55 protein-coding genes and 1 rRNA gene (1 of these 56 running past the window's edge) are annotated in these 57,671 nt (G+C 43.1%); 22 read left to right on the top strand and 34 right to left on the bottom strand.

The features are described 5' to 3' along the window. Both MHM98_RS18635 and MHM98_RS18630 read left to right on the top strand, forming a co-directional pair. On the top strand, positions 1-701 hold the 3' end of the coding sequence (locus MHM98_RS18635) for a hypothetical protein (RefSeq protein ID WP_239440912.1). The gene continues 1,279 nt to the left of window position 1, outside the view; the window shows 701 of its 1,980 coding nt (coding positions 1,280-1,980); the start codon falls outside the window, past its left edge; it ends in the stop codon at positions 699-701. Between the two features lie 107 nt (positions 702-808). Beyond that, the gene (locus MHM98_RS18630; RefSeq protein ID WP_239440911.1) at positions 809-1,483 is read left to right on the top strand and encodes a response regulator transcription factor; all 675 of its coding nucleotides are present in this window, start codon (positions 809-811) and stop codon (positions 1,481-1,483) included. 74 nt (positions 1,484-1,557) lie between these two features. Here the strand turns inward: MHM98_RS18630 and galU are convergent, their stop codons facing one another. Then, positions 1,558-2,484 carry a UTP--glucose-1-phosphate uridylyltransferase GalU gene (gene galU, locus MHM98_RS18625; RefSeq protein ID WP_239440910.1) on the bottom strand — a complete coding sequence of 309 codons (927 nt, stop codon included), beginning with the start codon at positions 2,482-2,484 and terminating at the stop codon, positions 1,558-1,560. 67 nt (positions 2,485-2,551) lie between these two features. After that, positions 2,552-2,917 carry a GtrA family protein gene (locus MHM98_RS18620; RefSeq protein WP_239440909.1) on the bottom strand — a complete coding sequence of 122 codons (366 nt, stop codon included), beginning with the start codon at positions 2,915-2,917 and terminating at the stop codon, positions 2,552-2,554. 170 nt (positions 2,918-3,087) lie between these two features. Here MHM98_RS18620 and MHM98_RS18615 point away from each other — a divergent pair, with 170 nt between their 5' ends. From MHM98_RS18615 to MHM98_RS18600, 4 genes are read left to right on the top strand one after another with little or no spacing between them, the layout of a single operon-like run. After that, positions 3,088-4,086 (top strand): glycosyltransferase family 2 protein, encoded by a 999-nt coding sequence (locus MHM98_RS18615; protein WP_239440908.1) that lies wholly within the window; start codon positions 3,088-3,090, stop codon positions 4,084-4,086. Then, positions 4,079-5,497, top strand: coding sequence for a glycosyltransferase family 39 protein (locus MHM98_RS18610; protein WP_239440907.1), 1,419 nt, complete (start codon positions 4,079-4,081; stop codon positions 5,495-5,497). The genes MHM98_RS18615 and MHM98_RS18610 overlap by 8 nt, the downstream gene beginning before the upstream one ends. A 25-nt stretch (positions 5,498-5,522) precedes the next feature. Continuing rightward, complete coding sequence (locus tag MHM98_RS18605) at positions 5,523-6,197, top strand: response regulator transcription factor (RefSeq protein WP_239440906.1); 675 nt, start codon at positions 5,523-5,525, stop codon at positions 6,195-6,197. After that, positions 6,194-7,450 (top strand): HAMP domain-containing sensor histidine kinase, encoded by a 1,257-nt coding sequence (locus MHM98_RS18600; RefSeq protein ID WP_239440905.1) that lies wholly within the window; start codon positions 6,194-6,196, stop codon positions 7,448-7,450. Before MHM98_RS18605 ends, MHM98_RS18600 begins: the two co-directional genes overlap by 4 nt. On the opposite strand, the gene dsbC is transcribed toward MHM98_RS18600, so the two are convergent. Genes dsbC through dnaB form a run of 3 tightly spaced genes read right to left on the bottom strand, consistent with a single transcriptional unit; the run spans position 7,444 to position 10,673 of the window. Further along, complete coding sequence (gene dsbC, locus MHM98_RS18595) at positions 7,444-8,157, bottom strand: bifunctional protein-disulfide isomerase/oxidoreductase DsbC (RefSeq protein ID WP_239440904.1); 714 nt, start codon at positions 8,155-8,157, stop codon at positions 7,444-7,446. The two genes, MHM98_RS18600 and dsbC, sit on opposite strands and share 7 nt — an antisense overlap. 9 nt (positions 8,158-8,166) lie before the next feature. Next, positions 8,167-9,258, bottom strand: coding sequence for an alanine racemase (gene alr / locus MHM98_RS18590; protein WP_239440903.1), 1,092 nt, complete (start codon positions 9,256-9,258; stop codon positions 8,167-8,169). Beyond that, a complete protein-coding gene (gene dnaB / locus MHM98_RS18585; RefSeq protein WP_239440902.1) occupies positions 9,258-10,673 on the bottom strand; it encodes a replicative DNA helicase in 1,416 nt (471 codons plus the stop codon). The genes alr and dnaB overlap by 1 nt, the downstream gene beginning before the upstream one ends. Positions 10,674-10,954: 281 nt before the next feature. Between dnaB and MHM98_RS18580 the strand changes: the two genes are divergently transcribed. Further along, a complete protein-coding gene (locus MHM98_RS18580) occupies positions 10,955-11,476 on the top strand; it encodes a cytochrome b/b6 domain-containing protein (RefSeq protein ID WP_239440901.1) in 522 nt (173 codons plus the stop codon). Here the strand turns inward: MHM98_RS18580 and MHM98_RS18575 are convergent. Genes MHM98_RS18575 through MHM98_RS18560 form a run of 4 tightly spaced genes read right to left on the bottom strand, consistent with a single transcriptional unit; the run spans position 11,473 to position 17,934 of the window. Then, a complete protein-coding gene (locus MHM98_RS18575) occupies positions 11,473-12,369 on the bottom strand; it encodes a hypothetical protein (protein ID WP_239440900.1) in 897 nt (298 codons plus the stop codon). The genes MHM98_RS18580 and MHM98_RS18575 overlap by 4 nt on opposite strands. A gap of 32 nt (positions 12,370-12,401) precedes the next feature. Next, a complete protein-coding gene (locus MHM98_RS18570; RefSeq protein WP_239440899.1) occupies positions 12,402-13,649 on the bottom strand; it encodes a hypothetical protein in 1,248 nt (415 codons plus the stop codon). Then, complete coding sequence (locus tag MHM98_RS18565) at positions 13,649-14,269, bottom strand: hypothetical protein (protein WP_239440898.1); 621 nt, start codon at positions 14,267-14,269, stop codon at positions 13,649-13,651. Before MHM98_RS18565 ends, MHM98_RS18570 begins: the two co-directional genes overlap by 1 nt. Next, positions 14,269-17,934, bottom strand: a complete 3,666-nt coding sequence (locus tag MHM98_RS18560) for an ATP-binding protein (protein WP_239440897.1) — start codon at positions 17,932-17,934, stop codon at positions 14,269-14,271. The genes MHM98_RS18565 and MHM98_RS18560 overlap by 1 nt, the downstream gene beginning before the upstream one ends. A gap of 169 nt (positions 17,935-18,103) precedes the next feature. Between MHM98_RS18560 and MHM98_RS18555 the strand changes: the two genes are divergently transcribed. Then, entirely contained in the window at positions 18,104-19,471 is a 1,368-nt protein-coding gene (locus MHM98_RS18555) for a hypothetical protein (RefSeq protein WP_239440896.1), read from the top strand. Positions 19,472-19,479: 8 nt separating this feature from the next. Here the strand turns inward: MHM98_RS18555 and MHM98_RS18550 are convergent, their stop codons facing one another. Genes MHM98_RS18550 through MHM98_RS18540 form a run of 3 tightly spaced genes read right to left on the bottom strand, consistent with a single transcriptional unit; the run spans position 19,480 to position 20,675 of the window. Continuing rightward, a complete protein-coding gene (locus MHM98_RS18550; protein ID WP_239440895.1) occupies positions 19,480-20,061 on the bottom strand; it encodes a DUF1287 domain-containing protein in 582 nt (193 codons plus the stop codon). Positions 20,062-20,065: 4 nt separating this feature from the next. Beyond that, positions 20,066-20,365: a DUF2007 domain-containing protein gene (locus MHM98_RS18545; protein ID WP_239440894.1), complete on the bottom strand. Its 300-nt coding sequence runs from the start codon at positions 20,363-20,365 to the stop codon at positions 20,066-20,068. A gap of 10 nt (positions 20,366-20,375) precedes the next feature. After that, a complete protein-coding gene (locus MHM98_RS18540) occupies positions 20,376-20,675 on the bottom strand; it encodes a hypothetical protein (protein WP_239440893.1) in 300 nt (99 codons plus the stop codon). Between the two features lie 28 nt (positions 20,676-20,703). Here MHM98_RS18540 and MHM98_RS18535 point away from each other — a divergent pair, with 28 nt between their 5' ends. From MHM98_RS18535 to MHM98_RS18515, 5 genes are all read left to right on the top strand, one after another. Beyond that, entirely contained in the window at positions 20,704-21,021 is a 318-nt protein-coding gene (locus tag MHM98_RS18535) for a hypothetical protein (protein WP_239440892.1), read from the top strand. Positions 21,022-21,132: 111 nt separating this feature from the next. Beyond that, a complete protein-coding gene (locus MHM98_RS18530; RefSeq protein ID WP_239440891.1) occupies positions 21,133-21,675 on the top strand; it encodes a sigma-70 family RNA polymerase sigma factor in 543 nt (180 codons plus the stop codon). Continuing rightward, positions 21,659-22,081, top strand: a complete 423-nt coding sequence (locus MHM98_RS18525; protein ID WP_239440890.1) for a hypothetical protein — start codon at positions 21,659-21,661, stop codon at positions 22,079-22,081. The genes MHM98_RS18530 and MHM98_RS18525 overlap by 17 nt, the downstream gene beginning before the upstream one ends. Positions 22,082-22,090: 9 nt before the next feature. Beyond that, positions 22,091-22,918, top strand: coding sequence for a PDZ domain-containing protein (locus MHM98_RS18520; RefSeq protein ID WP_239440889.1), 828 nt, complete (start codon positions 22,091-22,093; stop codon positions 22,916-22,918). Positions 22,919-22,933: 15 nt separating this feature from the next. Next, complete coding sequence (locus MHM98_RS18515; RefSeq protein ID WP_239440888.1) at positions 22,934-23,959, top strand: hypothetical protein; 1,026 nt, start codon at positions 22,934-22,936, stop codon at positions 23,957-23,959. Positions 23,960-24,145: 186 nt separating this feature from the next. On the opposite strand, the gene MHM98_RS18510 is transcribed toward MHM98_RS18515, so the two are convergent. The 6 genes from MHM98_RS18510 to MHM98_RS18485 all read right to left on the bottom strand — a co-directional run bounded on the left by MHM98_RS18510 (position 24,146) and on the right by MHM98_RS18485 (position 28,514). After that, positions 24,146-24,601: a hypothetical protein gene (locus MHM98_RS18510; RefSeq protein ID WP_239440887.1), complete on the bottom strand. Its 456-nt coding sequence runs from the start codon at positions 24,599-24,601 to the stop codon at positions 24,146-24,148. A gap of 50 nt (positions 24,602-24,651) precedes the next feature. Next, positions 24,652-26,250: a PDZ domain-containing protein gene (locus MHM98_RS18505; protein WP_239440886.1), complete on the bottom strand. Its 1,599-nt coding sequence runs from the start codon at positions 26,248-26,250 to the stop codon at positions 24,652-24,654. A 65-nt stretch (positions 26,251-26,315) separates the two neighbouring features. Continuing rightward, positions 26,316-26,825, bottom strand: coding sequence for a DUF3016 domain-containing protein (locus tag MHM98_RS18500; protein ID WP_239440885.1), 510 nt, complete (start codon positions 26,823-26,825; stop codon positions 26,316-26,318). A gap of 36 nt (positions 26,826-26,861) precedes the next feature. After that, positions 26,862-27,377 (bottom strand): hypothetical protein, encoded by a 516-nt coding sequence (locus tag MHM98_RS18495; protein WP_239440884.1) that lies wholly within the window; start codon positions 27,375-27,377, stop codon positions 26,862-26,864. Continuing rightward, on the bottom strand, positions 27,364-27,891 hold the full coding sequence (locus MHM98_RS18490; RefSeq protein WP_239440883.1) for a sigma-70 family RNA polymerase sigma factor: 528 nt from the start codon (positions 27,889-27,891) through the stop codon (positions 27,364-27,366). The genes MHM98_RS18495 and MHM98_RS18490 overlap by 14 nt, the downstream gene beginning before the upstream one ends. Positions 27,892-27,980: 89 nt before the next feature. Then, positions 27,981-28,514 (bottom strand): DUF924 family protein, encoded by a 534-nt coding sequence (locus MHM98_RS18485; RefSeq protein ID WP_239440882.1) that lies wholly within the window; start codon positions 28,512-28,514, stop codon positions 27,981-27,983. A gap of 142 nt (positions 28,515-28,656) precedes the next feature. On the opposite strand from MHM98_RS18485, the gene MHM98_RS18480 reads away from it, so the two are divergent. Then, complete coding sequence (locus MHM98_RS18480; RefSeq protein ID WP_239440881.1) at positions 28,657-30,717, top strand: TonB-dependent receptor; 2,061 nt, start codon at positions 28,657-28,659, stop codon at positions 30,715-30,717. Between the two features lie 67 nt (positions 30,718-30,784). Here the strand turns inward: MHM98_RS18480 and MHM98_RS18475 are convergent, their stop codons facing one another. Continuing rightward, on the bottom strand, positions 30,785-31,315 hold the full coding sequence (locus tag MHM98_RS18475) for a response regulator (RefSeq protein ID WP_239440880.1): 531 nt from the start codon (positions 31,313-31,315) through the stop codon (positions 30,785-30,787). After that, positions 31,312-32,538 (bottom strand): ATP-binding protein, encoded by a 1,227-nt coding sequence (locus MHM98_RS18470; protein WP_343229224.1) that lies wholly within the window; start codon positions 32,536-32,538, stop codon positions 31,312-31,314. The genes MHM98_RS18475 and MHM98_RS18470 overlap by 4 nt, the downstream gene beginning before the upstream one ends. 491 nt (positions 32,539-33,029) lie before the next feature. On the opposite strand from MHM98_RS18470, the gene MHM98_RS18465 reads away from it, so the two are divergent. Together MHM98_RS18465 and MHM98_RS18460 are read left to right on the top strand one after the other, a co-directional pair. Continuing rightward, positions 33,030-33,695 (top strand): TetR/AcrR family transcriptional regulator, encoded by a 666-nt coding sequence (locus MHM98_RS18465; RefSeq protein ID WP_239440879.1) that lies wholly within the window; start codon positions 33,030-33,032, stop codon positions 33,693-33,695. 16 nt (positions 33,696-33,711) lie between these two features. Then, complete coding sequence (locus MHM98_RS18460; RefSeq protein WP_239440878.1) at positions 33,712-35,400, top strand: AMP-binding protein; 1,689 nt, start codon at positions 33,712-33,714, stop codon at positions 35,398-35,400. Between the two features lie 67 nt (positions 35,401-35,467). On the opposite strand, the gene MHM98_RS18455 is transcribed toward MHM98_RS18460, so the two are convergent. Both MHM98_RS18455 and MHM98_RS18450 read right to left on the bottom strand, forming a co-directional pair. Then, on the bottom strand, positions 35,468-36,106 hold the full coding sequence (locus tag MHM98_RS18455; protein WP_239440877.1) for a TetR/AcrR family transcriptional regulator: 639 nt from the start codon (positions 36,104-36,106) through the stop codon (positions 35,468-35,470). A gap of 81 nt (positions 36,107-36,187) precedes the next feature. Next, positions 36,188-37,099, bottom strand: coding sequence for a LysR family transcriptional regulator (locus MHM98_RS18450; RefSeq protein WP_239440876.1), 912 nt, complete (start codon positions 37,097-37,099; stop codon positions 36,188-36,190). Between the two features lie 132 nt (positions 37,100-37,231). On the opposite strand from MHM98_RS18450, the gene MHM98_RS18445 reads away from it, so the two are divergent. Genes MHM98_RS18445 through MHM98_RS18430 form a run of 4 tightly spaced genes read left to right on the top strand, consistent with a single transcriptional unit; the run spans position 37,232 to position 40,804 of the window. Then, entirely contained in the window at positions 37,232-37,918 is a 687-nt protein-coding gene (locus MHM98_RS18445; RefSeq protein WP_239440875.1) for a type 1 glutamine amidotransferase domain-containing protein, read from the top strand. Positions 37,919-37,932: 14 nt separating this feature from the next. Beyond that, positions 37,933-39,090, top strand: coding sequence for an iron-containing alcohol dehydrogenase (locus MHM98_RS18440; RefSeq protein ID WP_239440874.1), 1,158 nt, complete (start codon positions 37,933-37,935; stop codon positions 39,088-39,090). 57 nt (positions 39,091-39,147) lie between these two features. Beyond that, positions 39,148-40,194 (top strand): NADP-dependent oxidoreductase, encoded by a 1,047-nt coding sequence (locus MHM98_RS18435; protein ID WP_239440873.1) that lies wholly within the window; start codon positions 39,148-39,150, stop codon positions 40,192-40,194. 1 nt (position 40,195) lies between these two features. Then, complete coding sequence (locus MHM98_RS18430; RefSeq protein WP_239440872.1) at positions 40,196-40,804, top strand: glutathione S-transferase family protein; 609 nt, start codon at positions 40,196-40,198, stop codon at positions 40,802-40,804. 68 nt (positions 40,805-40,872) lie between these two features. On the opposite strand, the gene MHM98_RS18425 is transcribed toward MHM98_RS18430, so the two are convergent. Both MHM98_RS18425 and MHM98_RS18420 read right to left on the bottom strand, forming a co-directional pair. Continuing rightward, complete coding sequence (locus MHM98_RS18425; RefSeq protein WP_239440871.1) at positions 40,873-41,397, bottom strand: hypothetical protein; 525 nt, start codon at positions 41,395-41,397, stop codon at positions 40,873-40,875. Between the two features lie 123 nt (positions 41,398-41,520). After that, complete coding sequence (locus MHM98_RS18420; protein WP_239440870.1) at positions 41,521-42,405, bottom strand: LysR family transcriptional regulator; 885 nt, start codon at positions 42,403-42,405, stop codon at positions 41,521-41,523. 128 nt (positions 42,406-42,533) lie between these two features. Between MHM98_RS18420 and MHM98_RS18415 the strand changes: the two genes are divergently transcribed. Further along, entirely contained in the window at positions 42,534-43,523 is a 990-nt protein-coding gene (locus MHM98_RS18415) for a zinc-binding dehydrogenase (RefSeq protein WP_239440869.1), read from the top strand. A 2-nt stretch (positions 43,524-43,525) separates the two neighbouring features. Here the strand turns inward: MHM98_RS18415 and MHM98_RS18410 are convergent, their stop codons facing one another. The 3 genes from MHM98_RS18410 to MHM98_RS18400 all read right to left on the bottom strand — a co-directional run bounded on the left by MHM98_RS18410 (position 43,526) and on the right by MHM98_RS18400 (position 46,838). Continuing rightward, positions 43,526-44,152 carry a fumarylacetoacetate hydrolase family protein gene (locus MHM98_RS18410; RefSeq protein WP_239440868.1) on the bottom strand — a complete coding sequence of 209 codons (627 nt, stop codon included), beginning with the start codon at positions 44,150-44,152 and terminating at the stop codon, positions 43,526-43,528. A gap of 67 nt (positions 44,153-44,219) precedes the next feature. Next, positions 44,220-45,821, bottom strand: a complete 1,602-nt coding sequence (locus MHM98_RS18405) for a methyl-accepting chemotaxis protein (RefSeq protein ID WP_239440867.1) — start codon at positions 45,819-45,821, stop codon at positions 44,220-44,222. Positions 45,822-45,830: 9 nt separating this feature from the next. After that, positions 45,831-46,838 carry a cytochrome c peroxidase gene (locus tag MHM98_RS18400; protein ID WP_239440866.1) on the bottom strand — a complete coding sequence of 336 codons (1,008 nt, stop codon included), beginning with the start codon at positions 46,836-46,838 and terminating at the stop codon, positions 45,831-45,833. Positions 46,839-47,021: 183 nt separating this feature from the next. Between MHM98_RS18400 and MHM98_RS18395 the strand changes: the two genes are divergently transcribed. After that, positions 47,022-48,527, top strand: coding sequence for a hypothetical protein (locus MHM98_RS18395; protein ID WP_239440865.1), 1,506 nt, complete (start codon positions 47,022-47,024; stop codon positions 48,525-48,527). A 49-nt stretch (positions 48,528-48,576) separates the two neighbouring features. On the opposite strand, the gene MHM98_RS18390 is transcribed toward MHM98_RS18395, so the two are convergent. The 7 genes from MHM98_RS18390 to rrf form a co-directional block, all read right to left on the bottom strand. Then, positions 48,577-49,794, bottom strand: a complete 1,218-nt coding sequence (locus tag MHM98_RS18390; protein WP_239440864.1) for a hypothetical protein — start codon at positions 49,792-49,794, stop codon at positions 48,577-48,579. Next, positions 49,794-50,588, bottom strand: coding sequence for an outer membrane lipoprotein-sorting protein (locus MHM98_RS18385; protein ID WP_239440863.1), 795 nt, complete (start codon positions 50,586-50,588; stop codon positions 49,794-49,796). Before MHM98_RS18385 ends, MHM98_RS18390 begins: the two co-directional genes overlap by 1 nt. Further along, the gene (locus MHM98_RS18380) at positions 50,572-52,911 is read right to left on the bottom strand and encodes an MMPL family transporter (protein WP_239440862.1); all 2,340 of its coding nucleotides are present in this window, start codon (positions 52,909-52,911) and stop codon (positions 50,572-50,574) included. The genes MHM98_RS18385 and MHM98_RS18380 overlap by 17 nt, the downstream gene beginning before the upstream one ends. A gap of 55 nt (positions 52,912-52,966) precedes the next feature. Next, on the bottom strand, positions 52,967-53,737 hold the full coding sequence (locus MHM98_RS18375) for a TetR/AcrR family transcriptional regulator (RefSeq protein WP_239440861.1): 771 nt from the start codon (positions 53,735-53,737) through the stop codon (positions 52,967-52,969). Between the two features lie 165 nt (positions 53,738-53,902). After that, positions 53,903-55,513 carry a diguanylate cyclase gene (locus MHM98_RS18370; RefSeq protein WP_239440860.1) on the bottom strand — a complete coding sequence of 537 codons (1,611 nt, stop codon included), beginning with the start codon at positions 55,511-55,513 and terminating at the stop codon, positions 53,903-53,905. A gap of 26 nt (positions 55,514-55,539) precedes the next feature. Continuing rightward, positions 55,540-57,039 (bottom strand): bifunctional metallophosphatase/5'-nucleotidase, encoded by a 1,500-nt coding sequence (locus MHM98_RS18365; protein WP_239440859.1) that lies wholly within the window; start codon positions 57,037-57,039, stop codon positions 55,540-55,542. 534 nt (positions 57,040-57,573) lie between these two features. Then, a 5S ribosomal RNA gene (gene rrf / locus MHM98_RS18360) occupies positions 57,574-57,671 on the bottom strand; the annotation flags it as partial.

Raw genomic sequence — 57,671 nt, 5'->3', positions numbered from 1 at the left:
AACAAACCGTTACCTATTTTGTGTTATCGATCATCGATCCTAACTCTCCTTACAGTTTGCGAACTAGCCAATTATCACAAGAGATTGGCTTTAGTGGTTTTCACCGCGCAATGTTGCGACTAAAAGACTCTGCGGCCCTTACAACTATCTACAATTTAGCGCACCAGTTAAAAGTCGATACACCGCTTCAATCCCAAAACATCGACGAATTAGGACAACAACTCGAATTAATATTTAATGACGAATGGGGCAGTGACCAACTACCGCTTACTTCTCATATCATAGGTTACAATGGTCAGTTACTGCCTGAGCAAGCCCAATATCCGTTGTATCAAGAGCTATCTCTCGATAAATCCAATGAGATTTATTTTAACGGGGCATTAGAGAGTATTTCTGAAATGCGCCCTGGCACGTTGCGCTATCTAAAATTCAAAGCCCCCTATGACGGCACTATTGACATCTTTATTGCTGATAGTGACAGCCAAGGACAAACACATAAATTTTCTTTTAACATCGTCAATCGAGGCAAAGTTGTGGCCCAGTCATCCTACTACGAACAATACGATGCTCATGCGTTGGCGTGGGATGTTCGCGGCGGTGAAACCTATATCATTAGGGTATTTGGTGAAGCATTTACCCGCAATGAAGCCACAGCAGATCAGCTGGTAACAACTAAAATTACCGCTAACTATCGCCGATAATGAACAAATAAAACCTTATAACCGACCAACGAATAAACATCTGTTGACTTTTTTTTGACTATTGCCCGTTTAGTCTACGATCTAAATTGAAAAAGGTTGTAGAAATTATGAGTAATATCAGAGTATTGATCGCAGATCGCTGTATCCAATCAACAACACAGCTCAGTGAACAGTTCGCCGAAAATAATATTGATTTAGATTTCGCCTATCACGGCATTAGTGCGTTAGAGCTAATGATTAAAAATGAATACGATATTCTGATAATCGATTCGAAAATTACCAAACTAGACGCTTTATCATTGACCAAAAAGATGCGTCAACAGCTGTTTTCCAGCGTGCCCATTATTCTGTTAGCGGCCAATGATGAACTGACTTATAAAATTGAAGGATTTGAAGCAGGGGTCGATGATATCTTAGTGAAGCCTTATGCACCACAAGAGCTTTATTATCGACTAAAAGCGGTCAGTAAACGTGGGCCACTACGAGGCATAGGTCAGCAAGAAATTAATGATCTTCTCGTTGATTACAATGCCTCAACCGTTAGCCGTGGCGATCGCAAAATCAAGCTCCACCAGATGCAAATGCGCATTATCAAAGTGTTAGCACAACACTATCCAAATACCGTATCTCGTGAAGTATTGGAGCAAGAAATCTGGGCAGGCGCTCTGCCAGAGAGTTCACCACTGCGAACCCATATTTACCGCTTACGCCAATCCATAAAAGACCAACTAGATCGCGACATTATTAGCACGGTCTACGCTAAAGGATACCGACTGGCGTAACATTAACGCCTCATCTTATTGAAAACCTAGTAAAAAAAATAAGGCGTGATGAAATCTTCATCACGCCTTGTTGTTTATGCCGTTTCTGGCAGATGTTTTTGATTAAGCATAACTTCCAATGCCGCTTGAAAAGGCAATCCTAACTCGCTATGTCCCAATGCATATTCAACACACGCCGTTAAATAACCGAGCTTACTACCACAATCATGTGACTTTCCTTGCAACTGATAAGCTGAAACCGACTCCTGCTCAATCAATTTAGCAATAGCATCCGTTAATTGAATTTCACCACCGACACCGGGTTTAACATCGCTGAGCAATGACCAAATAGATGACGAAAACACGTAACGACCTACGATGGCTAGATTTGAGGGTGCATCTTGATAGTCTGGCTTTTCAACAACATTATAAATCGGCCAATTCAAACTACTTACATTAGCAGCCGCCTGTTTTTCTGCATTTTGGCAATCGACAATGCCATAGCGCTCTACCAGATGTGATGGTACAGGCTCCACCATTATTTGACTGGCTTGCCATTGATTAAAATTATCTAGCATCACAGCTAAATCAGCACCAGTAGAATTTTGCGCGATCAATACATCCGGCAATACAACAGCAAATGGCTCATCACCAACTAGTGGATATGCTTTAAGCACAGCATCGCCAAGACCCAGTGCTTCACCTTGACGCACATGCATTATGGTGACATCAGAAGGAACGATGGATTTTATCTCATCGAGTAACTGGCGTTTAACTCGCTTTTCTAGCGTACTTTCTAGTTCAAATGAGGTATCAAAGTGATTCTCGATGGCATTTTTAGAGGCATGTGTCACTAAAATAATTTCTTTAATTCCAGCGGCAACACACTCATCAACAATGTATTGAATAATCGGTCGATCGACTATCGGTAGCATTTCTTTGGGAATGGCTTTAGTGGCAGGTAACATCCTTGTTCCAAGGCCAGCGACGGGAATAACGGCTTTTCTGACAACCTTAGACATTGCGTTCTGCTCCTAGATTAACTGAGTTAAATTGAGCAATTTATCGACGTCGATGTCTAAATTAAGTCTACGTCTTAAATACCAAACGACTCGACATCATATAATTTAAACATAAACCAGCACCGATACCTGCTACAAATGCAATGGCGACATGTCCCCACAAGGCGGTCACGTAAAAGACCGCCAAGTTGAGTATCCCTGCAACGTGAGCAACAGCCATATGCCTTACCCACTGACGCAACTTATGCGATTTATCGCATTCACTAAAAGTAAAATATCTATTGCCTAACCAAGTGACTGAAGCCGCAACCCAAAACGCGAACACTCGCGCCCACATTGGTTGCTCAAGAAAATAGTAAAACAGCGTAAAGGCGCCAGCGTCAGCGATAAAACCAACCATGCCCACGATGGCAAATGCACTTACTCTTTTCATACTATTCCCACCTCATAATTTAGCGTAACCGAGACAAGATTATCTCTGCTTTAAAAACGCTAGATTATCGCGGCAAAGGTCAACAAAATGTCGCAACTTTACATTTGCGTGACCTTTTTTAGACCTTGCATTATTTAAGCTAGCTGCTCATTCATTAGGAATCCGTAGTTATGAAGCTTATATCGCCAAACAACGACGTCACATTAAGCATAATTGTGCCTGTCTATAACGAAGTACAAATGTTGCCCACTTTTCATCACGAAGTGCTGAAAACACTAGCGACATTACCCAATGAAACATTTGAATTGGTCTATGTTAACGACGGCAGCAAAGACAGCAGTTGGTTGTGCATGCAAAGCCTCTCGTGCCCGCTAAGTCACTGTAAAATTCGCTGTATTAACCTCAGTCGCAACTTTGGTAAAGAAGCCGCCATGACGGCAGGGCTTGATCATGCGACAGGCCAAGCGATCATTTTCCTCGATGCCGATTTACAGGATCCACCAGAACTCATTCCGCAGATGTTAGAAAAATGGCGAGAAGGATTCGACGTCGTTAACATGAAACGTAAACAGCGCGTGGGCGAGTCAGCGTTCAAAAAGTTTAGTGCTTTCCTCTATTATCGATTACTCACAAGGCTTTCAGATGTCGAGCTACAACAAGATGTCGGTGATTTTAGATTACTCAGTCGCCGCGTCGTCGAAGCGATTAAAAAGCTTCCTGAGCGCAACAGATACATGAAAGGCATCTTGTCGTGGCCCGGATTCGTACAAACCACCCTGAGCTTTGACCGCCAAGCTCGCGTCGCTGGTGAAACTAAGTGGTCTTTTTTACAACTGGTGGGCTTGGGCTTATCAGGTATTACTTCATTTAGTGTAAAACCATTGCGCTTAGCCACTTGGGCAGGCGGATTAGTGTCCTTATCAGCATTTTGTTATGCCATGTTTGTGGTTTTTAAAACGCTATTTATCGGCGAGAGTGTTGCTGGTTACCCCACCATGATGTTGGTGATTTTAATGTTAGGAGGCTTGCAGCTATTAGCTATTGGCGTGGTTGGTGAATATATCGCTCGCATCTTCACCGAATCAAAGGGACGTCCAATCTATATCGTAATGGACAACGAAGTGAAAGTTGCACAAGAACAAGCAGTAGGAGAACTAAACCATGGCTAATACAGTTAGTCAGCCATTGCGCTGGTTATTAGCACTAGGCTTAAGTGTATTACTATTCAGGTTAATATCCCTTGGCTTTTATCCGTTATACGACACAACCGAAGCACGCTATGGTGAAATCGCCCGGATTATGCTCGAAACAGGTAATTGGGTTACCCCACAATTTGATTACAACATTCCTTTTTGGGGCAAGCCACCATTTCAAACATGGATAAGCGCCGCCAGTTTTGGCATTTTTGGCGTTAATGAATTTGCCGCCAGACTGCCGCATTTTTTATGCAGCTTAATCACACTAGGTTTAGTCTATCGCTTTGCTCAGCAAACCATGGGGCTGCAGCGTGCTATCAATAGCGTCATTATCTTATCCGCGTGTATCGGTTTTACTATTACCGCTGGTACTGTGATGACAGACAGCGCTTTACTCATGGCAACAACGTTAGCTATGACGAGCTATTGGCGCTGCTATATCGGCGATAACCCTACACAAAATGGTCTACTATTTTTTGCCGCACTAAGTCTTGGTATGCTTATAAAAGGGCCTGTGGCTGTTGTAATTATCGGTATTGCCTTAGTAACGTGGAGCATTTCACAACGCTGTTTCATTAAAGCACTAAGTGTGTTGCCATGGTTAAAAGGCATGGGACTTTTCCTTGCTCTAACGCTGCCTTGGTATATCTGGGCAGAAATTCGCAGCCCCGGCTTTTTCGAATACTTCATTATTGGTGAGCACATCCAACGCTTTTTAGTTTCCGGCTGGCAAGGTGATTTATACGGCACAGCTCATAAAGAGCCACGCGGAATGATCTGGATTTTCTGGCTGGCGGGAGCTTTTCCATGGTCATTGTTACTGATAACTCGCTTTTTAAAAGCGGGAGTTAACAAAGTAAAACGCAATCAATCACAACCTCAAAATCCATTAACCAGTTACCTGTGCTGCTGGATGTTAGCGCCATTACTATTGTTCACTATGTCAGGTAATATTTTACCGGCCTACGTTTTACCTGGTATTGCAGCCATGGGATTACTCACTGCGCTACTCATGAGCAACGAGCGCGTATTAGCGGTTATGGCGATTGCTTCCTATACCTTATTAGTCGCAGCGATATCTTGGGTATTATTAGGTAAAGTTTCTAAGAAAACGGAGCAGTCATTACTAACTAATCACATGGAGCAAATTCAACAAACACCGTTGTACTATTGGAAAAAGCGCCCGTTTTCAGCGCAGTTTTATTCCAAAGGGCATGCCAAACTTATCACTCATAAAGCGCAGCTTGAGCAACAATTGCAAGCTAATGATGAATTTTATTTAGCTATCGCTCATACTGATGTACAAGAGCTCGAACAGTACCTAGCAAAGCAATGTTCCACGCTAGAAGAAACATCAGAACGCTTATTACTTCGCTGCCGTTAGTCAACCGAAAAAGGAATGCAATAACGTGAATGTATTACTCATTGAAGACAGCCAAGAAGTCGCCGAAATCATCTTCGATTACTTTGAAGATTCTGATATCGAACTCGATTATGCAGCTACTGGCACGTTAGGGCTACAACTCGCGCTGGAACAAGCCTTTGACTGCATTATTTTAGATGTCATGTTACCTGGAATTGACGGACTGTCTCTGTGTAGCCAACTTCGCGAAAAAGGCAATAATACGCCAATCATTATGCTAACTGCCCGTGATACCAATCTCGATATCAAACAAGGACTTAACATAGGTGCTGATGACTATTTAGTTAAGCCGTTTGATATCGAAATATTGGAAGCGCGCATTCAATCCCTTATACGCCGCAGTGCTGGCAGTGGCTTTAAGAATTTTTTGACTTGTGGTGAGTTAAAAATCGATCTGAAAAACTACCATGTTTGGCGCGGCGAAACACAAATCAAGCTAAACCCGAGCTGTTTTAAAATCTTAAAACTATTAATGGAAAAATCACCTGCTATTGCTAGTAGACAAGAAATTGAAAACGTCTTGTGGCCAGACGATATGCCCGATCAAGATATTTTACGCAAACACATCTATCAACTGCGTAGCAAAATCGATAAACCATTCACTCAAGAGCTTATCCAAACAGTGCCAAAACTCGGTTATCGCATCTCGGAATCCCTATGAAAAAGTTACAGCCATTTAGCCATAAAATTTCCACCGTTTTTGTATGTGTTTGCGCCTTTATTATTTCATTTTACACAATTGTTGTTGAGTTAACGGTGCATCACGCTGAAAACCTCAATAGCCAACAAAGGCTATCATTAGTCGCACCACACCATTTATCACTTTTTAACAACAATAAATTAGAACAGGTCATACAAACCGATCCTATAACAACCATCTATAGTCACTTTCACCTGCTGCCAAAAGAAGTACAGTCCTATATCGACCCTCAATGGTCAGGCGTTTTACACATCGTAGAAGAGGATTTAGAAGCCAGTATTTTTGCAATGGCAAACCAACAAGGGCGAATCACCTATGCCGTTGAAGATGTCGGTTTGATCGAGTGGAGTGATTTCGATTTCATCGTAGTTGAAATAGCTCTATTTGTATTCGGCGTTATTTTATTCGTCGCTACTACGTTTGCAGTAATTCGATTATCCAAGCGGCTTTCACAACCCTTTAGTGAATTAGCTTCCCAGCTGCAATCTGAAAGCGATCACCAGCTATCACCAATAGTCACCAACGGTGAGCAATCTAAAGAGCTTATGCAAACCTTAGACGGAGTAAATCACTTCCGTGCGCGCATTAAAGAAGCGCTTGAGCGAGAGCAATCTTTTACTCGCTATGTTAGCCATGAACTGCGAACGCCGATGACAGTCGTTAAAGGCAGTCTGAGCTTATTGCGCCGCAATGAAGATCCTACAGTCGCCAAGCAAGTAAAGCGCATTGAACACGCAATGGAAGAAATGGAGCAGCTTACTCAAACCTTCCTACTACTGGCACGTGATGAGGAAGGCAATCAATCGCAATGTGAAATATCACAGGAAGTTATCGACAATATTGAACAGAGTATTGCCAAGCGAATTGCGTCTAACAATGTTCGTTATCAAGCAACACTAACACAGAATATTTCGTTAAGCGCAGAACCAATTCTTGTAAAGTCGTTAATTAGCAATCTAGTGCTCAATGCAGTTAACTGCAGTATCAATGGCGCTGTTACCTTAGTTATAGATAGCAATAAACTTACCGTGACCGACAACGGCGTTGGCCTTGATGGCAAAAGTCGTGGTTATGAGGGATTTGGTATTGGACTAAATGTGGTTAGGGATATTTGTAACAAGTATCAGTGGCAGTTTTCCCTCGTCAATAATCCAGACCAAGGCTGCACTGCCACCGTAAATTTTACGACCGATAAGACTAGGCAAGACTACTGAAGAATATTAAGTAAGTCTTGCGGTGGGCGATAGCCTACTAACAAACTGCCATTATCCAAGATAATCGATGGCGTTGCGTTTACTCCAAACTCAACGCCTAACTGATAATGCTGCGGCACCTTATTGTCACATAAATTTGTGGCAATGCGCGTACCTGCTTTTAGCTCGTCCATCGCTTTGTGTTGGTCATCACTACACCATAGCGATTGCATGGCGCTCCACGCTGGATATCCTTCACCACCACGCGGAAACGCCATATAACGCACAGTAATACCTAAATCATTATACTGCTGCATTTCGCGGTGCATCTTACGACAATAACCACAGTCAACATCGGTAAATACAGTAATACGATGCTTTTCGTTTTTGGCTTTATAAACGATCATCGACGGCTCGAAACTGGCCATTTTCGCCAAGCGCATTTTGCCCATAGACGCTTCAGTTAAATCTTCAAAACCATTGCTAGCGTCAAACATATTACCGCGTACTAAATACTTAGCGTCTTTAGTCGCGTAAAAAATGCCACGTTCCGTCATCACTTCATAAAGCCCGGCGATTGGCGTTTCTTTCACGCTATCGATGCGCATACCCAAGGTGACTTTCACTGCGGCTTTAACTTGAGCCAACTGCTGTGTTTTATCATTGTCTTGAGCGAAAGCGCTAAATGACAGAGTTAACGCTAAAATCCATGCGGTACGTTTTAACATTTTTCCTTCCTATTCCACAAAGGTGATATCAACTCGAGAGGTAAGCTGAAGAATGAGTTCATAACAAATAGTATCAGACCACTGCGCGATTTCTTCAACTGGCAGTTGTGGCCCCCACATAATAACGGGATCGCCACACTTCACTTTATGATCAAGTCCCAAATCTACCGTCACCATATCCATAGAAACACGGCCAACAATAGGGTAACGCTTGCCGTTAATAAGCACTGGCGTGCCCGCTTTAGCATGGCGCGGGTAACCATCACCATAACCAATGGCAATCACCGCCAATTGCGTGTCTTGAGTTGCTTGCCAATGAGCGCCATAACCAACGTTTTCACCTTTGGCTAGGGGCTTGATGGCAATAACGCTAGTGCTAAGCGTCATCGCCGCCACAAAATCATCTTGTGCGCCAGTGCGATTAAGCATTGGCGAACATCCATACAGCAACAGACCAGGTCTCACCCAATCGGCATGAGAATTTGGCCACGCGAGAATTCCCGCTGAATTAGCCAGTGTTAACTCGCCATCTTGGCCATCAACAAGGGCATAAAACTGCGCCATTTGCTCGCTAGTAAAGTTATTTTTCAGATCGTCGGCACAGGAAAAGTGCGTCATAAAATTGAGATGACCATCAACGAAGTTCAATGCTTTTAATCGCTGGACAGCTTCATCAAACTCACTCGGTGCGATGCCTAATCGGTTCATACCGGTATCGACTTTAAGCCATACCTTGAGTTTCTCTTGTGAACTATTAACGCTCTTTGCGAAAGTCTCAAGCTGGCGGATCTGCTCTAGGCTGTGAACCACAGTCTGAATATCGTGCTTGAGTAACACATCAATGTCGACAGTTTGGAAAAAACCTTCCATTAGCAAAATTGGCGTTGTGAATTGCGCTTTTCTCAGCTGTAACGCCTCTTCTAATCGAGCAACGCCAAAGGCATCGGAATCAGAAAGAATACGCGCCATTTCCAATACACCATGACCATAGGCATTGGCTTTGAGCACACTAATAATACGGCTATCTTTGACGATTGACTTAATGCGCTCAAAATTATGGCGCACCGCTTTGCGGCTAATAACCGCGTTAACTGCACTCATTAATATTCGTCGTCAAACGCAGGGCCTGCGTAGTTATCAAATCGAGAGAATTGACCTTGGAAGGTCAAACGACACTTACCGATAGGGCCGTTACGCTGCTTACCAATAATAATTTCCGCAGTGCCTTTCTCCTGACTATCATCGTTATATACCTCGTCGCGGTAGATAAACATGATTAAGTCGGCATCCTGCTCGATAGAGCCAGATTCACGTAAATCCGAGTTGATCGGACGCTTATCGGCACGTTGTTCAAGGCCACGGTTTAGCTGTGACAGTGCAATAACCGGACATTTCAGTTCTTTTGCTAACGCTTTAAGCGAGCGAGAAATTTCGGCGATTTCCAAGGTACGGTTGTCGGCAAGGGCTGGTACCTGCATTAACTGCAAGTAATCGATCATAATCATCGATACGCCGCCGTGCTCACGGGCGATACGACGAGAGCGCGAACGAACCTCGGTCGGGGTTAAGCCAGAAGAGTCATCGATATACATCTTGCCCTGCTCTAGCAACAAGCCCATCGTCGATGATACACGCGCCCAATCCTCATCTTCCAAGTTACCAGTACGAACACGGGTTTGGTCGACGCGGCCTAAGGATGCCAGCATCCTCATCATAATAGATTCCGACGGCATCTCTAACGAGAAGATAATTACCGGCTTATCTTCGTTCATCGCTGCATATTCGGCGAGATTCATAGCGAAGGTAGTTTTACCCATCGACGGACGAGCCGCCACGATAATTAAATCTGATTCTTGGAAACCCGATGTCATCTTGTCGAGATCATCATAACCACTGGAAACACCAGTAATACCTTCATTTGGCGCGTTATATAATTCTTCAATTTTATCGATAGTCGACGCCAAGATTTGCTTGATATCTTGCGGGCCTTCAGAGGCATTTGAACGACTCTCTGCGATTTTAAAAACTTTACCCTCGGCAAAATCTAGTAGTGCCGCACTGTCACGCCCTTCTGGCTCGAAACCCGCTTCGGCAATTTCATTTGCCACACCAATCATGTCACGAACAACCGCACGTTCACGAACGATAGTCGCATAAGCCGCAATGTTCGCCGCACTTGGCGTATTTTTAGCCATTTCACCAATGTAAGCAAAGCCACCAACACTATCGAGCTCATTCTCACGCTCAAGGGCTTCAGACAGGGTAACTAAATCAATAGGATTACCGTGTTCAATCAAATCCGCCATGTATTTAAAAATAATGCGGTGATCACGGCGATAGAAATCTTCGGCTACAACAAGCTCAGATACGCGATCCCACGCATCGTTATCTAACATCAAACCACCAAGTACCGACTGCTCAGCCTCAAGCGAGTGCGGCGGAACCTTGAGCGCTTCAATCTGCGCATCGGTTTTAGGCGTTTTCTGTTTCTTAGGTTTAAAAGGAGCTTGAGCCATGATGCCTACTGTCGTTTTTAATGAGGGTCGTTTTAATGGAGGTCATTATCTAAATAAAGCAGCACTTTATCAACATACAATTCTCGTCACTTGCGCGAGTTGGCACTTTATAACTCTTCATAACTGAAGCCGTAATGAACCTTAAGCGTAATTAGTTAATTAATATTGGAAACACAGTGTTACAAAACTGAAACTAAAGATTCTAAAGTTTCAGTATTTATTGAAAGTTAATCTGCTATGCTATGGCAACTTTTTGAACAATAGCATTCAAGGACTGATTTATGAACACTGAAACTGCAAGCAATACTAAGTACGTAATTGACCGCATCTTACATTGGTCAGCCGCTTTATTAATGTTAGGTATGGTGTCGACAATGGGTGCAGAGATCCATTCCACCGACTACACCATCAAAGGCGCAGTGCTGCACAAGCAAGACGCCATTAATTTACATTTTATGATGGGCTTGGGCTTATTAAGCCTTATCGTCGGCCGTATTTTATGGTCTGCGTTCGTACTTGAGAAAGAGAAAAAACCACAATTTAAATCACCATTACATAAAGTCGTGGTCACTATTATGCATTTATTGATGTACGGCGCTTTGTTTAGCATGATCGCCACCGGAATCATCATGATCAACAACTATGAGCACCCACTCAATCTCCTCGGTTCACTATCCTTTGCCGAAAACGGTGGCGATTTAGCAACATTTACCGATGCCCGCACTACCCACATGTGGATGCTCAATGCAATGTATGTGTTTATTGTTGGGCACGTCGGCGCAGCGATTTATAGTAAGCGTTAGTAAAGTCTTAGCTGCGTATCAAACATCCATTGTTGACGCAGTCCAATCTCTTTTTGATACATAACATCGAGTAACTCTAGCCAGTTTTCTGGACAACGTTCATGCTGGAAGCGTTTTGAGTATGCCTTGCTTTCATCAAAGTGGCCAAATACGTGATTACACTTTAACCAATCGAGATCAGGAAACAGCACATGTTGATAAGGCGCTTTCACGTCTATTGCTAAGCCCATACCATGCGGATCATAATCACCAAAAAATACTTGCCCATGTTGCCCTTTTTCCGCAAACCAATGAGCTTTCAAAGTTTGACATGCTTTAGAATGATGGCTCTCGTGGCCGCGATAAACAACTAACGCGTTAGCTAGCTCACTTGGAATTTGATACTGATGCCATGCGGAAAAACAATCGCGATTTTCTACCACCACCAAATAGTCATAAGACGCTAAGTCCAATGTACGAATATCTAACTCAATTTGAATTTGCGCAGGTGATTCGGCAAGTTGAAACAAAGACTGATAGGCAAGGCGCATTGATAAATCACTGCACGCCGCCAGCACTAGATGCTCGGTAGGTAGCTCTTTAGCGTCTTTTTCATTGGGAGAAACCTTGGCAGCATCCAACCTGTCGCCACTGGTTCCCTGTTGGAATTCTCTTAGCGATGAATAACCTAGACTTTGCAGCTTAGCATCGAGTTTTCGGATGCCATCTCGATCGATGTAATAATGTTTGCTATCGCCCTCGCGGCCGAGATTAATGGCGTGCTCGTCACACCATGCCAGTGTTTTCTTGAGCCAAGCGGCATTGCGCTTAGCTTTGTAACTTGTTTCAAGCTGTAGTGCTTTAAAGGCCTTGGTTAATTCGGTAAGCGCCTGTTTAGATAAGTTTTCATCCATGAAAATGACTCCTTCGATTTAATGAGACAACTTTACACCACACTCAAATGCACATCTTCAATCACGTGCAGCTGGTTAAAGACACTGGTTTCGTGCGACTTTTTATCAAAGGCAAAACGCTTGCGAATATCTCTCGCTAGCCCTTCGTATTCAGCAATCACTTGGAACAACCAAGTTTCCCCATCCCAATCGAGCTTGCTTTGTTCTAGATAATCCAGAGCACTCACCACGCCTTCGCTATCAAATAGGCTAATAAAGAAGTTTTCGACATCTTCTTTAAGCTGTTGGTGCTTGGCTTCAACTGCTAATACTTCTTCGAGATCAAACTCGCCGCCACTGCTTAGCGGTTCTACATATTCGTTAGTCGATAACTCAAGGGTACGTACAATATCGCCTAGCGGCTGCTGATCGCCAACGCGATCCAGTGCGACACTGGCACTGGCGATAATAGGCGCGGCGTGATTAATATTCTCCGGCACCACGGTGCGATTTGGATAATCCCCCACTTCGAATTTTGGATGCTGTTTTAAGAACGCCGCCATATTGCTGATCAACTGCGCACGCTCTTGCTGCTGCCTAAAGCGCGCCATTAGCTCAACCAGACGCTTTTGCACCTCAAGTAATGAGCTAGAATGATCGGAAATTACTACTTGTAACTGACTCACCAGCAATTTACGCAGCGGACCACTACTTTGGGCTAGCTCAATCATCTCGTTAAAATCGATGAGCTCAAAACCATCAAGTAGACGACGCAGCTGTTTCTGAGCCAGTTCATTCTCACGAATCTTGTCACTCAAGTTACTCACAAAACCAAAATCGGAATTGAGACGATTCCACAGACTAACAATGGCGTCGCTAAACTGCCCCGTCATATCGTGCACTTTCTCGGTCAATAGTTGGAAATGATGCTCACTCCCCACATAATCACCGCGATATTGGGCATCGGAAAAATGCTTCACGAGGGTGCGGATTTGCTCTAACTGACCTGCAACATCAGCGTTGATCTGACGCTTACGCTCATCTTCGGTAAGACTGGCAATCAGCGCGTTCATATCAGGGCGCAAACTCAGCGGCTGCGACTCATCGGGACGATGTAAAATACGCCCTTTAACCAGTTTATCTAGCGCTGAATCATTGATACTAGTCTCGTCAAAATGCCCTTTGATATAGGCATCCATCAACTGCGAGCTGTACTTGCCAATCAAATTTAGGCGCGCCACACCGAGCGCATGCAGGCGGCTCTGTGGGCTTTGATCTTTCTCTTGCTTGCGGCGAGCCATTAGAACATCGACTCTTGTTGCGGCATATCATCAAGCGGTAGTGACTCTTCATCTTTAATGAAGCGTACCATTTCCACCAGCTGCTCAATTTTGCCTGTTACCACATAAAACTGACGATCTTTATGGGGCTGATGCAAGTAACCAGTTTCTTTCAAACGTTTAAAAACTTGTTTTAGCTGCGCGTCTAAATTGTCGCTGCTCGATTTAAAAAAGCGATCGCTAGCAAGCTGAGTAAAACGTTGACGCAACGACTGGTTATCTTCGGTACGCAGCGCAAACTCTTGAAATTTAATGGTATCGCCAGCACTTAATGCGCCGTCCCGCCCCAAACTCTCTTGTACTAATTGCATCCATTCGAGCAATGGCAATAACGACTGAATAGTCTGCTTAAACTCTTTCGATAAATGCTCACGAGCATCGCTATTAAGCTCTTGATACGCTAAGAAATACACGCTGTTATCACTGCTTGAAGCAACACGGCGATTCAGTGGTCGCAAGAAGTGATTAAGCTCTTCACGCACTACTTCATCGGATAGCCGACGATAAGCTTCTTCGTTAGTCACCTGACAAATACTCGCGCCAGCAAGAAGCGATTCTAATAATGGGCCATGTTCGATCATTAGTTAACTCCTTCGCTAGATTTTTGCAGCTGCTGAGCGATTTTCGCTTCAATTCGATTCACTTTCGGTTCAATTCGCTGCAAGCGCTTGTATTGTTTGTCGATGAGATATCTGTGCTTGAATAACGTTAAGACATCAGACTCTGGATTCGGGAAGGCACCAACGATGCAAATATTATTACTGTCACAGGCGTTAAATAGTTTTTCAACGTTGTGATAAGCCAGCGTACCAATTTCATCGATTGGCCAGTTAACGCTGATCTGCGCATCACCACGCAATAAACGGGTAAAGGCCAATAAGAACTTACATAAGATTAAGTAAGCCATACCGTGACTCGATGACTCTAATAACTGACGATCGTTTTTGATCACCAAGTCATTACCACCTTCATTAAGATGCAATTCGAGGCGCAATAGCGATTCAATAGAGTAGCTAGAATCGGCGCGCAACAAATCAACCACATCGCTTAACGCGTTAATATACTCATCTGTTGGTAACTCCTTGCCTGTCTCTTTCCACTGCTCATACAAACTTGAGAAACGCTTTAGTGGTTGCCAGAAATTTAGCTCATCGACGGTTGAGATGATCTTCACTTCCGAACGATTGATGCCATCAAGGGTTAGATCATCACTTACCGCAGCGGTTAAACGCTTCGATTGTCCCGCAATACGGCGATTGATGTCGCTAAATACGGTAAAAAACTTGTGCAAGTCGCCACCGATGGTTTCGCCCTGTTCTAAAATTTGACGCTGTTGGTCGGCTAAAATACGTAGAAGATCGCTAAATATCGGTAAACGATCACGTAAATCACTCTCTTCACCTAAACGTGACAACTCACTGGTCATCAAGTCTAAGAACTGCTTTTGCGCGTCTTGCGACAACTCAGCCTCAAGGGTGTAAATCTTATCTTTTAAGGTATTTTCTGTCTTACTACGCTGTTCTAAGCCATGAGTGGCGCGAGTAATGCGCTCGTCTTGATCCCCTTGTATTGGCGGCAAGCCGACAATCAGTTTGGCATCTATCGTTAACTGGCCCAACTTAGTAGTAAGCGGTAGCAATTGTTCAATCAATTTAGATAAACGAGCGATATCTGTTTGCAGCTGCTCGCGCTCGTCTTCAAGTTTCTGGCGCGCTTGTTTAAACTCAGTCTTCTGCTGATTAAGCTTACCGGTTAAGCTTTGAATTGACGCTTTTAGGTTAGCTTCTTGCTCTAGATATTGCGGGCGAGATTTTTGCCACAACACATTAATAAAGTTGCGATATTCACGTAAATCATCTTGGCGTGAACGCACGCGAGCAATATCTTCTTCAAGTTGCTTAATGCGCTCTTTTAGCGCCTGAATAGTCTTAGGATCGATGTCTTTATTGGCCAGCTCAAGCTTAAAGGCCTCTTCTAGTTGTTTAATCTGCGCCTTATTGGTTTGACGCTTGTGATCAACTTGCGCCTCAAGTTCGCTAATTTGGCTGCTAATGGCGTCGATTTCTTGCTGCCAATCGGCTTTAAACTCTAATAGCTGCGCGTGATGATCGTCTTTGAGCGTGGCTAATGCTTCGCGTTTTTGCTCACTTAGCTGTTTGATTTGCGCGTTTGCTTCATCTAGGCCGCTACTCGCCGCCTTACGACGTGCCGCTAAACTTTCTTTATTGGTTTGTTGTAAGCGCTGTTTCGACTCTTTGGCGAAATTTACTTCGTTGGCTTGCTCGGTCTGTGTTTGTTTAAGCTTAGCGACTTCATCTGCCAAGGCTTTCACCGCATTGTGAGCGAGTGTTAGGCCAACTTCGCATTCACTTTGCGCATCGAGTGCAGCAGATACCTTGCGCTCTAACTCTTCTTTGTTAATACGCAGCGCCGCTTCATCTTGAGCATAGCTCGGCGCATCGATTTCACTGAGTTTTAGCGCTACGCCATAAAGTTCGCTGTGGCTGTCGCCAATTTGCGGATGAAGATCTAAGCGCTCTAATAGCTCTTGATTAATCACCTTACCAATAGAGTTTTCCCAACCATCGACATTGGCGCGTAAGAAATGACGCAGTGAGCCTTGCTCAGGTGAAATTTGCTGCTCTAACAATCTCAGTTGTTTTTGCAACTGATGCACGCTAGTTCGCGCATTTTCTAGCTTAGTTTGCGCTTTATGCTGCTCATTGCGCGCATTTTGATGTTCGCGCTCTTTCTTCGCCAATAGGTCACTAGTATGACGCCAGTTATCTTGCGCTAGCTCAAGACGCTTATCGCTTAAAGACAGGTCTTCTTGCTCTTGCGCCGTTGGTCCCATGTTATCGATTTGCGCTTGGCGCTCGATTTGCTGATGCCTAAATATCGCAATTTGGCCATCAAAATCTTCAGTGAGTTGCTCTTTACGGGTGAGGTATTGCTCAGATAATTCGTCTTTTTTATCACTTTGCTGCTGACGCGTTTTCTCACGGTTTTCTTCGTGCTCGCGAATCAGTTTGCGGTTTTTAACCGTCAGGCGTTCTAATGACTCATTAAGGGTGAGTTTTTGCTGATTAAGCTGCTGCTCTAATTCACCAAATTGTTCTAACAGAATGCGGTAATGACTTTGTTGCTCCACCAGCTCTTCATTCCACAATGGCAGCGCATCGGTATCAATGGCCAACTGTTCGTAATCACCATCTTGGTAATTATCATAAGTCGTTTGCAGCTCATCGAGTTGTTGCTCAGTGGTTTTTAGCTCGGCATTGGCCTTACTAAGTTCACTGTTGATATTAGACTCAGCTTCATGGAAATTAGTTTTAAGAGCGGAGATCTTATCGCGTAAATCTTTGTCACTAGCCTGTAGATCCGCACGCTCGGTTTTACTGCGTTCTAAATCATCACTCAATAATGGGGTTAATTGCAGTAATTGTGCTTCGATTGCATTTAAACTGGTGGCGATCTGCTGTACTTTTTCATGTTGCTGCTCAAGCGAACTCAGGCGCATCGATTGACGCATTTGCTTGATCCATTCACGTGCCTTGGTGTTTTTAACACGTGTTGTTGGCTGCACTAACCCATCTTCTTCGAAGATTGCCGCCAACATGGTTTTTAGCGTGTCCATCTTGCCTTCTTTGGCGTGCACGGCACTAACGAGTTTTTCGAGGTGACGCACCTTATGGCGCGGTGCAACCAACGAATAGCGGGCTGCTAATTGGCGCAGTTTAATGCCATCTTGCGTATTACCACGCAATGACGAAACATCGTTTTGAACGATAGCGCGATATTCACTAGTAGCGCTTATCTTACGCGAGTATTTAATCTCAAGTGACGATAATTGAGTAAGCCATTGATCAGACTCAAAGGCTTTAACTTTGCCATTACTTTCTTGGAATAACAGCTGAATCTTATCATAAGCAGCATCGACAAATCGGTAGCTAATGCCGTCTTTTGCAGTATGCGTTAGTACCGCTTGGCATAAATCCCCTTCTTCCCGCTGATATTCATACACCAAGTAGCTGTTAGATTTCGGTAAGTAAAAGTCACCGAACTTGCTACGCGTTTTGGGTACAACTCGGCTTGGCAGTTCACCATAAAAAACCGGTACTAAACGTTGTAGAGTCGTTTTACCCGATGCATTGGTACCACAGATATTGGTGTGGCCATCGAGAGATAATTCCACCACGCCCGGCAGGTGAGTATTAATAAGAATAATGCGGCGCAAACTTGCCATTGAAACCTCAGATAAGCATCCATTTGACACACATAATATAGGGATTTTTAACCGATTCAAGGAAACGCAAGCCGTCGAGTCATTATTTGAACCGTTAGCATTGCTAAGTGCTTGTTATAGCGGTAAGGTAGTGCATTCAGATAGATAAAAAAGAGGTACCTATCTACTAGTGAAAATAACCAAGTTAAGTCAAGACGAAGCCCTTTCTTTTACATTGCGTCACCAACTGCTGCCGCAAGCTCAACAACGCATCGATCTTTATTTTTCTCTGCCCAATGAAATGGGAATTAGCCCGCAAACTCTCGACGAAGCAGATTACTTTCATTCCAGTATTAAAACACGCTCTGCCTATTATTCTGATCAATTGCATTTGCCGTTAGTCCGCAGTCGCTTTATCAGCGCTAAAAAAGGCCAGCAAGACGAATATCGCGTAAACCTCAACCTGTTTTGTTATCAAATTAAAACCGCGCTCGATATCGACATCAAACAAGCACTGCAACAACGAGAAAGTGATGAGTTTTATCCAACAGCATTAGAGTTAGCCGAACAAAGCAAAAACTTATTGAAGAAGCTAAGACGTAATACGCCCAGCGATAAGAAATTTAAGTCATACCACGAAAATGCCGACAACTACCTTAGCTGGCATGTGGAGCAATCATTCCTAAAGTTATTGGCAAAAGGTCCGAAAACCAGTGAAAATTCAGAAGTTCGTGAGCAATTGCTGCAATTATGCCGCGATGAAAATAGCTATCGCGAGAGCAATCAATACAACTCGCAAATCACGCTAGATGATCCCAACCGGATCACCAATAAAATGCGCCTATTACAGCGATTAATCGAATACGGCGTCGTATTTAACAAAGACATGCGTCATCTTAATCGCAACTTAAAACGCTTTGTCCGCGGCGGTGTCACGACAGTAATGATGGCGTTTGTGATGGCGTTAGTACTTAATGCCCGCTCATCTTTTGCCGAAGTAACCTTGGTATTAGTGGCTATTCTCGGGGTTATTTACGGCCTACGAGAAACCTTTAAAGACGATATTACTCAATCAATATGGCGGCGCATCCAACGAGGGCTACCTAAATGGCAACAGCTGTTTTCCAACAGCGCCACTAAAACCAAGGTGGCGAAACAAACCGTGTGGTTGGAGTTTATTAAAGAAAAACGTGTACCTGAATATGTGCAGCGGCATTTTAATAAACGGCGTCATCAAAACAGACTAGCCGCGCAAATCCTTCATTTTCGCAGTGATACTAAGGTTATCGCTAAGAAGTTTTTACCTGGCTACGACGAAATTCAAGAACAAATAATGTTCAACCTTACGCCGCTAGTGCGCTATCTTAAAAAAGGTGAAGGCAGATTGTACTCCCTCGACGGTCAGAAAATCAGTCAACAAGGGGTAGAACGACGCTATCAAATAAACGTCGTGCTGGTGCAAAGTAGTGGTAGTGAACAATATTCCCAACGCTTTAAAATCACCTTAAACCGCTCGGGAATTATTAATATTGAAGCGATGAAGGCACGGGTAGAATAGAGATAAAATTAATATCGATAATGCCCAGTAATCGGATAATCAAACAACATGTCCTCTAATTCTGGACCGCGACCTATATTATGGACAATCATTGGTCGTTTACCATCTGCGCTGCGTTTTTTCACCACAATACCAATGTGCGGCAGGCTGCCATTAACCATCCAGGTCACCAAATCTCCCGCTTTATAATCGTTGCCATTTTTCGTCACCTCTATAGATTTACCATGACGTTTGAAAAAGGCTTGCAAGTTAGGAACGCGGCGGTGATCGATATTTTTATCGGGACGAGTGAGCCCCCAGTTTCGCTTCGACGGATATTGATTGAAGTTGGCTTTGATATCTTCGTGAACCAGCTGTTGAAAGTCGATTCCCAATTGACGATAACTACGAATAACCACATCGGTACAAACACCTGTATCGGCGGGTACATCTCCCATCGGGTAATCGAGCTTTACATAAGCTCCATCATAACGCACTTGATGCTTGAGGCGCTCCATTGCCGCGTTAACCAGTAACTCGCTGTTATCGGCGTAAACACTAGGTGCACTCAATAACAAAGTAACTAAACCAAGATGCTTCAATATCTTCATTTCACTATTCCTTTGCCTTTTCACACTGCCAACAAATATCAAAGGCGGCAGGATTTTCTTCATCACAATGCTGACAATACCAAACGAGAGCAGACTCGTTGTCCATATTTGCGATGATTGATTTAGCTTTTTCAACGTCTTCTTCTGCTACCCACAGCTCAGGCCATGTGTCTAGTGGCGCTAAATCGCCAGCACCGCTGCCAAGAAACTCATTGCGAAGCTCACTTTCAATATAGGCGCTGTCGAGCAAATTACGCACGTGATTTACCATTAACAACTGATCGTTACTATAGACTAGTTCCATAATCGCTCCTCTATTTAGGCAATGTCACTTTGTATTTTTTGATGTACCACAGCAGTACTGGAATTTCGATGGCCATATAGGTTATTAGCGTAAACCAAAACCAATTTACTGTGCCCACCAGCAAGTTAAATTCGATGCCACTGTCGTAATACATCGATGCCGATGTGATTAATACTATACTGGTTGCAATAAGATCATGACCGGTGATCTTATTAAAATTATTGCCAGCGACACGCGGATAGATCACGAGATAGCCCAGTAAAACAACAATAACGTTGAGCATTAGCACGGTTTGTTCTGGCGAAGTCATGTAATATGGCGTCCGTAATTAAAACTCCATGCTAAACCAAACGCGCGCGATGAAAAAGACTCATAAAAAACTCGATAACCAAATTCGCCAAGCATTGACCATTGCTTGTGAAGAAATCAAAGACAGTTTTGACGAATTCTCGTGGTTAACTCATCTCGTCGACTTTAATAAATTGCCACAATCACTGCACGTTAGCTGCTATTTTCACGATCAGCACGCATTACTCGATTCAATGCAACAACAGCTAGATAACATCATTCGCCACATCATCGCCAAGCATTTATCTGACATCGACGTAAAATCTTTCGATATCAGCAAGCAAATTAGCTTTCACAGCGACGATTGATTCATATCTCATCAAGATCTGCTGCAATCTAAATTTAATTTAACTTTGTTGCGACGGTTTTAGGCATACTAAACGTCTAACAGATTAAGAACTTAAATTTTAGAGATTTGCATGGGCTTTGATATTCAACTTTTTGAACAAATGAAAAATGGCGAGCAACGCGCTTTTTCTATTTGCTATCAAAGACTATCACCAACAATCTACTCAACCGTATTGCGAATTTGTCACTGTCGTTCTACAGCTCAGGACATTTTGCAGGAGACCTTTATCCAAGCCTTTAACAGTTTGGATTCGCTAAATGAGCCGGAAAACTTTATTCCATGGTGCAAAAAAATTAGCTATAACAAAACTATAAGTTGGCTAAGAAAAAATGAGAAATACCAACAAACCGTATTAGCAGATACCCAAGATCTCATCGATAACTCAGACATTCATTTCACAATTGAACAGCAAAGCACCTTAACGAGGATAATGCTAAGAGTTCCACCGCAAACTCGATTAATTTTATGGCTATATATCGCTGAAGGTTATACCCATGAAGAACTAGGGGCACTATTTGAAAGGTCTCCCAGCTATTCAAAAAGCATCGTATCTAGAACATTATCTAGCATCAGCAAAACGCAACTGGAGAATCCTTATGCCAACGGATCATGAAAGTCATATTAGGAAGCTACAAAAGGAACTAGATACGCTGCAAACTTATGAGCCACCGACTGAAGCTTGGGAAACAATCTCTCGTGCAATTCAGCCTAAAAAATCAAATAAAACAAAGTGGCAAGCATTAGCTGCAGCAATATCTATTATATGCTTGGCCCCTTATTTTATGGACACCTTTAAAGCACAGCGCCAGATATCAACTAATGAACAAATACCAGTTTCAATTTCATCAATATCCTACAAGTCAATGCCAATTGTAGAAATTGAAATAAGGATAATTGAAATAGAAGAATTACTTACCACAACTGAAAAAATAGAAGATCGGGTTGCACTGACTAAACTCAAAACAGATTTAATCAATGCACTTTCTGTCGAAGAACAGCAATTAGAAAGATTTATATAAGGAATAAAGATGTTAAGAGTACTAATTCTGGTTACTAGTTTATTATTTCCATTTTATATAAAGGGCGAAACTAGTTGTGCGCTTATTTCATTTGACGACACGTATGGCAAAGTACGAGTTTCTCATATCAATCACAATGCAGTTAATTCGATAGATGACTATAGGTTTAACACCGGGCGTTATTTATTTTCAGGCTTTTTAGGGGCAACAACGAACAGCATTCCCTTTTCCATTGAATTGGTGATCTCCGCTGGATACCATTATAAAGTTACGTTAAACCCAACTAATGATCCGCAATCTCCACTACAGCTTAGCCAATCAAAACAATCAATATTTCACTGCGGTCAGGAAAAAACTCTAATCACTTCCGATTTCGACGTTATCTCTACATATTCGAATGGCTCTGAACTACCATTCCCGCTTGCTTATAGACTCGATGATCTTGTTTTAGAACTCATAGCTCATTATAAAAGTCTCGGAAAAACTCAGATTCCCCTTATCTCAATTTCTCCCCAATATCCTCAATACTTGGGCGTTACAATATCTAGAAAAAGCTCACTCAAAGAAGGCTTAATCATTAATAGCATTAAACCTCATTCGACAGCATCCCTAATCGGATTAAAGACAATGGATACCATTGTTTCAATCAACAATGCTGCAATAACTGGACTCCAAACATACGAAGAAGCCACTAATGCTCTAGAGATGGCCTTCAAACAAGCAACATTAGCAAAAAGCATTCGAATTACATTAATTCGAAACAATAAAAAATTGACTTTGCAGCAAGAGCTCCAAGAGCTCGGAAAACTAACAATTCGTCTACAGCTTCAATCTTAAATAAGGAGGGTACTCATGCAAATTAAACTAATAACTTTACTATCATTAGTAACAATGCCATTGCTAGCAACCGTTTCAGCACAAGAGCAAGAGAGCAATTGCGCCTATATTTCTACCAATTTTCACACCCCTTCCGGAAAGTGGGGCACAATTGAATTAACAAGTCACAACGGGAAATACTTTTCCAAACCTAAACGCAAAATAGCTCTGGCTCCAGGGTTGCATAATTTTACGGCTCAAAGAAGCTTAGGTATTTCGACTAGCCGACCAATGCACTACACAACGACTTATCGGGGATTAGATAATAATCCTCATAATACATCTCTTAAATATCCTTCAAAACACAATGAGAAAGTCAGTAAGCTCAAAGAGCGTCATCTGCCTTCGCACTCTAAATACAACAAAACGAACAGAAAAAGTAATGAAATAAATTTTCAGATTAAAGTGAATCCAAACAAACAATACCGACTTCTTACTATCGCCCGAGAAAATAAACAAAACCCTTTGTCTTACTATTATGAAGTGAAAGTTCGTTCTGAAAAGGATATGAAATGCTCTAGTGATGAAATTTTCCATGCGCTAGATATGCAAACACCGATCAGTTCAACTGATAAACTACCGGCTCACATTCAAAAAAAGTTGGAGCTACTATCACAGGACATCTACGTCTATTTAAATTCAGAGCAATCTTCCGCTGATAATTTAAGTTTTAAAATTCCTCCTCATATCGCAAAGAATGTAGGGTTACTGCTAGAACCAACTCATATAAATCAATTAAGAGTAAAGTTAGTTTTACCCAATTCTCTTGCGCATCAACTAGGGCTAAGAAAAGGAGATGTAATCAGTGAAATATCTCAGCTAAGCCTGCATAGTAAACTACCTTATGAAGAATCATTGCAGCTATTTAAAGAACAATTATTTAGTCATCAAGAAGGGAAAGAAATGGTGATAAAAGTACTGCGAGCCGGCAAACCACAAATTTTAAAATCAATGCCTCCTTCGATGAAAATACCTACAACGACCTTAAGCATAAAATCCTGAGACATTTGATAATGTTCAGATTATCTTGCCAAAGTTATCAAACATGAAAGTAAACATGCTTACTTTCATTTATAACTAATCTCGATGCTAAAGACCGTTACAAATTGGCGGGGAATGCGATTGTCACTTGCCTCGTCCTATAAGTGTAAACACATTTCAGGACGAGACAATTAATTGAAAAAGGACTTAGATATAAGGCTGACAGTCGCGGCGAGATATTTTCAACCCATTGGCGGGCATGGATTTCAATAATACTGTTTTAGCTTTTGCGACACGTTCGCCAGTTACCTCATTTTCAATCCAGATATCAATGGCATCTTTTTCTATTGCCCTATTAAGTCGATAACGGTTGTCAGGAGCTAAATTCGCCTGCATCTCAACCAATGCATAGAAATGGCGATATTGAGCTTTTACAAGGAACATTGTTTGCTCCGGATTTAACCTATAGCCTTGTTGCCAAACAGCAACTCTTCCCTGATAACAAGCCAATGAAATTTGATCCATTTTAATGTCAGTTACAGGTGCTTTGTAACTCTCCAATCGATAGCTACCACTGTCTAACTCGGGCGTTATAATCATTGAATTACAACCACTAACCACAACAATAAATAAAATTACTAAAAAGGTACTTAATTGTTTCATAGATATTATCAAAATAAAATTGCCTCCGATTAAGGAGGCAATATTTTCAATTAGTTATTAGTATTAGACGCGCCTGAAGGCTTACTGTTTGACGAGCCGCTACTTGTATTAGAGCTACTTCGGCTAGATGATGCGGTATTGGACGCATTTTTGGAATTTAATGCTCTGCGCCCGGTTAAGTCACCATCTCTATTACTTAAGCGGCTTAAATTAGTAGCCCAAGGGTCAAAGTAGAACCCTATGATTTCACCAGACTGTACTCTATCGATCCGGCGAACAGGGACAATTTTAGTCACATTGGCTAAAATATTCTTAGCTTTACTAATAGAATCTGTATTGATTGCAAGTTGATACGCAGGAAGCTCTAAGGGGTTTAGCGTTCCTGAAAGATCAATTAACTGACCATTTCTCGATACCGTTAGAGAATATTTCTCACCAACATTTACATCAGAAATAATACCTGACACTTCAGCGATACTTAAACCATTGAGATCTGCGCCGTTAAAATCCACAATGACATCGTCGGCGCGTATGCCAACATTATCAGCGGCACTATTGGCTTTAACACGATGAACTATAAAACCATCTCTAGTTTGAGCCATCTCACCAGTAATGCCATATTTCTTATCGTATGACTTTGCTCTTTCTATGCGTAACTGTTTCAAATTTTCACGATGTTTTAGCTCAGGTAGGTCACTAATTTCAATTAATAACTTATCCAATTTTCGATCGAGCTCAGGAAGCAAACTAGAACTATTAACTAGAGCAGGTCTTTTTAGTTCATTAGTTGCAAAACTATATTGAATCTCTGGGACAACCTTTACATCAAACCGCTTAGACATTACAAGTTGTTCTCCAGAGCGTTCAACGGTTACTTCCATTATTGCGCCATCTCGTAATTGCTCTAAATAGTCAGTTAATGGCGAATTGCTTTCATTACTCAACGATGTAATAGAGTTTCCCCCCAAATGAGTAATATTATCGCCAGTTTTTAACCCCATTTTATCTGCTAAGGAGTATGGTGATACGGCTAAAATAACCATTTTATTATTAGTTGCTGGCTTAACTATTGCACCAAAATAACTAACGACATTAGTTGGTATGACATTCGGTTTTGAACCACCAGTGCGATTGATTTCTTCCATTAGCAAATCCAATCGATATTGAATTAACTCTGGCAAAATAACCTTGGCAATCCCACCATTTGCTTGAGCTTTTAGCTTTTTATCGTTATCACATATTTTGTTAGTTACTGATACAACTTCGAGTACAGATTTATTATCTTTCAACGAATTAATCAGCTGGTAATGCTTATTTGCTTCAACGTTTACAGAAATTGTGACAGGCTCAGCCTTAATACCGGAATAAAACTGAGGATTGCGTAATACACCTCGCAACTTTGATTTATCCCAACGATAAAAAGTCATCGTATGATTACCTGGTTCTAGGGTAAAGCTCTGCTCATCTAATAATCGTTCTGACATCCGTCGTCTTTCAGAAACACGATTCATGTTATGACCGACTAACTCAAAAACCGCATTATTCGCAGTGTCCGATATTGTCATTGATGAACAAGACTGTGATGCGATCGCTTGATTGGTCCCAACACCAAACAAACCGATTAAGAGTAATTGATTTGCGTATTTCATAATTTCCACCTTGAGTTGAATTAACAGAAAACAGTTCTGTTACCCTATTCCTCTAGTAATTCTTCTTATAGCTTTGCGACCGCTGGAATAAGTGCACCGTCAAACCACTTTTTAACAATCGCTGTTTCCATATAGAAATCAGACTGGCTACCACGTAATCTAAATTCATTGTGGCGTAAATTAGCGTCGCGTAAATTTTGCTTACCCTGCAATAAGATTTTTCCGTTTTGATCTTTCAACACAACATAAAACAGAATACGCGGAAAGTCCTTGTCCGAAACTTGACGGATGTCCTGACCCATTCCCAATCCCATTGCAACTGCACCGGCTAGATCAATATCCAGAACCTTAACGTCAAGTGTCATTCCATTTGGCAAGTCATTTGCTGACTCCTGAAATTGCTTTTCCAGCGTCTTAAATAACCGTTCTTGATATCGTGCCTGGTTTTGATTACCACTAGCGTTAATATCTTGATAACGTTCGGGTTGAACAAACTCAACCGATACGTTTGATTCACTCGCTTGCGCTGCTAAGCTACACAATCCCAAAGCACTGGCTAATATTAATTTTTTCATTTTACTTTCCTTTTTATGTTGTTATTAAAACGTTGTTTACAGATAGAACTCTTGAGGTTTACCTTTTTGGATATCTATAAGCTTTTCAATATTTTTTCGACGTTGTTTTAATAGTGCTAAACGTTCTTCTTTACTCGAAGCCTGTAATAGTTGAAGTTCAATTCCGTCTAAATCCTGCATCAAGTTTGCCTCTGAGTAAGATGTAAATCCCGGCTTAGACAATTGTTGTTCCAAATACTGATTCTGTTCTAATAAAGACGCGAACTGCATTTGTAATTGATAGTTTGACCATCCTATCCAACACGAAACGGCTACAGTCACAGCTGCTGCACATGCTCCCCAATTAAAGCTTTTATTCCGATTCTGGCTAGAACGTTTTTTTAAATTACGCTCTTTAGTAATATTTTCATCGATCGTCGCTTCAATTCTCTCCCAAACAGCTTGTGGCGGAATCATAGGTGTTTCTAATAATTCTTCAGTTCTCAATGAACGTGATATTTGCTGCATTTCAATATCGGAAACAGTGGCATTTTGATTATTAATTGGCGACATAAAGATTCACCTCCGTAGATGTTCTTAACTTAGATAAACTTCTGGAAACAATTGACTTAGAATAACTTTCAGATTTGCCAGTAATATTTGCTATTTCCTTATGAGTATATTGTTCGACAACACTCATCCAAACGATCATTCGCTGCTCTGGTACTAACCTATTTAGCAATTTATCTAATTGGGTTGAGTTAGGCTCAATAAATTGCTCTTCGTGCTCAGTATTAATCTGTTCTACTAATTTCAAAGAGGTCTTCTGACGCTTGATGTAGTTAAACGTATTATTCATCGCTATTCGCTTAATCCATGCAACAAAGTTAGTATGAGAATTAAAACTTGAGATATAACGAAAAATATCAATAAATGAGTCATGGAGAAGATCACTAGCTACCTCTTTATTTCCGCAAATCTTAAAAATTGCAGTGTATAAAATTGGAGAAAACTCGACATAACATTTATGCTGAGAAACCCTGCAGCCCTCGCCTAAGGCACTGATATCATCATCGTTCCATGCCATGTAAATGTAATCCTTTTGTGTTGCGTTAATATAAATAACAATTAAGGTTGATAAATCGTCGCAGAAAAATTGAATTTTTTTAAAAAAAGTTAAAACGACGAGCCCGGCTGAGTTAAAAATTCAACTTCTTCGGCGCTAGATTTACGCCCAAGAATGTCGTTACGATGAGGATAACGGCCAAATCGCTCGATAATTTCTTTATGGCGGATCTCAAAGTCCAAATTGTGCTCCATATTAGGCTGACTAAATAGCTCAACAGCACGCTCGTGAATTGCCAATGATTCACTGTGCATAAATGGCATATACAAAAAGCTGCGCTGTGTTTCATCCAATGCTTTATCTGCCCCAACATTGATAGCTTCTTGTGCCAAGGCCAGCGCCAATGAATCATAGGCAAAGGACTGAGGCGTAGCGCGAAACATATTACGAGAGAATTGATCTAGCACGATAATCTCGGCCAAGCGTCCCTCTGGAGTTTTTCGCCAATCATATAACTCACAAGCCACCGCAGCTTGATGAACCTTTGAAAAACGCTCAATTATTTCATTGTCAAAATCACGATCTTTGGTCCACCATTGCGACTGCTCGATCTCGTTAAACCAGAAATTTAAAACCTCTTGCATCTCTTACCCTCTCTCGTATTTTCTTTCTTGTATTAAAGGGTGCGACATATTGTCGCACTTTGCCAATTAGCCGAGCCATTCGTTTGTTTAGCGCGTTAACTCCCTTCAAAATATAAGGGTACTTTATTAGCCAGAGCCCGTTATGAAAATTAGTTCTTTATCGGCATTAATTGCCAGTATTTTATGTCTTCCTCAAGCTGTTGCGGCAACCACTAAAGCGGCACCAGAAACGCTTGATGTTATTACCATTACAGCACCGCGCCTCACTCAAGATCAATCAACTTTTGCCACAGGCAGTTACATTGAACCAGATGTTGCCGATTGGCTAAGCACAGTACCGGGCGCCAGCATCAATAAAAATGGGCCAATCACGGGGATCGCACAATATCGCGGCATGTTTGGCTCGCGCATAGCAAAAAGCATCGGCGGTCAAAAAATCGTTAGCGCAGGTCCTAATGCGATGGACGCACCGTTGACTTATTTAAATCCAGTTATGATTGAGTCGCTATCGGTATATCGCGGTATTGCCCCAGTGAGCAGTGGTATTGACACTATTGGCGGTGCCATCGATGTAAAACTAAAGCAAGCTGATCCACAGGCTAACGATGGCATCAATGGCATGGTTCACCTCAATCACAACGAGCATAATGACGCGTCAACGGTTAGTGGCAACTTGCAAACCAGCAGTGACAACTTCGGGATGTTTATCTATGCCAACCAACAACAAGCGGATGACTACGAAGATGCCAACAAGCGTGTTATCAAGACCAGCCAATATGACAAAACGCAAGCGGGTTTAGATCTGCGTTTCGACGACGGCAAACATGAATTCGGTGTGAGCTGGCACCATTCAAAAACCGATGAAACAGGTACACCTGCCCTGCCGATGGACATCGATTATATAGATACCGATCGCTTTGGCATCGATGGCAAAATTACCGATGCCGATTACGTGCTAACTTGGCATCTGGGATATCAAGATGCTACCCACGGTATGGATAACTACCAACTGCGCACTAATATGATGGCGGGTATGCACCGCTACACGACAGCTATTGCCACAACCTACGACTACAAAATTGAGCTGGAACTCGCACAGTGGCTACTCGGCGTTGATGGCGTAAGCGCAACTCACGATGCAGACATCGAAAACCCAAATAACGCGATGTTTTTGATCCGCAATTTCAATGACGTAAAAGATCAGCGTCATTCGGTATTTGCACAATACAGCCAAGACAGCGATAAGTTCAATTACACGCTAGGGGCACGCGTTAAGTTTAATAGCAGCGATTCAGGCGATGTTTCAAGCTCAATGGCAATGATGAATCCGCACGTTAAAACTCTGCAAACAGCATTTAATCAAAGCGATAAAAGCACCTCAGACACCACTTTTGATTTAGTGGCCAATAGCCAGACGGTCATCGATGATACTTGGACACTGCTCGCTGGTGCAGGTGTAAAACAACGTGCGCCAAGCTATCAAGAGCGCTACTTATGGCTGCCAATGCAAGCCACGGGCGGTTTAGCTGATGGCAAAACTTACATCGGCAACATTAATCTCGATCCTGAAACGGCTTACCAAATCGATGTTGGCGCACATTATCAAGCCAATGGCATTAGCATTGAACCTCACCTTTTCTATCAAAAAGTGGATGATTACATTCAAGGTGTTTCCATCACCGATAACCCAAGTGCGATGATGGTAGCAAACATGATGGGCGACAGCGCACCACTGCAATTTAGTAATATCGATGCGACTATCTACGGCCTAGATATCAACTGGCGCGCGCCAATTAACGAGCAGTTTGCGCTAAGTGGTTTGGTAAATTACGTGCGAGGTAAGCGCGAAGATAGCAACGATGATTTATATCGTATTAGTCCGCTCAACGCACAAATTGCTCTGCACTACAGTTATCAAAACTGGCAGAGTCAGCTGTCCATTCACGCTTTCGACAAACAAAATCGCGTATCTGAGCTCAATAATGAGCAGCGTTCAGCAGGCTATGCCGTTGTCGATTGGAAAGCGAGTTATGACGTCAACAACCAACTGGCGCTTGGCCTTGGCGTAACTAATTTACTCAATAAGAATTACCAACCGCACCTAGGGGGTGTTAATCGCGCTAATGGCAGTGACTTTGCTGTTGGCGAGCGTATTAGCGCCCGTGGCCGTGCGATGTATATCTCGTTAGATTACCAATTCTAACTTAGCCTTTCCCCGTTTTAAGCGGCTGTCAAAGGACCCGTGACAGTCGCTTATCCTCTTCCGCCCCTCACCTAAAAACAGGCTTCTTTTGTAGTTTTCGTTGCAGCGTTCGACGATGCATATTGAGCTGACGCGCCGTTGCAGACACATTACCATCATTAGCCGCCAGCACTTGCTGAATGTGCTCCCATTCCACGCGCTCTGGCGACATAGCTTCATCCACTTGCAAGTTTTCACCTGCACTATTTTGCTCTTCGCCTAATAACGATTTGAGTAACATCGGCGTAGTAACAGGTTTTGCTAAATAATCATCGGCACCAAGACGCATCGCTTCCACCGCCGTAGCAATGCTGGCATAACCAGTGAGCAGCACTATTTTCGCCTGCGGCAACTGGGTTCGAATTGGGGTAAGTAGCTGTAAACCGCTATCTCCCGCCAAATTCATATCCAGTAAAATATACTCAGGCGCAATATCGAGGCACATCGCCAAAGCATCGCTAGCGCTATGACATAGATGCGCGTCAAAATTATTCTTGGTTAGCCGACGCGCCAAGGTTTGTGCAAAGGCAACATCATCTTCAATAATTAACAACTTCATGAATTCACCATCGGAAGTTTAACCGACGCCACCGCGCCTAAATCAGCATGATTTGATAGAGACAACTCGCCATCTAAACGCTCAAAGGTGCTGTTAGATAACATTAGCGCCATCCCAAATCCCTTATCACTTTCCACCAGCGCAGCGCCATGGGCTGCCGTGGCATCAATACCGCCGCCGAAATCGCGAATTGAAATAATGACATGACCAGCCTCAACGCCGAGTCCAAGCTCCACTTGATTGATGCCCGCTTGCTGATTCGCTTTCACGGCATTTTGCAATAAATTACAAATTGCAGGCAGTAACATAGCATCGGAATTTATCCGTATATTGGCGAAGTCGTGCTCGGAGATATGAGTAACCAGCTCCAATTCAGGGTATTGCAGATTGCTGGCGGTTTTAATATTGCTAAACAAGGTGAGTGGCGAAATCGCGCTAATTTGATTCTCGCGAATAGCCGTTGCTAACTCTCGAAAATGATTAAGTTCATTACGACAAGTAGCTAACGGTGACGCCATGGCTTTTACTGCTTCATCGTCAGGAAATTCTTCGCTGATTTCTTCAAATAACAATTGTAAGTTCGCTAATGGCGTCGCCAGTTGATGAGTCACCTGCGCCGATGCAACGCCTAATGACACCAATTGCTCACTCTTTAATTGATCTTCACGTTGTCTAGCAATAGCGCGCTCGCGATTGGTGATCATCTTCGACATAGTGCCAACCACTAGCGTTACCACAATCACCGACAGCAAAAAGTTTACCCACATGCCAATAAAGTGATTAGTCATATCCATGTGATGTTGGTGTGTCGGCAAACTCATTAACAATGCGCTATATGCCAGCACCGCCCCTAAAGAAACAACAGCTAACATACGAGTGGGTAAACTCACTGCGCCAATCACAATAGGCATCAGTAACAAAGACACAAAGGCGTTAGTCGCGCCACCGCTATAAGCCATTAACAAAGTGAGAAAAACAATGTCGGCGATGGCTTGAATGGCAACGGCGATGGTAGACGCCTGACGGTGGCGATAACGCTGCCAACTTAGCAGGTGAAAAACAATCTCAAAAGCGATAATAAGCAACAGCGGCAACACGCTAATGTCGTGAGGAATAAACAAATAAACGCCAATGACAGCACAAAGCTGAATAACAATAGCCACGCTTCTAAGCAACAAGATTCGCTCTATGGCTCCCATCATTTTAAAGTCAATTAAACTCACTGTTTTACCTCACTTTTTTGTTGTCCTGATTATACACCTTTTGACTCAGTTGATGTTAGGGCCTGTTGATCTTTGGTGAAGGTTTTTACAGCGAATTGTTCGGGATTTATACAAGGCAGAGCCTGCGACGCTTAGTGGGCTAAGCTAGCAGGCGATAACGCCGTAGAAATCACAAACAAACGCTGTCCTTCGGATGCAATGACAAGACATTTTCGCCGCGTTTTTCGTCGCTCGCCTAGGTAAACTAGGCATCGCTCCTCATGCCTTGCGAAAAAGCCTTGTCAATTGCACAAAATTCATCCTCGAAAGGTCAACAAGCCCTAAATTCAGGCGTAAAAAACAGACTATTTAGCAAAGAAATACTGCCTATAAATCGCACAAGCCAAGCGCTTGCTTGGTTATTGAAATAAAAGCTGGTAAGGTGGCTCGAATAAGAATAAAAAATCAGCGAACCCATAACCTAGGTTACGCCGCAAAATTAGAAGGTTTCTATGGCTTTTGTTGCATTATCACAGCAAAACAACCAGCAAATATTATCCCAGCTCATTAGCGAGTCGGTCATCGTTGATCCGCAAAGTCCCAAAGGACGATTGCTCAATGCGGCCGCGACATTGTTTCGCGATCGCGGTTTCGATAAAACCACAGTGCGGGATCTGGCTAAGGCCATTGGTATTCAATCGGGAAGTTTGTTTCACCACTATCCCAATAAACAAGAAATTCTTAAGCAAGTTATGCAACAGGCGATTATGCTAAATATTCGTCGCGTTGAAATGGCACTTTCACTCAACCACACCATCAAAGACAAATTACTCGCATTAATTTTGTGTGAATTTCAAGCGCTAATCTTAGATACCAGTGCCCATATTTCGGTATTGGTCTTTGAATGGCGCTCGTTGAGTGAAGACAATCAAGCGATCATGTTAAAACTGAGAGACGAGTACGAACAATATTGGCTAGATGTCTTGGCACAAGCCAAACAGCAAGGCATGATAAATATCGACCATCACATATTGCGACGCCTGTTAAACGGCGCCATCAACTGGTCGTTAAATTGGTACAAAGCCGATGGTGATTTATCGCTTGAACAACTCGCAGATATGACGTTGCAAATGGTGTTAAACACCGAAGCAACAAAGCAAACAACAATAATAAATTAGGTATTTGGAGGACATAATGGACGCTTCTTTTTGGGACGGAAAACGCGCCCCTGGTGTTGCAAACAATCTCGACTTTGAACAATTTAGCTCGGCGATTGAAGTTATCGAACAAGCGATGCAAAAGTATCCTGAGCGCAAGGCGTTCACTGGCTTTGGGCATTCACTGACCTTTCGTGAAATCGATCAATACAGCGCGGCGTTCACCCATTACCTGCAAAATCACACCGATTTAAAACCCGGCGACAAAATTGCCATTCAAATGCCAAATACCCTGCAATATCCAATTGCAATGTACGGTGCAATGCGTGCGGGACTCGTGGTTGTTAACACTAACCCACTGTACACCGAACGCGAAATGATCCATCAATTCAACGACTCAGGTGCAACAGCCCTGTTGTGTATGGATATCTTCGCTAAATCGGTACAAAACATCCAAAGCCAAACGGGCATTAAAACAGTCATGATCACCTCAATGGGTGACATGCTACCCACCTTAAAACGCTGGATCGTCAACACCATGATCAAGCGCGTTAAAAAGATGGTGCCAGCTTATCATCTGCCAGAGGCGATTTCGTTTAGACAAATTCTCAAAGACAATCTCGGTAAAGGCTTCAAGCCAGCGCACCTGTCAGAGCCCAATGACACCATAGTTTTACAGTACACTGGTGGTACAACAGGTGTTTCAAAAGGCGCCGAACTCACCAACCGCAATCTGGTGGCAAACATGCTGCAAGCAGCAGAGTTACTGCATCAAGAAGATGATAGTGGTAATCGCATCTTTAACACCACAGAAGCCAATGTTGTGGCACCACTGCCGCTGTACCACATCTATTCATTTACCGTGCATTTGATGGCCTTTGTTCACCTTGGCGTCCACAGTATTCTGATCGCCAATCCACGCGATACTAATTTGTTTATTAAAGCTATTAAGCCGTGGAAACTCTCTGGTTTCATCGGCTTAAACACGCTCTTCGTATCGCTAATGAATCACCCTGATTTCAAAAATCTCGATTTTAGCAAGCTAGTTTTCACCCTTTCTGGTGGAACAGCGCTGGCATCAGATACGTCAGCACGTTGGAAAGAAATGACTGGCTGCGCCATTTCCGAAGCCTACGGCCTAACTGAAACCTCACCAGCAGCTTGTATGAACCCGCTCAACGGCTTCGAGCGCGTTGGCACCGTTGGTATGCCGCTGCAAGGCACGGCAGTTAAGTGTATTGACGATCAAGAAAACGAAGTGCCTCTTGGCGAGCGCGGCGAACTGTGTATCAAAGGCCCGCAAGTCATGAAAGGCTACTGGAAGAACGAGCAAGCCACTAAAGATACCTTTACCAGTGACGGCGAGTGGCTAAAAACAGGTGATGTTGCCATTATCGACGAAGATGGCTTCGTTTCTATTGTAGATCGCATCAAAGATATGATTATTGTTTCTGGCTTTAACGTTTATCCTAACGAAGTTGAAGACGTATTATCACAACATCCAGAAGTGGAAAACTGTGCAGCTATCGGTGTCGCTGACGAAAAGTCTGGTGAAACAGTCAAAGTATTTATCGTTGCTAAAGGTGATAAGCAATTGTCTATCGACGAAATCAAAGATTTCTGTCGCGAGCACCTCACCGCTTACAAACTGCCACGCAAGGTTGAATATCGCGATGAGTTGCCAATGACACCAGTTGGTAAAATTCTACGCCGCGAATTACGTTAACTATATGAATTAAAAATCAAAAAGGGCAATCAACTGATTGCCCTTTTTTGTGTCCGATAGTTCGCTATTAACTCAGCCCCACACCTTTTAGCGTGATATGGGTAATAGAGTCGATGACGCGTTCAAAGTCTTCACCGTCTAGTTCTTCTTTGCCCATGGCGGCGCGAACCTGCACCCCAAAATCTGCGTAATGCTGAGTTGAGCCCCAAATCATAAACAGCAAGTGCATAGGATCGATCTTGTCCATCTTACCTTGATCGATCCACGACTGAAAACCGCCGGTAATATTGAGAATAGTTTGACGAAAATCCTGCTTGAGATACTGACCAATATGCGGTGCACCGTGAATGATTTCACTGGCGAAAATGCGTGATGCATTTGGGTTATCACGCGCCGATAGCACCTTGGCACGTATGTAATCGGTTAGTGTTTGCTTGGGATCATCTTCCGGCTTGATATCGGTAATAGTCGCATTCCACACTTCGACGATATCGCCTAATACGGCGGCGTATAAATCGACTTTATTCTTAAAGTAGTAGTGAATATTTGCGCGGGGTAATTCAGCACGTTCGGCGATGCGCTTCATCGATGCCCCTTTAAAGCCAAAGGTAACAAACTCCTCTTCGGCGGCTGCAATAATTCGCAGTTGGTTTTTCTGACGAATTCGACCAACAGGCTGTGTTGGACGATTTTCAAGAATATTCACATCACTCATAATTTTTAATAATTGCTTTAGACCGCGATAGTATAAGTAATTTGCCGCATCGACGAAAGTGTTGAAGCAGCCCTAACCTTGATTTAACACGCTCTGGCGTTTGAAATAGTCTTTGAGGAAATCCAGTAATAGGCGTAATTTTTTAGTATTGGCACCACCCGGTGGAAACACTCCATACACCTCGATAGCCTTTAACTGATAACCATCAAGTACTGTCATTAACTTGCCGTCTTTGATTTTAGGCGCCGCATCGTAGACAGGTATTCTTGCAATGCCATGACCCGCTTCAACAAAAGCAGTTCTCGCCGCCGCATTATTGGTGGTTATGCCCCCTTGCATGGTCACCGAGAAAGAGCGATTAGCTTTGGTTAGTTCAAGGTGATTGGAGGTCAACTTATAAAGCACCCACTGATGACTTGCCAAATCACTTGGATGTTCCGGCATACCGCAACGCTCGAAATAACTGGGTGCGCCGCATAAACAGGTCTCTAAGGTGGCTAATTTACTCGCTTGTAGGCCAGAGTCAGCGAGTGGCGCACCGCGAATTGCCAAGTCGATACCCTGCTGCACAATATTCACCACTTCGTCGGTTAAATTGACATCCAATTCAATCTTCGGATACATATGCCTAAACTCATTAAGGGCTGGCACTATGGTTTGTAACCCTACGTTCACCGGGCAGGTAATTTTCAACAAGCCTATTGGCTCGTTTTTCAAGTTTTCGATTTCTTGATTAGCAAGTGCCGCCTGTTGAGCGATAACTCGGCAATGCTGATAATAGTCTTCTCCCGCCGGCGTGACACTAATAGAACGGGTCGAACGATTGAGTAGTTTTACCCCTAGCTGTTGCTCTAGCTTCTTAATATGGTAGCTAACAACGGCCCGTGATAACCCTAATTTACTCGCCGCACCGCTTAGTGTGCCCTGCTCGACGACTTGCGCGAACACCACCATGCTTTTCAACTGCTCAAACGAAATTTTCACGCCACACCATTGTTAAAATTATTGATACAAAGAAACAAAATATATTTGCATTGTATTGTCAATTAAAACACACAACAATAGTCATTATCGTCAATAACGCCAAGCTTGATTGGCAAAGTAAGGGTAAACACAATGACAAAGAAAGTTTTAATGGTACTAACATCACACGATCAGTTAGGCAACACAGGTGAAAAAACAGGTTTCTGGGTTGAAGAATTTGCCGCGCCCTATTACGAATTTAAAGACGCAGGATTCGAGATCACTCTCGCGTCACCCCAAGGTGGTCAGCCACCTATCGATCCCAAGAGTGAGCTTGACGATTTTCAAACTGAGCACACCAAGCGTTTTGACGCCGACAGCGATGCCAAAGCACAACTAGCCGCGACTATCGCACTTGGCGACGTTAACAGCGATGACTACGACGCCGTATTCTACCCTGGTGGTCACGGCCCATTATGGGATCTCGTGTCAGATCAAACGTCAATTGAGCTAATTAGCAATACACTAGCCGCCCAAAGACCAGTGGCAACGGTTTGTCATTCAACTGCAGTATTGCTTGATGTTAAAGACAGCGAAGGTAACTACATAATCAAAGATAAAGCTGTATCGGGCTTTAGTAATTCAGAAGAAGATGCTGTGGCACTAACAGATGTTGTACCTTTCCTATTAGAAGATGAACTAAAACAACGCGGCGGCGACTACCAGCGCGCCGATGACTGGATGCCATACGCTGTCCAAGACGGCTTGATTATCACGGGGCAAAACCCAGCGAGCTCAAGTTTGGTGGCACAAAAATTAATTAAGCACTTAGCAAAATAATAAAGAGATTAGCAATGTTAGATTTTAGTTTTCACAATCCCACAAAGATTCATTTTGGCACCGACCAAATCACACAAATTGCGCAAGAGATTCCAACAGACGCCAAAGTACTGTTAATTTACGGCGGTGGCTCGATTAAGAAAAACGGCGTTTACGATCAAGTTGTTGCCAGCCTAAAAGCTCACCAATGGCTTGAGTTTTCTGGTATTGAACCAAACCCTAGCTACGACACCTTAATCAAAGCGCTACCGATTATTCAAGATAACAACATCGACTACTTACTCGCTGTTGGTGGCGGCTCTGTGGTCGATGGCGTTAAATTTATTGCCGCGGCTGCGCATTATGAAGGTGACGACGCATGGAATATTCTGGCCAAGCAAGAAAGCGTGACTAGTGCGCTGCCAATTGGCGCAGTATTAACGCTGCCAGCGACTGGTTCTGAAAGTAACGGCAATAGCGTAGTAACTCGTGGTGACAATAAACTTGCCTTTTCCAGCGCTTTGGTTAAACCACAATTTGCTGTTTTAGATCCAGCCTTCACCCTATCGCTATCTGAGCGCCAAGTGAGTAACGGCGTGGTGGATGCTTTTGTTCACATCATGGAGCAATACCTCACTTATGATGTAAACGCCAAAGTACAAGACAGATTCGCCGAAGGTTTACTGCAAACCCTAATCGAAGAAGGCCCTAAGGCATTAGCTAGTGAATCAAAGGAAGATCTAGAAGTACGCGCCAATATTATGTGGTCAGCAACGCTGGCCCTCAACGGCCTCATTGGCGCTGGAGTACCACAAGACTGGGCGACTCATATGATTGGTCATGAGTTAACGGGACTATACGGCATCGATCACGCTCGCACGTTATCTATTGTTTTACCGGGCGTAATGAAGGTAAAACAAGCGCAAAAACGCGACAAATTGCTGCAATACGCCAAGCGCGTATGGCAAGTTTCAGCGGCGACCGACGATGAAATTATTGCGCAAGGTATCGCGAAAACTGAAGAGTTCTTTAAAGCGATGGGCGTGCCTGTGCGCCTTTCAGATGTCGAACTCGATGCCAGTGACGTTGACAAGATTGTCGACAAGCTAGAGCAGCACGGCATGAAAGCTCTTGGTGAGCACGGTGACATCGACCTTGCCACCAGCAAGCAAATATTACTGACCGCACTATAAATTGAATTAGTCGATAAATCCTAGCAACGCTAGGATTTTTTAGCAGAAGAATTAAACATGACTCAAACTAAAAATATCAATCGCCAAATTACTTTGGCTTCGCGCCCGACGGGCGCACCAACACCTAATAACTTTGCCTTTGTAAACAGTGATGTTCCAACCCCCAAAGACGGCGAAGTGTTACTGCGTACTGTTTATCTGTCACTAGACCCATACATGCGCGGCCGCATGAATGACCAAAAATCTTACGCGCCACCAGTAGCTATCGACGAAGTCATGGTTGGCGGCTGTGTTTGTCGTGTTGAAGCCTCAAACAACAGCGATTATCAAGTGGGTGACTGGGTAGTTTCTTATTGTGGCTGGCAAGACTACAGTGTTAGTGATGGCAGTGAATTACTCAAATTAGACAGCAAGCTAGCTAACCCTTCTTATGCACTTGGTGTACTTGGTATGCCTGGTTTAACTGCTTACATGGGCCTGCTCGACATTGGTAAACCACAGACAGGCGAAACCGTAGTTGTTGCGGCAGCTAGTGGTGCTGTTGGTAGCTTAGTCGGCCAAATAGCTAAACTACAAGGTTGTCGCGTTGTTGGTATTGCTGGCGGACAGGAAAAGTGTGATTACGTCGTTAATACACTAGGTTTCGACGCTTGTATTGATCATCGTGACGAAGAATTAGCGCAGTTATTAGCGCAAGCCTGTCCACAAGGTATCGACGTCTATTATGAAAACGTTGGTGGCAAAGTATTTGATGCCGTAATGCCAATACTAAATCCAAGTGCGCGTATTCCGCTATGTGGTTTAATTTCGCAATACAATGCAACAGAACTACCGCAAGGCGCTGATCGCATCGGTTTGCTTATGGGCACTTTGTTAGTTAAACGCATCAAAATGCAAGGCTTTATCGTGTTTGACGATTATGGTCATCGCTATGGTGAATTCGCCCAAGCAATGGGTCAGTGGCTAGCTGAAGGTAAAATTCACTACAAAGAAGATATGGTGGAAGGCTTAGATAATGCTGCTGAAGCCTTTATTGGTCTGTTAGACGGTAAAAACTTCGGTAAATTAGTTGTTCGCGTCGGTCCAGATAGCTTAGAAGGTTAATATGATTACAGTTCATCACTTAAATCAATCGCGCTCTATGCGTGTTATTTGGCTACTAGAAGAGCTCGGCCTTGACTACGAGGTGGTTAATCACCAGCGTGATCCACAAACCATGCTTGCTCCAGAGAGTCTCAAGCAAGTGCATCTGTTAGCAAAAGCTCCTGTGGTAGTTGATGGAAATACCACACTCTGTGAGTCTGGTGCAGTCATGGAATATTTATTAGATCAAGCAGGCGATAGCAAGTTACGTCCAGCTAAAGGCGCTGCAAACTACTATCACTATCTAGAATGGCTACACTTTGCCGAAGGCTCATTGAGCTTACCCGTCATCTCATCATTGATTCTCGGCATGGAAGAGCGCACTGGCGACAAACCAATCGACGGCTACATTGTCAAAGAGCTGGCACTAGACTTTGCTTATATCGAGTCACGTCTTGCCGAAAATGCTTATTTTGCAGGTGAAGAGTTTACGGCCGCTGATGTGATGATGACCTTCTTACTGCTGGGGGCAAAAGCACGCGATATGTTAACTAACTATCCACACACCTTAAGTTACCTAAAACAAATAGAACAGCGTAAAGCTTATCTACTTGCTAAATCCTATGGTTAATCATTAAGGGCATAAAAAAAGGTGCATCGAATTATTCGTTGCACCTTTTTATTATCAATATTTTACCATTATTGCTTAGTATTCCAGCTACTAATACTCTTACCTTTAGAAGTGATAAACGAATCAACTTGTTCCAACTCCTCGTTATCAACTTCTTCACCTTCGGTTTCATACGAAGTGTATTCACCGTGCAGCGCAAAGTGATCAAACTTACGGTTAGTGCGCTTGTGAGCAAAATCTAAAATAATACCATCTGTTGATACCAAGTAAGCGTAGTAATCATATCGAACATGCTTATCACCAAATGACACCACACCAAATACATTGTTAGTGCTTGGTGATACCTGACGGATTTCGTGGTAATAAACGCTGTTGCCATTATCGAGCTTTTTATTCCCCATCGGCTCACCAATGATCAACTTACGCTCAATCGACCAATCCCGCTTACTAGCGACTTCAGAGTACTTTTGACCTATATACTGCTCAGTTGCAGTGCGCGTTAATTTATCGCCAAGTGAATTACCTGCGTTCTGAATCGATGCACAGCCACTAAACAACAGTGCAGAGGCTAAAATAACAACAAACTTCTTCATACCAATCTCCAAAATAAAATTTTGAATATTGTATACAAAAATACAACTGTACTCAGACTTAATTATAGAATTTATAATCTTTGTCACAGTCAACCAAGTGACTGAGCAATGCACTATGCTGCATTAATTATCGCGATAACGCTGCTTAATGTATTCAACTAGCGTTTTGATTTGACTTTGTGCATGACGCCTTCCCAAATAATAAGCGTACATAACCCGCGTGCGGGGCTTAAAATCAACAATTTTTAACGGCACTAAATCTGTTGCAGCACTCGTCGACTGAGGTAAATAACACAGATATTGTCCTGTTTGCGCCGCATGTCTTGCTAACCCCAAGTCATCCACCAGCAGTTTCGCATTAGGCTCCATCATCAACTCTTCTCTATTGCTGTCAACAAAAGCCCAGCGCGATAATGGCCTTGAAACAACAGCGGGCAAAGTCGTTAATTGCTGCATCGTTACTTGGTTCGCATCCAATTCATAACGAGTAATAAACGCTGACTGCGCGTAAACTTGATAAGGAATATCCCATAAATGCAATGCAATGGCCGATGAGTCGGCAAGAGGCCCAACCCGAAATGCCAAATCTATTTCGTCTTTAATTAAATGTTTATTTGTATTGGACAAAGAGATATCTAGCTGCAATTGCGGATGTTCACTAGCAAAATCAATCAACCAGCCACCGAGAAAGTCTATCGCAGCCCGCACGGGCAATGACACACTAAGGTTACCTTTAAATTCAACTTCAGCATCGATGGCGAATTCCAGTGACTGCACAACAGCATTGAGCTGCCCTACACAATCTTGATAAAGCTGATTCCCTCGTTCCGTCACGCGCACTTCTCGCGTTGTCCGATGCAACAGCGATAAACCCAAACTATTCTCTAGTGCCTCAATGCGTCGGCTAACAGTGCTATGAGGAATAGCTAGTTTCTCACTCGCTCCTTTGAGTGTGCCCACTTCAACTACCGCACAAAAAATCGCTAAATCATCTAACACACGTTTCATACTAAATCCTCACCTAGTGACAACTCAGTATCCCATTTTTGGAATTATGAAGTCCAATATCGCGAATTTTTAATTGCCGTGTTCTCAATTAAATTAACCTCATCAATTCAGCAATAGGAATACACATTATGCAAGCCATAGTCATCGAACAAACAGGTAATAGCGACGTTCTTCAATACAAAACACTATCTCAACCTGTATTAGCAACAGGACAAGTACTGGTAAAAGTTGCAGCGGCACCGGTTAACTTTATCGATACCATCATTCGACAAGGCAATATGCCACCAGGCATGATGCCCCAACTACCATTCATTTCAGGTGTAGAAGGCAGTGGCATTGTGGTTGATAGCAACGGCAGCGATTTAAAAGTAGGTACTAAGGTTGCGTATTTAGGTCCGATTGGAGCTGCGATGTATGCGCAATACACAGCAATCGATGCCGACAAACTCATTGTGCTAGATGATGCTGCAGATTTACATCAAGCCGCTTCAATACCAGTAACTTACTTCACCGCTTACCACATGCTACACAACGTCGCTCGTGTACAAAGCGAAAAGTACGCGCTTATTTACGCATCGACAGGCGGTGTAGGAACCGCATTAATTCAATTGGCAAAGCTCGCAGGCCTAAAAGTCATTGCCCTCGATCGCCAAGATGAAAAAAATCAACAAGCCCTAAAACTCGGTGCTGATTTTGCGCTTAACTCGACGAAAGATTGGGTTAGTGAAGTGAAAAACATCACCAATGGCAAAGGCGTTGATTACATCTTCAACCCTGTGGCAGGTGACAGCATAGTGCAAGACTTAGAGGTATTAGCGACCTTAGGACACATCGTTATCTTCGGATTCCTAGCGGGTGTTGGCGAAACCAACTTACAAGCAGAAGCAATAAAGCACTTTGGCAAGGCGCCAACAATCTCTTATTCAGAGATTTACGCCACCTACTTTAACGATTTTCCATTGGTGAAATCATCACTCAACAAGGTGTTCGATTTATTAGCCCAAGGCAAACTCAATCCGGTTTATTCAACGATGCCACTATCGCAAGCCCAAGCAGCTCACGATAAATTGGAATCAGGACAGGTACTGGGCAAGTTATTGCTAACGCCAGAGCAGTAAAGCTATTTCACTACCCAAGTATTCGAAATCAACTCTTGGGTAGCTTGCTTTTGTACGGAGATAGACACACTCCCCTCAAACACAGATCTCGCTTTGATTTCGCCAACCCCTTTCGGCGTTCCCGTCATGACGATATCACCATCTTCAAGCGTGAAGTGCTGTTTGAGAGATTCGAGGATTTGTTGCGGTTTGTACATCATGAGATCGACGCCGCCTTGCTGGATAAGCTCACCATCGATGGTGAGTTTTAGACTCAGACTGTCATCAAGATTATCGATACTGACAAAATCTCCCATTACCGCTGAGCCGTCGAATGCTTTGGCGCGCTCCCAAGGCAGACCTTTAGTTTTCAACTTACCTTGTAGCTGGCGTTTGGTGAGGTCGAGGCCAAAACCCACGGCGCGAAATTCGCCGCCGATGACCATTAAACAGATTTCACCTTCATAATGCAGTGGCTCTTGGTGAAAGCTGATTAATTCATTAGAAATGGCACTGTTGGGTTTTAGAAACACCACCATGTCATCTGGCATTTCATTGCCAAGCTCGTGGATATGATCGACGTAGTTACGGCCGATACAAATGACTTTGCTAGGAGTGATGGGCTTGCCATCGAGATTAACGCTTTTCATGGGCTAAGAGTACTTTCAAATTTAATTTGCCAAGTATCTTAGCCCAAGTTATCGCAGGTCAACAGTGTTAAAGTTTAAACTGCGCCACGTTGCGATTTACTTCGTCCATCGACGCGATGATTTGGGTGCTATTGGAATCTAGCGCCATGCTGCCTTTAGCGGTTTGCTCTGCGATATCAATGATTTGAGTGAGGTAATCATTAACATGCAAAGTCGCCGTTTTTTGCTGCTGGGTTTGCTCATTCACAAACTCACTGCGCTCTTGAATACCTACCACGCGATCTAATACCTGACTTAACGCACTCGCCACTTCTGAGTTTTTATTGACACAACTATGAGCTCGCTGGGTACCCGACTCCATCATCGTTTTAGCGTCTTGCGCCTGTTTTAAGATGGTACTGATAGTGTCGTGAATATTAGTGGTAGATTCTTGCGTTTTCATAGCAAGGGTACGAATTTCATCTGCAACCACCGAGAAGCCACGGCCCGATTCACCGGCACGTGCCGCTTCAATAGCCGCGTTAAGCGCCAGTAGATTGGTTTGATCGGCAATGGCTTCAATCACGTTTAACACATCGCCAATTTGGGTACTGGAATTACTGAGTGAATAAATCACATCGCTGGTTTTTTCGATATCCGCTGATAAGTTAGCAATTTCATTCACTGCTTCTTCCACCAGCTGCACACTCACCTGAGTCTCTTGATGAATATCATCTGCTTGGCTTTTCACCTGACTGGCGCTTTGTTCAACAGTATCCATCGACGAATTTACCTGCGCCATGGCACTGCTAATGTTATCGATTTCAGATTTTTGTTGTGATGTTCCACGCTGCGTCTCAAGGGCAACGTCAGAGAAATCTTCTAAACTCGCCTTAGTCGTGGCAACAGAGGCTGAAATATCGGTTACCGTATGGTGAACTTTAGCGATAAACTCGTTAAATTCTCGCGATAATTGACCTATTTCATCGCTGCTTTTGGTGTCTAACCGCTTGGTTAAATCACCATCACCACGCGATAACTCAACTACAGCTTCAATCAATCGATTTAGTGGTCGCGTCAATTTATTCGCCAGAACAATAGCCGCAACTAACGAAATCAAACCGATAATCGTCATAAGGGACAAGCTCAAGGTTAATTTGTCATCGATAGACGATTCCACCTCGCCCGCGCGAGCCTGCGCTTCAGCGATAGTGGTTTGCACTAAACGCTCTAAACGCTCAACAATTTGCGCCTGCTGCTGATCTAAACTAATTTGCGATACCAACTGGCTTTGTCCGCTGCCAGAAATACGCACTAAGATCGCTTGTGACCAGGCTTTTTCAAGCTGCTCTATTTGGCTGATCTCACGCTCCATCGTCGGTGAGAAGCTGTTGTTTTTTGCGATAGTCAACTGCTCTTCGAAGCGCTTAATAATGTTTTCAAAGTCGCGTTTCACATCGCCATTCACTGCTGGCTGACTCATTTGCATTATGCCATTGGCGTAATGATTTGCTTGTTTAAAAAAATCCCCTGCCGAGCGGCTACTGCTTACGGCATTTAATGGCTGCTTAAAGGCAAATACACTAATATCGCCTTGTTTCTTTAGTTCCATTAACAAGTACAGGCTTAGGATCGAAAAAACGACAATCATGCTGATAAAGCTTAGCAACAGCTTATTTTTAATAGTCATGATGCAATCCTAATACGGTAATAGCGGCAGTGTGACTGGAGTGTCTTGACCTGTAAGCGTCAACATAAAGGCCTTGAGATCTTGTACTTCTTGCGGCGTAAGGCTGATGTTTATCAAGAGTGGAGAGCGAGACTCGCGCATCGGTAGATCAGAGGCATAATGTTCAATAACCTCTTCTAGTGTTTTAAAACGACCATCGTGCATATAAGGTGCGCGCTGACCAATATTACGCAGTCCCGGCGTTTTGAAAGCAAAATTCTCTAACGGATTGTTAGTTAGCGCACCGCGGCCTTTGTCATTGCCTGATAATGCAATATCGTGAAATCTGTTATCGGTGAAATTCCAGCCCGTGTGGCAGGTAACACACAGCGCTTTGCCGTTAAATAGTTCGAAGCCGCGTTTGGCTGATGCTGAAATAGCTTTCTCATCTCCTTCAATCCAACGATCGAAAGGCGCAATACCAGAGACGATGGTGCGCTCATAGGTTGCTATCGCCTTGCGAATAGTCAAACTGGTGAGCCCTTCACCACCAAACACGCGCTGAAACCAAGTGCGATATTGTGGCACCTGTGATAGGCGCTCTACCACGGTTTCAATAGGGGTATTCATTTCAATCGGCGATTCAATAGGACCAAGCGCCTGTTCTTCTAGCGTCGCTGAACGGCCATCCCAGAAGAATTTATCGCCCCAAGCGGCATTTATCACCGTTGGTGAGTGACGAGGCAACGTGGTATTTTGCGCACCTGTTGAGCCAGCTGTCGCATCTTCCCAACCAAAGCTCGGGTTATGACAAGTGGCACAGGTCATGTTGAAGTTGCGCGATAAACGCGGATCAAAGAACAACATTTTTCCCAAAGCCGCTTTTTCGGATGAGTATAAATTGTCACTCGGAAATGGAATTTCAGCAGGTCGTTTATATAGCGCCTGCCACTGGTTGGCATTTGCAGACAACGAAAACATCATCAAGCTGACAAGAATAAATTGCGGTATTCGCAATAAAAAAGCACTTTTTTTCAAGACATTGCTCCCGATTACACAGTATATTTAAAATTAGATTTTGGGCACTAGCAATGCTTGAGCTATCAAAGTACAGCTAGAATTCCCTTCGACAGTTCAAAAGAACGCGAATGTTAACGAAATATTTCGTAACATTTGAAATAATGTTATTTAACGTGACGTGAATCACTAAAGTAGGGCGTAATGACTGAGAACCTAGATCCTATTACCTTGATGCAACAAGGGAAATACAAAGAAGCGCGAGAAGGTTTTAAGGCGCAGTTGGTAGAAGAGCCTGCGGCTCAGAATGCCATTCATTTTTACGGCATGTTATCTATTATTCTCAACGACATCGCCGATGGCATCACTTATATGTCATTGAGCTTATCCTTAGCGCCAGACAATTCCGCCTATATCAAAAATTCGCTGCAAGCATTGAATTTACTTAGCCATCACAAACACAAAAGTGCTCGAATGTTGTTTACTCAACAACTAAAAAACGCAGTTAAAAATCACCGAGCTAGCGCAATCAGTGTTGCTGATTACTTTCTTAAGAAAAAGAAGGCCAAAAGCTGTTTAGAAGTGTTAGCCCCCTTCACTGCGCCATCGTTTGATGTGCAATTTTATAAAGCCATTGCTCATCAGCTATTAACCCAAAAAGACGCGGCGCAACGAGCGATGCAAAAAGCGCTAACTATTAAGCCTTACCATCCGCTATACAATGAACAAACAACGCGTCGAAAACCAAAAGTTTTGCTTATTTACGCGCTAGAGAATCTAGATTTTCATCCTATTATTGACAAGGATATTGCCTTCAGTATTTACGGCGGCCATTTTGACGTAAACAAGTTTATTGACCCAAAAACGGTGGATATTGCCCGTCTCTTTGTCAGCGATAGTGATAACTTTAGAAATGCGGTTAAGCAGCTGGGACAATATGATTTAGTCATCAACTGCATTGCGGATATGGAAGTCTGTGCCAATGCCCTCACCTTGTTGACGCAGTTCGAGCGCTTTAATCACGATATTATTAATCCACCTTCAGCAATATTAAATACATCACGAGTCGATATTTATCAGCAGCTATCACCACTACCACTGAAAATCGCAGAAACTAATATCTTTCACGGCAATGCGCAGTTTGCTACCTACAATAGTGGCTTTCCTGCCCTCGCTAGACCACTGGGCAGCAGCACTGGTATTGGACTGGTAAAGCTCCAAGATCAACAATCTTTTGATCATTTCTTAAAGGACAGCTGCGGCGAAGTGCTAAATATATGCCCGTTTATTGATTTTAAATCGGCAGATGGCCTATATCGAAAATATCGGGTGTTTGTCATCGATGGGGAAATTTATCCAGAGCACTGTGTTGCTCACAACCATTGGAATGTGCACAGCTCATCACGTTTAACGTTAATGAAGAATAACGACGAGCTTCGTAGCCAAGAGCAAGCCTTTGTTGATGACTACACTAGCGTGTTATCAGACAAGCATATCGCGGTAATTAAAGAGATCCACAGTGCGTTGCAACTCGATTATTTTGGCATCGACTTTTCAATAACACCTGACGATGAGCTATTAGTTTTTGAGGCCAATGCGGGGATGCGGGTTAACAGTGATTACGTGCAATCGTTTGAGTATCTAGTGACGCCAATTCAACGCATCGTTAATGCGTTTAAAAAGATGATCGAGTGCCGAATTACTACTTAACCCGAGTTCGGGTTAGCTAATCGGCACTCGTGATGGTGCAATCAGTAGACTAAAAGTAATACTCTAAACTGACTTCGATGTTGTCATCATTGCGCAGACCGTAGAGCAAATTACTTGGCTCATTGGTACTAAAGATCCGCGCATCAACGCGCCATTTCCAGTTGTCGTTAATACGGCTCGATGCTTCAACAAATCCACTACGAGTGTTGGAATGGTCGAGATCTTGCACTAGACCAAACAACACTTCGGTACCATTAACATCGTTAAGTACTAGGCGCGAGCCAAGCATGAGATCGTTTTGTCCTAAAGCAACAAAATGATTCTTTCGATCATCAAACTGGTACTCCATTAGCCAGCCGATGTCCCAAACTGAATCCCAAACGCCCACCGTGGTATATTCAAAGCCAGTGACCATCGCAAAGTAATTATTTGCATAGTAAGCTGAGCCGCTATCAAAATGACGAGCTATACCTTCAAACTTTATAAGCCACGAATCTACAACAGCCAGTACGTCGATGCCCAATTGCGATATTTGGCGATAGTAAACATTGTACGACGCGATATTTCCCAAATGATCTCTACGCACTGATAATTCAGGCTCACGCGAAGTACCATCAAAATAAGAAACACCGAGCTCCCAAATATCGATGCTATGGCTCCAGCGTGCCGCAAAATCGATATGATGTTCTTCATCTGACGATTGATACATTGCATTATCGGTGTCAATCACCAAAGGAGTACGTAAACGCCCCTTTTCACCGGCAAAGGTGCGCTCGCGAAATCCTGGCAGCACAAACAAGTCTAAGTTGCCCCATTCTCGCACTAGGGTGAGGTTAATCATTGGCTGGCCGAGTTTATCTTCACCATCTACTGCCTCAACCGCATCAGTTTGATTAATAATATCAACCAAGTGTGCCGATTCCGTTTGTCCCCAGAACACACTACCAATGCCAGTGCGAAGCTCCCAATCGTCACCAACATGAAGCCACATTAACTCGCGAATATCGCCATGACTTCGCTCGTCGTCTTCATTGTCCCAACGATAAAAAGGTTTAAAGGTAATGCTGTCTAAATCGTCATTCCAGCTATGATAAATTTCAGGTTCGATAAACATCGACAATTGCTTGTCCACTTGTTGCGGATAGAGCGCATCTTGGGTATAGACGCGATAATCAGCCGCCGCCTTCACCGAGACTTGCGTCTCGGCAATGCAGCTAACACTGAGCAAGCCACTTAACAATGCTGCTAACGTGCTTATTCGCTTCATTATTTAGCTCTCTTTAACGTGGCCTTGTTAAAGTCTTTACTCTTAAGACCGGTGTTAAACGTTAGCTCTTCGATGACATAATCGGTACTTTTCTTAGTTTGATTATTCATCATGTGCTGTTTGTGCGAGCGCCAATATTTGTCGAGATACAGCTTGTAGTCTGAAAACGTCAGCGTCTTTAACAAGCTGTTTTTGCGATCGTAAAACTCGATTTTATGTGGGCGGTAATGGGACTGATCCATCCAAATAATCTGACGAGTGTAGCCAGAGTTTTTGTCGACAGGATCGAGTTCCACCACAAACGACAACTCACCATTGATGGTTTCATCGCGTAAATACTTATAGGTGAACTTTTCTATTTCAAATGAGCTTAAATCTTCAAACGCAAACTCACTACCCATAAATGGGCCAGATTTGTTACGTGATGCGATGCGTTTTACTCGTTTAAGTGCTGGCAGATACATCCATTGCTCATCGGCTTTTACCGCATGCGAAAAACTTAAAAACGCGGTGCCTTTTACGTCACGTGGCTGCTGGAAAATCGTTAGTGCTTTGTCGCCGTCATCCGCGACTTCTAGCGACTTAATTTTCATTTTACGCACCGTTTCTTGCCCTTTGGCATTGCGTAAAATCATTTGCGCCTTGGCGGTTGAATCCCCCCAACCGATATCGCGCGCTTTACGCTCTTTGGCAATGGCTAATCCTTTTTCAGCGGCAGTTTGTGCCAATGTGGGCAGTGAAATAACACTCAGCGCTAAGGCAGATACTGTAAATAGTTTATGCAGCTTGTTCATTGCTGACTCCTTGTTTTTTCTTAGACGACGTTTTATCTAACAATAATAAAAATGCTGGCAGGAATAGGAAATCAACGATCAGTGCAGCCACAATAATAATGGCCGTCAACAGTCCCATATCTGCGTTTAACCTAAATGACGAGAGGGCTAAAATAGAGAAGCCAATCGCCAGCACTAAGGTAGTGATCCACAGTGCTTGTCCGACACTAGCAAAGGAATAACGAATACTGTCTGCAGTCGACTTTCCTTCATTTTTCGCATGCTGGTATTTACTTAAAAAGTGCACGGTATCATCGACAATAATCCCTAGTGTCATACTGAGCACCACTGACAATCCCATATTGATTTCACCAGAATATAAGCCCCAAATACCAAAGCCAATACACGCAGGCACTAAGTTAGGAATTAAACTAATGGCCCCTAAGCGCCATGAGCGCAACGCGAAGACCAGCAGGCCAGAGATCAGGATAAGTGCAAGCAGGGTTCCCACCAACATGCTTTGCATATTCTGCTGGCCGATGTGAGCAAACATCAGGTTAGGACTCGCCGCCGTCATTTGAACTTGCGGCGCATTGTCGATAAACCATTGCTGAGTACGGCGTTCAAATTCAGTAAATTCAACACTGCCAAGATTTTGCAAAATAGCTGTAATACGGGTCGCTGATTTATCGATATTGATTTGATTGTTTAAATCGAGACCATAAGGAAGTGACATTTCATAAAGTAATAAATACTGCGCCGAAAGTTCGCGATCTTGCGGTAAGCGATAATACGACTCGTCGTCACCGTGCATGTTTTTATTAAGACGCTTAAAGGTGTCGCTGATACTCAGCACGTGATCAATTTCAGGCTGGGTACGTAGCCATTCACTAAATGCGTTAACGGTGTTAAGCATTTCAGGTTTGTTTAAACCAGATGATTCATCACTGTATAGCGCAAAATCAATCGTCGACATCCCGCTGATATTTTCCTGCTGGAAATCAGTAGACTGCCTAAAAGCTGTGCTCTCGTCAAAATAATCGGTGGCAACATCATTGATATCGTTATTAAAAGTAGCGGTAAGAGCAAGCACCATCACAATCAGAGACACTGGTAACAATTTGTTGTGATTATCAATCACTTTATCGCCTAAACGCTCAATCCAGTGATGTTTAGCATTAGCAACTTTAGCGGTGCGCATTGGTAGTATTTTCAATAGCGCAGGCAACATTGTCACCGACAGCACAAATGCAATCATCACCCCTAGCGCCGTTAGATTACCCAAATCGGCAAGTACTGGCACGTCAGAGAAGTTAAGTGTTAAAAAGCCTATTGCCGTGGTGGCTGAGGTAATAAAAATTGGCATCAAATTCAGATTCATACTGTATTCGATAGCTTCTTCTTTCGTCTTGCCTTGTTTAAGCGCGTAGAGCATTGACGAGATAACGTGAACACAATCAGCAACGGCTAAGGTCATAACCATGGTTGGAACATTGACCGTTGCTGTACTCAAGAAGTAGCCCATCCAACCAGACAGCCCCATAGTGGCTGCAATTGAAACGATGATAATAATCAGCGTGGCAAAGGTGCCAGAGAATGAGCGTAGCAATACCCATAAAATGACAATCACCATCAAGAACATTAGCGGCACTAGCGTGCTAGCATCTTTTTGCGCTTCGCTCGCAAAGGCATCATTCATGAACACCATGCCAGTATGATAAAACTCATGGTCAGGATATTTCGCTTTATAGCGTTCGGTGAGAGCGCGAACTGAGTCTGAAATTTCTGTCACCGCCAACATCGCTTCACCTGCAGTCTCAGGATTATCGCCATCAGGTAATTGTACGGTAACGCTAATTACAGCCACTTTGCCGTCTTCTGACACAATCCGTTTAACTAGATTAGGCTCCGTGGTAGCAATGGCTTTAGCGCGTGCGATTGACTCTGGTGTCATAGATTCAATATCCATGACCAAGTCTTCAACGATTAAATCGTCTTCTTCGGCCCATGTGTGTTGATAATTTGAAAGGGAGTCGACACGACTAGATAACGGCGTTTGCCACGCTTCATCGGTATATTCTTTAATTAGTTGAAGAGTTGTCTTGTTAAAGACATCGCCAGATTTTGGCGCGATGATGATATTGGCGCTTTCATTCTTACTGAATGTTTCCTGCATTCTTTCAAATGCCATCAACTGTGGATTATCTTTGCCAAAGAAGACTTTGTAGTCGCCACGAAAATACAGACTCTGCCCGCCCATACCTGCAAGCATAAAAAACACTATGCCAAACAACAGCATTAACCACGGTTTCTTTATTACGACATCTAGCCATAAACGTTTCATGATTTTTCTTCCTTAAATTGACGATTCGTCACTTAAGTTCAAATAAAAAGCAGCACTAATTCAGCGCTGCTACCTCTGCTGCAAAAACTTCTTCTCCAATGCGCTGCCATGTTGCTTGATAGTCCCAATCTTTAGTCAGTGGCGCCCAACCAAAACCATCGAGTAAAACATTCATGTTAAATAACAATGCACTACTCATATCTAGCCTCGCCACGGCTTCAGTGTCTTGCGCACTCGCTAAAATCGCACTCGAACCAAAAGACATTGACCACAACGCAAAACAAACACCTTCAACTTGCTCACGCATGCTAGGTGCCATCTCGCCATCTTGAATCGCTTGCTTAATCAGATCGTCCACTAATAGTGTTATTTCCAACTCTAGTTCACGCTGAAGCGCAATTCGTCCTGCACTCGCCCGCTCTAATACTGTCGGCGTTTTTACCATGAGTACACAAAACGATGCTGTAACATGCATTTGACTATGTAATTGATGAGCATAAATGATTGCTAAACATTTTTCTCGTGAATTACCTTCTATCGCAAGTGCCCTACGCACAAGGGATATAATAAACTTCATTCCCTTATTCGAAAGTGCACAAAACAGATCTTCTTTATTGGCGAAATGATTGTACACGGTGCCTTTAGAATAATCACAAGCAGCTACTAGCTTATCCATGGTTAGCCCAGAAAAGCCCTCGCGAGCCATGATATCTTCAGCCACTTCCAGTAATTCAATTTCGCGATTTATCACATTTTGTTCGCGCTTGGTTAACGCTCGGCGAATAAAACATTTCGGATTATCACTGCTATCACATTTTTGCATCATCAGAAAAACGACTAATGTCGCCCTTTAAGTTTTTGACGCTTCGTCACAATATGACGAAGCGTCATTTTATTATCTTTATCGTAAATTTCAAGCACATTTTATCAGCAACAATTCATAAGCGCATCACACGCCTAATTCAATTGCTTAATCATTATGAAAGTATGTCTAAATCGAGTGACAATTCTTGCCATGTTTTTTGGCGCGATACAGTGCTGTGTCTGCGAGTTTTAGCAAGTTATCACTGGTTTCCTCTTCACCGGAATCATACACAGTAATCCCGATACTCAAGGTGACATGAGAAGCAACATCGCTTCGCTCGTGAGGGATATGTTCGATACTAAGTTGTTTTAAGATTGTATCTGCAACAACCTGAGCTCCCTCCACGGGTGTATTTGGAAGAAGACAAACGAATTCTTCACCGCCGTAACGCGCAACAAAATCTTCAGGTCGTCGCATCACTGTTTTCAATACAGCTGCAATTCTTTGTAAACACTCATCACCAGCGATGTGACCATAAAAATCATTGTAGGTTTTAAAATTATCGACATCCATCATCAAGACGGCAATCGGCCACTGCTGACGATGCGCTGAAAGTAATAACTGTTTAAAGGCTTTATCCAAAGCGCGTCTATTAGGAATATTGGTCAAGCCATCAGTTAACGACGATTGCAATAGTTCTTTCTTCTGACGCTCAATTGTATGCGCAAACTCTTCAAACGATTTAGCAATAACAGTAATCTCGTCTTTGCCGCCAACTTTTAGATCAATTTTTTCACCAGCTAATCTAGAAACAACTTTCTTGTTTAACAACACCAAACGCCTGATCAAACGACGCTGAATAAAAAAGACGATGACTATCATGGAACAGAAAGTAAAAAACGCCATCACACCTAAGGTTTTGGTTTGCTGTTCAACCGTTGCTGAAAATGCTTCGGTTTCTTTTAGTAAAGAACTCTTATATTTAAAAGACTCAAACTCAGCCAGTCGTGCATAATCGATCACTAGATTTCTAACAAAGTCTGCACGACCTCGGGTTCGCCCCATAATCCGCAATAGTTCGACCTTTAATGCCAGTACGCCTTGCTGTCCCACAATCGCGTTATGTAACTTGTCCATCAATTGCTGTTGGGTTTGAGTTAATGTCAGCGTGTCACTTGCTTTGGCGTGAATTTTACTAATCTCACGACTGGTATTTTTTATTTGGTTGAGGCGCTTAAATGATAACGCCTCTTCCGACATGATAACCAAGTGGCTAATCATATGAGCAAAATCACTATGAGCAATGTCTTCGTCATGAATTGCAATATCGTGAATTCGATATACACCATCTCGCTCAGCCTGTAATTTATCTCTAATACTTAACTGTTGTTCAATCAGGCCATTGAGTGCATTGATCTCTTGTTCAATAACATCAAGCTGCATTTGCAAACGCCTACTATTTCCAAGCTCCATCACCAAGGGTTCGATTCCAGCGAACTTATCACGCAATTCATCGTAAGCGATTTTACGTTGTCCTTGAGTATTGGCGATGGTTAAATTGTCAGTCGAATAAGTTAGTTCATTGACCTGACTATACATCTTGGCGTAGCTCATGACCTTAGGAAATGAACTCGCTGTAGTGTCTTCTAATAGACCTTGAAAGGTTATCAAACGATCATAGGCAATCATCGCAACGATGGCGCTCAAGATGAGAATAATCGAAAATGCGGTAATGAATACCGTATTCAAAGAGGAGTGAACAGGCTGAAATCTGTCAGCTGAACTTTGATTGATCATTGCGGATTTATTATTGTTATTCGTCATTAATTCTTAGTTGCTAAATCAATTAAACGCCCGTCTACGGTGGGCGCTAAAACCTTATCCATTGCAATTTTGTCAGAGGTAATGTCTGATACTAATCTAATCGCTAAATGCTTAGCTGGTAATTTTTTTGCTTGTTTAAAAACGTCATACCCATCTCCTCCTGCCGCTAAATAATCAGTAGTAGCAACCCGATATAGCTCTGTCAGCTTAACGTCTTTACCGTTGATCTTGATTGACTTAATACGCTTACCAACAGGTTTACTACTGTCATATACGACAGTCATTCCAGATATCTGCGCAAACCGCCCCCTAAAAACTTTCAGCGCACTCACCGAATGCTCCATCGCTTCAAACAGCTGCGCACCACTCATCTCAATCAACGCAAGCTTGCCACGAAATGGTAGCTCATTAGCAATGGTGCCACGGGAAATTACATCGCCTTTTTGGTAATCGCGGTTGCCGCGAATAGAGCCACTATTAATTATCGCTAATGGCGCCTTTGCAAAAGCTCTAACACTATCAGCGATATAGTTTCCAAATGCATTTTCTCTACTACGTACCAAAGTTCGACGCGTGGTAATAGGCAATTCAAACTTACCAATCTCCACCGCTAAAATGGACTTCAAACGATTAATATGGCCATTAACCAAAGTTGCCACTACCTTGTTTTGTGGGTATCGATCAACATCGACAATATCTAATGAATATTCTGACAATCTTCGCGGTACTGAAGAAGCAACTTTCATCGTTAGTAGGGCAACACCAGAAGCTGATTTAACGAAAATATCGCGATTGTGATAGGTTCGTTTCGAATAATCGACATCTTGATAACTCTCGTCCTTATGCAAACTAAAGTCGATTACATTGCGATCAAGCAATTCATTGATGATTGGATAGTATCCTGTGTAATGAAGCAAAATAATATCCGCGCCATTTCTACGCAAACTCGCAGCTTCACTCTCGATAGCTTTAAGCGGATCTAACAGTGAAATCTGGCTGAATGTATAATCTTCGAGAACGCTAGAATCGATAATAGATAGGAAACCAATCGAAATATCACTATGAACACTAATTGAGCTTCTTACGATGCCATCGAGTTCTTCTTCAGTAGCAGTATCTATGATGTTAGACGCAACAACAGGAAAGGTAGCGTCATAAGCCCTAAGTGATAAATTTTCAGGATAAAAGCTAAATTCGCGTTTACTCACCCCCATAGCATCAGGCTCTAGAGAGTTAAGCAAATCAATAATGTGGGAACCTTTATCAAACGAAGACAGAATACTCGGCCCTAGACTTCCTCCACCGAAGAAGAAAAAGGTGTCTTTATTGAGTGCACGTTGCTGCTCCAATAAAGTTGCTAAGCGCGCATAGCGACCATCTCCTTCGTGAATTTCCGGCATTTCACTCGCGAACACGATATTTACTTGTCGACCGCCACTACTATTTGCCAACGCACTGAGCGATAGCACAGTAGTAACGAATAATATAATCAGCCGCAAAGTCTTCCCCTTAGCAAACGTCCATATCCCTAATCTAGACTTTTTACCTATCCACTGCAATTAAGACCATACAAAAGATGTGAAATAATTGTAAAGTGTTCGATATTACGTCAACTTCCGACATTTTTTATCCAAATCAACCGAAATAGCTCGATTTGTTAATCAAACGATTAATACAGAACCCTCCGAATGAACAAGAAAAAGCCCCTGCTTCAATACAGTAGCTATAATCATAAATAGACGTTTGAATGCGCCCTACTCCCTTGACGCGCAGTCCGTCGAACAAGGCGAAAGCAAGTTGGGGACAAAATGGCAGGAAAGCCATTTTGCACGGCATTGGCCGCCCGAAGGGTGAGCTACATGGATGTAGCGAATGCAGCCCACGGCTGAGCATCGAGTGCTGGACTGCGCGGTAGCGCTTTAGAGTAAAGTCCCCGCCTGTGCGTTGATTTCAAATGTATCTAGATAATTAATTCACACGCAGAAACGAAAAAAGCCCCCGCACTCAATGCGGGGGCTTTTCTCTAAATAGGTGTTTGGCAATGTCCTACTCTCACATGGGGAAGCCCCACACTACCATCGGCGCTAAGTCGTTTCACTACTGAGTTCGGAATGGGATCAGGTGGGACCAA

Origin of the sequence: Psychrobium sp. MM17-31 (assembly GCF_022347785.1) — a bacterium.
Classification (GTDB): domain Bacteria; phylum Pseudomonadota; class Gammaproteobacteria; order Enterobacterales; family Psychrobiaceae; genus Psychrobium.
This window is presented reverse-complemented; position numbering and strand designations above follow the sequence as displayed.

Coding starts and splice junctions, on each gene's coding strand:
- MHM98_RS18380 (WP_239440862.1), bottom strand. CDS start 52,911: ATGAAACGTTTATGGCTAGATGTCGTAATAAAGAAACCGTGGTTAATG.
- MHM98_RS18545 (WP_239440894.1), bottom strand. CDS start 20,365: ATGGAACTAGTCTATAGTAACGATCAGTTGTTAATGGTAAATCACGTG.
- MHM98_RS18560 (WP_239440897.1), bottom strand. CDS start 17,934: ATGGCAAGTTTGCGCCGCATTATTCTTATTAATACTCACCTGCCGGGC.
- MHM98_RS18620 (WP_239440909.1), bottom strand. CDS start 2,917: ATGAAAAGAGTAAGTGCATTTGCCATCGTGGGCATGGTTGGTTTTATC.
- MHM98_RS18405 (WP_239440867.1), bottom strand. CDS start 45,821: ATGACTATTAAAAATAAGCTGTTGCTAAGCTTTATCAGCATGATTGTC.
- MHM98_RS18445 (WP_239440875.1), top strand. CDS start 37,232: ATGACAAAGAAAGTTTTAATGGTACTAACATCACACGATCAGTTAGGC.
- galU (WP_239440910.1), bottom strand. CDS start 2,484: ATGTCTAAGGTTGTCAGAAAAGCCGTTATTCCCGTCGCTGGCCTTGGA.
- MHM98_RS18540 (WP_239440893.1), bottom strand. CDS start 20,675: ATGACTTCGCCAGAACAAACCGTGCTAATGCTCAACGTTATTGTTGTT.
- MHM98_RS18435 (WP_239440873.1), top strand. CDS start 39,148: ATGACTCAAACTAAAAATATCAATCGCCAAATTACTTTGGCTTCGCGC.
- MHM98_RS18440 (WP_239440874.1), top strand. CDS start 37,933: ATGTTAGATTTTAGTTTTCACAATCCCACAAAGATTCATTTTGGCACC.
- MHM98_RS18475 (WP_239440880.1), bottom strand. CDS start 31,315: ATGAAGTTGTTAATTATTGAAGATGATGTTGCCTTTGCACAAACCTTG.
- MHM98_RS18395 (WP_239440865.1), top strand. CDS start 47,022: ATGACTGAGAACCTAGATCCTATTACCTTGATGCAACAAGGGAAATAC.
- MHM98_RS18410 (WP_239440868.1), bottom strand. CDS start 44,152: ATGAAAAGCGTTAATCTCGATGGCAAGCCCATCACTCCTAGCAAAGTC.
- MHM98_RS18425 (WP_239440871.1), bottom strand. CDS start 41,397: ATGAAGAAGTTTGTTGTTATTTTAGCCTCTGCACTGTTGTTTAGTGGC.
- MHM98_RS18630 (WP_239440911.1), top strand. CDS start 809: ATGAGTAATATCAGAGTATTGATCGCAGATCGCTGTATCCAATCAACA.
- alr (WP_239440903.1), bottom strand. CDS start 9,258: ATGAGTGCAGTTAACGCGGTTATTAGCCGCAAAGCGGTGCGCCATAAT.
- dnaB (WP_239440902.1), bottom strand. CDS start 10,673: ATGGCTCAAGCTCCTTTTAAACCTAAGAAACAGAAAACGCCTAAAACC.
- MHM98_RS18420 (WP_239440870.1), bottom strand. CDS start 42,405: ATGAAACGTGTGTTAGATGATTTAGCGATTTTTTGTGCGGTAGTTGAA.
- MHM98_RS18505 (WP_239440886.1), bottom strand. CDS start 26,250: ATGAAATACGCAAATCAATTACTCTTAATCGGTTTGTTTGGTGTTGGG.
- MHM98_RS18515 (WP_239440888.1), top strand. CDS start 22,934: ATGCAAATTAAACTAATAACTTTACTATCATTAGTAACAATGCCATTG.
- MHM98_RS18535 (WP_239440892.1), top strand. CDS start 20,704: ATGCTAAACCAAACGCGCGCGATGAAAAAGACTCATAAAAAACTCGAT.
- MHM98_RS18375 (WP_239440861.1), bottom strand. CDS start 53,737: ATGATGCAAAAATGTGATAGCAGTGATAATCCGAAATGTTTTATTCGC.
- MHM98_RS18485 (WP_239440882.1), bottom strand. CDS start 28,514: ATGCAAGAGGTTTTAAATTTCTGGTTTAACGAGATCGAGCAGTCGCAA.
- MHM98_RS18575 (WP_239440900.1), bottom strand. CDS start 12,369: ATGGATGAAAACTTATCTAAACAGGCGCTTACCGAATTAACCAAGGCC.
- MHM98_RS18460 (WP_239440878.1), top strand. CDS start 33,712: ATGGACGCTTCTTTTTGGGACGGAAAACGCGCCCCTGGTGTTGCAAAC.
- MHM98_RS18570 (WP_239440899.1), bottom strand. CDS start 13,649: ATGGCTCGCCGCAAGCAAGAGAAAGATCAAAGCCCACAGAGCCGCCTG.
- MHM98_RS18565 (WP_239440898.1), bottom strand. CDS start 14,269: ATGATCGAACATGGCCCATTATTAGAATCGCTTCTTGCTGGCGCGAGT.
- MHM98_RS18525 (WP_239440890.1), top strand. CDS start 21,659: ATGCCAACGGATCATGAAAGTCATATTAGGAAGCTACAAAAGGAACTA.
- MHM98_RS18495 (WP_239440884.1), bottom strand. CDS start 27,377: ATGTCGCCAATTAATAATCAAAATGCCACTGTTTCCGATATTGAAATG.
- MHM98_RS18415 (WP_239440869.1), top strand. CDS start 42,534: ATGCAAGCCATAGTCATCGAACAAACAGGTAATAGCGACGTTCTTCAA.
- MHM98_RS18610 (WP_239440907.1), top strand. CDS start 4,079: ATGGCTAATACAGTTAGTCAGCCATTGCGCTGGTTATTAGCACTAGGC.
- MHM98_RS18430 (WP_239440872.1), top strand. CDS start 40,196: ATGATTACAGTTCATCACTTAAATCAATCGCGCTCTATGCGTGTTATT.
- MHM98_RS18580 (WP_239440901.1), top strand. CDS start 10,955: ATGAACACTGAAACTGCAAGCAATACTAAGTACGTAATTGACCGCATC.
- MHM98_RS18480 (WP_239440881.1), top strand. CDS start 28,657: ATGAAAATTAGTTCTTTATCGGCATTAATTGCCAGTATTTTATGTCTT.
- MHM98_RS18490 (WP_239440883.1), bottom strand. CDS start 27,891: ATGGCATGGAACGATGATGATATCAGTGCCTTAGGCGAGGGCTGCAGG.
- dsbC (WP_239440904.1), bottom strand. CDS start 8,157: ATGTTAAAACGTACCGCATGGATTTTAGCGTTAACTCTGTCATTTAGC.
- MHM98_RS18600 (WP_239440905.1), top strand. CDS start 6,194: ATGAAAAAGTTACAGCCATTTAGCCATAAAATTTCCACCGTTTTTGTA.
- MHM98_RS18465 (WP_239440879.1), top strand. CDS start 33,030: ATGGCTTTTGTTGCATTATCACAGCAAAACAACCAGCAAATATTATCC.
- MHM98_RS18510 (WP_239440887.1), bottom strand. CDS start 24,601: ATGAAACAATTAAGTACCTTTTTAGTAATTTTATTTATTGTTGTGGTT.
- MHM98_RS18500 (WP_239440885.1), bottom strand. CDS start 26,825: ATGAAAAAATTAATATTAGCCAGTGCTTTGGGATTGTGTAGCTTAGCA.
- MHM98_RS18550 (WP_239440895.1), bottom strand. CDS start 20,061: ATGAAGATATTGAAGCATCTTGGTTTAGTTACTTTGTTATTGAGTGCA.
- MHM98_RS18615 (WP_239440908.1), top strand. CDS start 3,088: ATGAAGCTTATATCGCCAAACAACGACGTCACATTAAGCATAATTGTG.
- MHM98_RS18390 (WP_239440864.1), bottom strand. CDS start 49,794: ATGAAGCGAATAAGCACGTTAGCAGCATTGTTAAGTGGCTTGCTCAGT.
- MHM98_RS18385 (WP_239440863.1), bottom strand. CDS start 50,588: ATGAACAAGCTGCATAAACTATTTACAGTATCTGCCTTAGCGCTGAGT.
- MHM98_RS18530 (WP_239440891.1), top strand. CDS start 21,133: ATGGGCTTTGATATTCAACTTTTTGAACAAATGAAAAATGGCGAGCAA.
- MHM98_RS18370 (WP_239440860.1), bottom strand. CDS start 55,513: ATGATCAATCAAAGTTCAGCTGACAGATTTCAGCCTGTTCACTCCTCT.
- MHM98_RS18520 (WP_239440889.1), top strand. CDS start 22,091: ATGTTAAGAGTACTAATTCTGGTTACTAGTTTATTATTTCCATTTTAT.